51 protein-coding genes are annotated in these 55,565 nt (G+C 73.3%); 24 read left to right on the top strand and 27 right to left on the bottom strand.

The features are described from left to right. Positions 1–62 precede the first annotated feature (62 nt). From ACZ4NT_RS07920 to ACZ4NT_RS07910, 3 genes are read right to left on the bottom strand one after another with little or no spacing between them, the layout of a single operon-like run. A complete protein-coding gene (locus ACZ4NT_RS07920) occupies positions 63–656 on the bottom strand; it encodes a TetR/AcrR family transcriptional regulator (protein ID WP_467724238.1) in 594 nt (197 codons plus the stop codon). Positions 657–692: 36 nt separating this feature from the next. After that, a complete protein-coding gene (locus tag ACZ4NT_RS07915) occupies positions 693–2,375 on the bottom strand; it encodes a class I adenylate-forming enzyme family protein (protein WP_467724236.1) in 1,683 nt (560 codons plus the stop codon). Further along, the gene (locus tag ACZ4NT_RS07910) at positions 2,372–3,136 is read right to left on the bottom strand and encodes an SDR family oxidoreductase (RefSeq protein WP_467724234.1); all 765 of its coding nucleotides are present in this window, start codon (positions 3,134–3,136) and stop codon (positions 2,372–2,374) included. Before ACZ4NT_RS07910 ends, ACZ4NT_RS07915 begins: the two co-directional genes overlap by 4 nt. 174 nt (positions 3,137–3,310) lie before the next feature. Here ACZ4NT_RS07910 and ACZ4NT_RS07905 point away from each other — a divergent pair, with 174 nt between their 5' ends. Then, complete coding sequence (locus tag ACZ4NT_RS07905) at positions 3,311–4,549, top strand: DUF1343 domain-containing protein (RefSeq protein ID WP_121404084.1); 1,239 nt, start codon at positions 3,311–3,313, stop codon at positions 4,547–4,549. A 224-nt stretch (positions 4,550–4,773) separates the two neighbouring features. On the opposite strand, the gene ACZ4NT_RS07900 is transcribed toward ACZ4NT_RS07905, so the two are convergent. After that, the gene (locus tag ACZ4NT_RS07900) at positions 4,774–7,563 is read right to left on the bottom strand and encodes a penicillin acylase family protein (RefSeq protein WP_467724233.1); all 2,790 of its coding nucleotides are present in this window, start codon (positions 7,561–7,563) and stop codon (positions 4,774–4,776) included. A gap of 321 nt (positions 7,564–7,884) precedes the next feature. Between ACZ4NT_RS07900 and ACZ4NT_RS07895 the strand changes: the two genes are divergently transcribed. After that, positions 7,885–8,490, top strand: a complete 606-nt coding sequence (locus ACZ4NT_RS07895) for a hypothetical protein (protein ID WP_121404080.1) — start codon at positions 7,885–7,887, stop codon at positions 8,488–8,490. Positions 8,491–8,697: 207 nt separating this feature from the next. Here the strand turns inward: ACZ4NT_RS07895 and ACZ4NT_RS07890 are convergent, their stop codons facing one another. Continuing rightward, complete coding sequence (locus ACZ4NT_RS07890; RefSeq protein ID WP_121404078.1) at positions 8,698–9,216, bottom strand: hypothetical protein; 519 nt, start codon at positions 9,214–9,216, stop codon at positions 8,698–8,700. Between the two features lie 70 nt (positions 9,217–9,286). Here ACZ4NT_RS07890 and ACZ4NT_RS07885 point away from each other — a divergent pair, with 70 nt between their 5' ends. Further along, entirely contained in the window at positions 9,287–10,048 is a 762-nt protein-coding gene (locus ACZ4NT_RS07885; RefSeq protein WP_183116894.1) for a 3-keto-5-aminohexanoate cleavage protein, read from the top strand. A gap of 91 nt (positions 10,049–10,139) precedes the next feature. Then, positions 10,140–11,207, top strand: coding sequence for an RNA ligase (ATP) (locus ACZ4NT_RS07880; protein WP_121404076.1), 1,068 nt, complete (start codon positions 10,140–10,142; stop codon positions 11,205–11,207). A gap of 619 nt (positions 11,208–11,826) precedes the next feature. Here ACZ4NT_RS07880 and soxR read toward each other — a convergent pair. Next, positions 11,827–12,336: a redox-sensitive transcriptional activator SoxR gene (gene soxR, locus ACZ4NT_RS07875; RefSeq protein WP_121404075.1), complete on the bottom strand. Its 510-nt coding sequence runs from the start codon at positions 12,334–12,336 to the stop codon at positions 11,827–11,829. A gap of 107 nt (positions 12,337–12,443) precedes the next feature. On the opposite strand from soxR, the gene ACZ4NT_RS07870 reads away from it, so the two are divergent. Continuing rightward, on the top strand, positions 12,444–12,905 hold the full coding sequence (locus ACZ4NT_RS07870; RefSeq protein ID WP_121404074.1) for a MaoC family dehydratase: 462 nt from the start codon (positions 12,444–12,446) through the stop codon (positions 12,903–12,905). Between the two features lie 195 nt (positions 12,906–13,100). Here the strand turns inward: ACZ4NT_RS07870 and ACZ4NT_RS07865 are convergent, their stop codons facing one another. The 3 genes from ACZ4NT_RS07865 to ACZ4NT_RS07855 form a co-directional block, all read right to left on the bottom strand. Then, complete coding sequence (locus ACZ4NT_RS07865) at positions 13,101–13,727, bottom strand: TetR-type transcription factor C-terminal domain-containing protein (RefSeq protein WP_121404072.1); 627 nt, start codon at positions 13,725–13,727, stop codon at positions 13,101–13,103. 93 nt (positions 13,728–13,820) lie between these two features. Continuing rightward, a complete protein-coding gene (locus ACZ4NT_RS07860) occupies positions 13,821–14,108 on the bottom strand; it encodes a YiaA/YiaB family inner membrane protein (RefSeq protein ID WP_121404070.1) in 288 nt (95 codons plus the stop codon). A gap of 70 nt (positions 14,109–14,178) precedes the next feature. Next, complete coding sequence (locus ACZ4NT_RS07855) at positions 14,179–15,330, bottom strand: acyl-CoA dehydrogenase family protein (RefSeq protein WP_467724229.1); 1,152 nt, start codon at positions 15,328–15,330, stop codon at positions 14,179–14,181. Positions 15,331–15,434: 104 nt separating this feature from the next. Here ACZ4NT_RS07855 and ACZ4NT_RS07850 point away from each other — a divergent pair, with 104 nt between their 5' ends. From ACZ4NT_RS07850 to ACZ4NT_RS07840, 3 genes are all read left to right on the top strand, one after another. Beyond that, positions 15,435–16,076 (top strand): TetR/AcrR family transcriptional regulator C-terminal domain-containing protein, encoded by a 642-nt coding sequence (locus ACZ4NT_RS07850; RefSeq protein WP_121404066.1) that lies wholly within the window; start codon positions 15,435–15,437, stop codon positions 16,074–16,076. Positions 16,077–16,132: 56 nt separating this feature from the next. Then, the gene (locus ACZ4NT_RS07845; RefSeq protein WP_467724227.1) at positions 16,133–16,861 is read left to right on the top strand and encodes an ArsR/SmtB family transcription factor; all 729 of its coding nucleotides are present in this window, start codon (positions 16,133–16,135) and stop codon (positions 16,859–16,861) included. Between the two features lie 134 nt (positions 16,862–16,995). Further along, a complete protein-coding gene (locus tag ACZ4NT_RS07840; RefSeq protein ID WP_467724225.1) occupies positions 16,996–18,015 on the top strand; it encodes a DMT family transporter in 1,020 nt (339 codons plus the stop codon). A gap of 79 nt (positions 18,016–18,094) precedes the next feature. Here the strand turns inward: ACZ4NT_RS07840 and ACZ4NT_RS07835 are convergent, their stop codons facing one another. The 10 genes from ACZ4NT_RS07835 to ACZ4NT_RS07790 all read right to left on the bottom strand — a co-directional run bounded on the left by ACZ4NT_RS07835 (position 18,095) and on the right by ACZ4NT_RS07790 (position 30,544). Next, the gene (locus ACZ4NT_RS07835; protein WP_121404059.1) at positions 18,095–19,174 is read right to left on the bottom strand and encodes a Zn-dependent alcohol dehydrogenase; all 1,080 of its coding nucleotides are present in this window, start codon (positions 19,172–19,174) and stop codon (positions 18,095–18,097) included. Between the two features lie 25 nt (positions 19,175–19,199). Continuing rightward, entirely contained in the window at positions 19,200–20,588 is a 1,389-nt protein-coding gene (locus tag ACZ4NT_RS07830) for an aldehyde dehydrogenase family protein (RefSeq protein ID WP_121404057.1), read from the bottom strand. A gap of 260 nt (positions 20,589–20,848) precedes the next feature. Then, complete coding sequence (locus ACZ4NT_RS07825; RefSeq protein ID WP_121404055.1) at positions 20,849–22,192, bottom strand: ABC transporter ATP-binding protein; 1,344 nt, start codon at positions 22,190–22,192, stop codon at positions 20,849–20,851. A gap of 298 nt (positions 22,193–22,490) precedes the next feature. Further along, positions 22,491–23,279, bottom strand: coding sequence for a class F sortase (locus tag ACZ4NT_RS07820; RefSeq protein WP_121404053.1), 789 nt, complete (start codon positions 23,277–23,279; stop codon positions 22,491–22,493). Next, entirely contained in the window at positions 23,266–23,850 is a 585-nt protein-coding gene (locus ACZ4NT_RS07815) for a hypothetical protein (RefSeq protein ID WP_121404051.1), read from the bottom strand. The genes ACZ4NT_RS07820 and ACZ4NT_RS07815 overlap by 14 nt, the downstream gene beginning before the upstream one ends. A gap of 107 nt (positions 23,851–23,957) precedes the next feature. Beyond that, entirely contained in the window at positions 23,958–25,211 is a 1,254-nt protein-coding gene (locus ACZ4NT_RS07810; protein ID WP_467724222.1) for an MFS transporter, read from the bottom strand. Further along, on the bottom strand, positions 25,211–26,620 hold the full coding sequence (locus ACZ4NT_RS07805) for a CitMHS family transporter (protein ID WP_467724220.1): 1,410 nt from the start codon (positions 26,618–26,620) through the stop codon (positions 25,211–25,213). The genes ACZ4NT_RS07810 and ACZ4NT_RS07805 overlap by 1 nt, the downstream gene beginning before the upstream one ends. A 134-nt stretch (positions 26,621–26,754) precedes the next feature. Next, positions 26,755–29,082 carry a molybdopterin oxidoreductase family protein gene (locus ACZ4NT_RS07800; RefSeq protein WP_467724219.1) on the bottom strand — a complete coding sequence of 776 codons (2,328 nt, stop codon included), beginning with the start codon at positions 29,080–29,082 and terminating at the stop codon, positions 26,755–26,757. A 207-nt stretch (positions 29,083–29,289) separates the two neighbouring features. Next, a complete protein-coding gene (locus tag ACZ4NT_RS07795) occupies positions 29,290–29,943 on the bottom strand; it encodes a TetR family transcriptional regulator (protein WP_121404045.1) in 654 nt (217 codons plus the stop codon). 64 nt (positions 29,944–30,007) lie between these two features. Further along, the gene (locus ACZ4NT_RS07790) at positions 30,008–30,544 is read right to left on the bottom strand and encodes a hypothetical protein (RefSeq protein ID WP_467724217.1); all 537 of its coding nucleotides are present in this window, start codon (positions 30,542–30,544) and stop codon (positions 30,008–30,010) included. A gap of 219 nt (positions 30,545–30,763) precedes the next feature. Here ACZ4NT_RS07790 and hmgA point away from each other — a divergent pair, with 219 nt between their 5' ends. The 3 genes from hmgA to ACZ4NT_RS07775 are packed head-to-tail and all read left to right on the top strand — an operon-like array spanning position 30,764 to position 34,146. Beyond that, positions 30,764–32,080: a homogentisate 1,2-dioxygenase gene (gene hmgA, locus ACZ4NT_RS07785; protein ID WP_121404041.1), complete on the top strand. Its 1,317-nt coding sequence runs from the start codon at positions 30,764–30,766 to the stop codon at positions 32,078–32,080. A 49-nt stretch (positions 32,081–32,129) separates the two neighbouring features. Next, positions 32,130–32,879, top strand: coding sequence for a GntR family transcriptional regulator (locus ACZ4NT_RS07780; protein WP_121404039.1), 750 nt, complete (start codon positions 32,130–32,132; stop codon positions 32,877–32,879). Positions 32,880–32,928: 49 nt separating this feature from the next. Beyond that, positions 32,929–34,146, top strand: a complete 1,218-nt coding sequence (locus ACZ4NT_RS07775; protein WP_467724215.1) for a type ISP restriction/modification enzyme — start codon at positions 32,929–32,931, stop codon at positions 34,144–34,146. A 54-nt stretch (positions 34,147–34,200) separates the two neighbouring features. Here the strand turns inward: ACZ4NT_RS07775 and ACZ4NT_RS07770 are convergent, their stop codons facing one another. Next, on the bottom strand, positions 34,201–34,914 hold the full coding sequence (locus tag ACZ4NT_RS07770) for a TetR/AcrR family transcriptional regulator (protein WP_467724213.1): 714 nt from the start codon (positions 34,912–34,914) through the stop codon (positions 34,201–34,203). Positions 34,915–34,977: 63 nt separating this feature from the next. On the opposite strand from ACZ4NT_RS07770, the gene ACZ4NT_RS07765 reads away from it, so the two are divergent. The 3 genes from ACZ4NT_RS07765 to ACZ4NT_RS07755 all read left to right on the top strand — a co-directional run bounded on the left by ACZ4NT_RS07765 (position 34,978) and on the right by ACZ4NT_RS07755 (position 38,078). Next, positions 34,978–35,967, top strand: coding sequence for an ATP-binding cassette domain-containing protein (locus ACZ4NT_RS07765; protein WP_467724211.1), 990 nt, complete (start codon positions 34,978–34,980; stop codon positions 35,965–35,967). Then, positions 35,964–36,746, top strand: a complete 783-nt coding sequence (locus ACZ4NT_RS07760; protein ID WP_121404032.1) for an ABC transporter permease — start codon at positions 35,964–35,966, stop codon at positions 36,744–36,746. Before ACZ4NT_RS07765 ends, ACZ4NT_RS07760 begins: the two co-directional genes overlap by 4 nt. A gap of 123 nt (positions 36,747–36,869) precedes the next feature. After that, the gene (locus ACZ4NT_RS07755; RefSeq protein ID WP_467724209.1) at positions 36,870–38,078 is read left to right on the top strand and encodes a CaiB/BaiF CoA transferase family protein; all 1,209 of its coding nucleotides are present in this window, start codon (positions 36,870–36,872) and stop codon (positions 38,076–38,078) included. 32 nt (positions 38,079–38,110) lie between these two features. Here ACZ4NT_RS07755 and ACZ4NT_RS07750 read toward each other — a convergent pair whose 3' ends face one another. From ACZ4NT_RS07750 to ACZ4NT_RS07740, 3 genes are all read right to left on the bottom strand, one after another. Further along, a complete protein-coding gene (locus ACZ4NT_RS07750) occupies positions 38,111–38,380 on the bottom strand; it encodes a hypothetical protein (RefSeq protein WP_121404030.1) in 270 nt (89 codons plus the stop codon). Positions 38,381–38,495: 115 nt separating this feature from the next. After that, positions 38,496–39,296: an anti-sigma factor gene (locus ACZ4NT_RS07745; RefSeq protein WP_467724207.1), complete on the bottom strand. Its 801-nt coding sequence runs from the start codon at positions 39,294–39,296 to the stop codon at positions 38,496–38,498. A 49-nt stretch (positions 39,297–39,345) separates the two neighbouring features. After that, positions 39,346–39,888 (bottom strand): sigma-70 family RNA polymerase sigma factor, encoded by a 543-nt coding sequence (locus tag ACZ4NT_RS07740; RefSeq protein WP_121404027.1) that lies wholly within the window; start codon positions 39,886–39,888, stop codon positions 39,346–39,348. A gap of 251 nt (positions 39,889–40,139) precedes the next feature. Here ACZ4NT_RS07740 and ACZ4NT_RS07735 point away from each other — a divergent pair, with 251 nt between their 5' ends. From ACZ4NT_RS07735 to ACZ4NT_RS07720, 4 genes are all read left to right on the top strand, one after another. Then, positions 40,140–41,669, top strand: coding sequence for a DUF4331 domain-containing protein (locus ACZ4NT_RS07735; protein WP_121404025.1), 1,530 nt, complete (start codon positions 40,140–40,142; stop codon positions 41,667–41,669). Between the two features lie 133 nt (positions 41,670–41,802). After that, positions 41,803–43,551, top strand: coding sequence for a tetratricopeptide repeat protein (locus ACZ4NT_RS07730; protein WP_121404023.1), 1,749 nt, complete (start codon positions 41,803–41,805; stop codon positions 43,549–43,551). Beyond that, positions 43,548–45,149 (top strand): HoxN/HupN/NixA family nickel/cobalt transporter, encoded by a 1,602-nt coding sequence (locus tag ACZ4NT_RS07725; protein WP_467724205.1) that lies wholly within the window; start codon positions 43,548–43,550, stop codon positions 45,147–45,149. The genes ACZ4NT_RS07730 and ACZ4NT_RS07725 overlap by 4 nt, the downstream gene beginning before the upstream one ends. Before the next feature lie 45 nt (positions 45,150–45,194). Continuing rightward, positions 45,195–46,823, top strand: coding sequence for a serine/threonine-protein kinase (locus ACZ4NT_RS07720; RefSeq protein ID WP_467724203.1), 1,629 nt, complete (start codon positions 45,195–45,197; stop codon positions 46,821–46,823). Between the two features lie 56 nt (positions 46,824–46,879). Here the strand turns inward: ACZ4NT_RS07720 and ACZ4NT_RS07715 are convergent, their stop codons facing one another. Continuing rightward, on the bottom strand, positions 46,880–47,689 hold the full coding sequence (locus ACZ4NT_RS07715) for an SGNH/GDSL hydrolase family protein (RefSeq protein WP_121404018.1): 810 nt from the start codon (positions 47,687–47,689) through the stop codon (positions 46,880–46,882). Positions 47,690–48,185: 496 nt separating this feature from the next. Between ACZ4NT_RS07715 and ACZ4NT_RS07710 the strand changes: the two genes are divergently transcribed. Further along, the gene (locus ACZ4NT_RS07710; protein WP_467724201.1) at positions 48,186–49,280 is read left to right on the top strand and encodes a DUF5925 domain-containing protein; all 1,095 of its coding nucleotides are present in this window, start codon (positions 48,186–48,188) and stop codon (positions 49,278–49,280) included. Positions 49,281–49,334: 54 nt separating this feature from the next. Then, entirely contained in the window at positions 49,335–50,120 is a 786-nt protein-coding gene (locus ACZ4NT_RS07705) for a DUF72 domain-containing protein (protein ID WP_121404014.1), read from the top strand. 192 nt (positions 50,121–50,312) lie between these two features. Here the strand turns inward: ACZ4NT_RS07705 and ACZ4NT_RS07700 are convergent, their stop codons facing one another. Beyond that, positions 50,313–50,687 carry a GntR family transcriptional regulator gene (locus ACZ4NT_RS07700; protein WP_183116892.1) on the bottom strand — a complete coding sequence of 125 codons (375 nt, stop codon included), beginning with the start codon at positions 50,685–50,687 and terminating at the stop codon, positions 50,313–50,315. Positions 50,688–50,831: 144 nt separating this feature from the next. On the opposite strand from ACZ4NT_RS07700, the gene ACZ4NT_RS07695 reads away from it, so the two are divergent. Continuing rightward, positions 50,832–51,761 carry a GNAT family N-acetyltransferase gene (locus ACZ4NT_RS07695; protein WP_467724198.1) on the top strand — a complete coding sequence of 310 codons (930 nt, stop codon included), beginning with the start codon at positions 50,832–50,834 and terminating at the stop codon, positions 51,759–51,761. Beyond that, positions 51,742–52,263 (top strand): DUF402 domain-containing protein, encoded by a 522-nt coding sequence (locus ACZ4NT_RS07690; protein WP_121404010.1) that lies wholly within the window; start codon positions 51,742–51,744, stop codon positions 52,261–52,263. The genes ACZ4NT_RS07695 and ACZ4NT_RS07690 overlap by 20 nt, the downstream gene beginning before the upstream one ends. Before the next feature lie 386 nt (positions 52,264–52,649). On the opposite strand, the gene ACZ4NT_RS07685 is transcribed toward ACZ4NT_RS07690, so the two are convergent. Then, positions 52,650–53,261 (bottom strand): class I SAM-dependent methyltransferase, encoded by a 612-nt coding sequence (locus ACZ4NT_RS07685; protein WP_121404008.1) that lies wholly within the window; start codon positions 53,259–53,261, stop codon positions 52,650–52,652. A 148-nt stretch (positions 53,262–53,409) separates the two neighbouring features. Between ACZ4NT_RS07685 and ACZ4NT_RS07680 the strand changes: the two genes are divergently transcribed. Further along, positions 53,410–53,544 carry a hypothetical protein gene (locus tag ACZ4NT_RS07680; protein WP_355780997.1) on the top strand — a complete coding sequence of 45 codons (135 nt, stop codon included), beginning with the start codon at positions 53,410–53,412 and terminating at the stop codon, positions 53,542–53,544. A gap of 70 nt (positions 53,545–53,614) precedes the next feature. Here ACZ4NT_RS07680 and ACZ4NT_RS07675 read toward each other — a convergent pair whose 3' ends face one another. Continuing rightward, the gene (locus ACZ4NT_RS07675; RefSeq protein WP_467724196.1) at positions 53,615–54,082 is read right to left on the bottom strand and encodes a GNAT family N-acetyltransferase; all 468 of its coding nucleotides are present in this window, start codon (positions 54,080–54,082) and stop codon (positions 53,615–53,617) included. 303 nt (positions 54,083–54,385) lie between these two features. Between ACZ4NT_RS07675 and ACZ4NT_RS07670 the strand changes: the two genes are divergently transcribed. Continuing rightward, positions 54,386–55,402, top strand: a complete 1,017-nt coding sequence (locus tag ACZ4NT_RS07670) for a lytic polysaccharide monooxygenase auxiliary activity family 9 protein (protein ID WP_467724194.1) — start codon at positions 54,386–54,388, stop codon at positions 55,400–55,402. Positions 55,403–55,565 lie beyond the last annotated feature (163 nt).

The following is a 55,565-nucleotide window of genomic DNA, read 5'->3' as shown; positions in this document are numbered from 1 at the left end:
CCGTCTTGGGGCCCCGCGTCACGTCGTCGCGCCGCTCGGCGGACACCGGCTGCCCGCGGACCTCAGGGACGCAGGGCCCGCAGCAGCATGTCGGCGAGCTGGTCGGCGAGCTGCTGCGGGGTGAGGGGGCCGTCGGGGCGGTACCACGTCGACAGGTGGTGGATCGAGCCGAAGTGGTAGTCGACGACCAGGTCGGCCGGTGTGGCCGTGGAGAAGACGCCCTCCTTCTGGCCCTCCTCGATGAGCGCGCGGAAGCGCTCGTGGTAGCGGCGGCGCTCCGCGCGCACCTGCTTGTTCTTCTCCGGGCTCAGATGGTGCATGGAGCGGAAGAAGATCGACGCGTCGTCGAGGTTGTCGATGGTCGTCACGACGACGTCGGCCGCGGCGCCCCTCAGGCGCTCCTCCACCGGCGCGTCCGCGTCCGCGAAGGCGTCGAGGCGCTCCTGCTGGACGCGCAGCACGCGCGCGTAGACCTCGTGCAGGAGATCGTCCTTGGAACCGAAGTAGTGGTAGAGGGCGCCTTTGGTGACGCCCGCCGCCTCGACGATCTCCTGCACCGAGGTCCGGTCGTAGCCCTGCTCCGCGAAGAGCCGGGTGGCGGCGGCGAGCAGCCGCTGCGGAACAGGAGGCCCGTCCCCGTCCGTCGTCCTGGGCACTGCCGCCACCTGCCTTCCGAATCGCTGTACCTGGTGTTACGCGTTGTCCGCCGGTGACGTGCCGTCCGGGCGGACGCGCAGTTCCCGCCGGAGGATCTTCCCACTTGCCGTCTTCGGCAGCTCCGGCAGGATCTCCACCTGCCGCGGATATTTGTACGCGGCCAGCCTCTCCTTGCAGTACGCGGCCAGTCCGTCGGGGTCCGCCTCGCTGCCGGGGCGCAGGCTGATGTAGGCCTTGACGGTCTCTCCGCGGTAGCCGTCGGGGATGCCGACGACGGCCGCCTCGCGGACCGCGGGGTGGGTGTAGAGGACGTCCTCCACCTCGCGCGGCCACACCTTGAAGCCGGACGCGTTGATCATGTCCTTCTTGCGGTCGACCACGTAGAGCCAGCCGTCCGCGTCCATGAAGCCGATGTCCCCGGTGCGCAGCTCGCCGTCCGGGAAGGTCTCGGCGGTGGCTTCGGGGCGGCGCCAGTAGCCGGGGACCACCTGTGGGCCGCGGACGAGGATCTCGCCCTGCTCCCCGAAGGGCACCTCCGCACCGAGGTCGTCGACGATGCGGACCACCGTGTCGGGGCCCGGCACGCCCACGGCGAGCGTCCCCGAGACCGGGTCGACCGGGGCCTCCCGGCCGGGCGGCACGGAGGCGCAGGGCGCGCTGCATTCGGTGAGCCCGTAGCCGTTGTGGATGTACGGGCCGAAGCCGGCCCGGAACTTCTCCACCAGGGCGGGCGGCAGCGGTGCCCCGCCCGAGGAGATCATCCGGAACGAGGAGAAGTGGTCCGGGGTGACGGCGGGGTGCGCGGCCAGCGCCATGAACGCGGTCGAGGGGCCCACGGTGTAGACGGGCCGGTGCTCGGCGAACGCGTCGAGCACCACCCCGGCCTCGAACCGGTACGCGAGGACGAGCGTCCCCGCGCTGTTCAGGCAGCCGGCGAGCTGGGCCACCATCCCGGTGATGTGGAACAGCGGGGCCATGGCGAAGTAGACCGGCGGGTCGGGCAGGTCGAGGCCGGTGCGCTGCCGCTCGGCGTTGTGCATCAGGTTGCCGTGGGTGTTGGTGGCGCCCTTGGGGGCGCCGCTCGTGCCCGACGTGTAGCTGATCAGCGCGATGTCGGACGGCACGGCGTCGCGGCCTCCGGGCGCCTTGTGGCCCTGGCGGGCGACGGTCACGAGGTCCTCGGCGTCGGTGGCGACGGGCAGCCGCTCGAAGCCCAGCACGCGCGCGTCGTTGCGGGTCTGCAGGTCCAGCTCGCAGGCCGTGAGCACGATGCGTACGGGCGAGTCGGCGGCCGTCTCGCGCAGATACGACTCCCAGGCCCGGTCGGCGCAGACGAGCGCGCTCACCTCGGCGTCCTGGAGCACGTGGCGGACCTCGCCCGACTTGTACATGGGGTTGACCGGCACGACGATCGCGCCCGCCTTCCACGCGCCCAGCAGCGCGAGCACGAAGTGCGGGGAGTTCTGGAGCAGGATCGCCACCCGGTCACCGGGCTCCAGGCCGCGGGCGGCGAGGTGTCCGGCGACGGAGTCGCTCAGCTCGTCCACCTCGCGGTAGTCGAGCCGCCCGTCGAAGTAGGCGAGGGCGGTCCGGTCCGGGGTGGCCGCCACGGCCCGGCGCAGGGCGTGCACCAGTGAGTCGAGGGGGCTGACGGGGGCCCGCTGCGCTTCGTCGAGCTGGGCCAGCCAGGGCTTGGCCGCGTAGCGGGAGGCGGTCACCGGGACGTCTCCCACTTCTGCTGGATGTGGTTCATGCTGGTCAGCCAGCGGTCCGGGGACGTGGCCCGGGCCCCGTAGTACCCGGCGACCTCGGGGTGCGGAAGGATCAGGAACCTGTCCTCGGCCATCCCGTCGAACAGGGCGGACGCGACGTCGTCCGGCTCGATCGCGGTGGGCCGCAGCACCAGGTCGCCGGCGCTGCCGCTGGCCGTGAGCATGTCGGTGCGGACCCCCTGGGGACAGATCGCGTGGACCTTCACGCCGCGGTGGCGGTAGGTCAGCGAGAGCCACTCGGCGAAGGCGTACGCCCCGTGCTTGGTGACGCTGTACGGCGCGGCGCCCACCATGGTGAGCAGTCCTGCGGCGGAGACGGTCGAGACGAAGCGGCCGCTGCCGCGCTCCAGCCAGCCCGGGATCAACTGCTGGGCGGCACGGACGTGGGCCATCACGTTGACGTCCCAGGCGAGCGCCCAGACCTGCTCGTCGGCCGCCTCGGTGCCGCCGGAGGCGAGGCCCGCGTTGGCGCAGTAGACGTCGACGGTGCCGCCGAGGGCGTCCCGGGCCTCGGCGACGATCGCGGAGGCGTCGCCGGGGACCGCGATCCCGCCGATCTCCTCGGCCACGGCCTTCGCCTTGTCGGCGTCGAGGTCGTTGACCACGACGCGGGCCCCTTCCGCGGCGAAGCGACGGGCCAGCGCGGCCCCGATGCCACCTCCCGCTCCGGTGACGACCACTCCGGCATCCTGCACGGCTTCCACCATCGGTCTCCTTCGACGCGACGCGAATCTGCTCCTGCTGCTGCGCCAGACTAACCAGTCGGTATGTAGTGACGGAAGGGGTGGTGGCGACGAGGCCGGTCCGCTTCGTTCCGCGCCGCCCCGGTGACCGCTAGCGTGCGTGACCATGACAGTTCCGTCGATCACGGAGGTCACCGCATGAAGCTGTCCCGACGAGGCCTGCTCGCCGCCACCACGGCGGCGGTGGCGGCGTCCACGACTCCGGCCGGCGCCGCCCCCGCGGGCGGCCGGCGGCTCCGCACCGGCTTCGAACGCCTGGCCGCGGACGGTTACGCGCTGCTCGACGGGCGACGGGTCGGCATCGTCACCAACCCGACCGGCATCACCCGCGACGTGCGCCACATCGTGGACGTGATGCACGCCGACGACCGCGTGGACCTGGCCGCCGTCTTCGGCCCCGAGCACGGCTTCCGCGGCACCGCCCAGGCGGGCGGCTCCGAGGGCCGCTACGACGACCCGGCGACCGGACTCCCCGTCTACGACACGTACTTGAAGAGCGGCCGGCCGCTGGCCGACGTGTTCACCGCCTCCGGCGTCGACACGGTCGTGTTCGACATCCAGGACGTGGGGGCGCGTTTCTACACGTACATCTGGACGCTCTTCGACTGCATGGAGGCCGCCGGGCTCGCGGGCAAGCGGTTCGTGGTGCTGGACCGGCCGAACCCGGTGACCGGGCGCGCGGCCCAGGGGCCCGTGCTGCACAAGGAGTTCGCGACCTTCGTCGGCCGGGAGCCGATCGCGCAGGCGCACGGGATGACGGTGGCGGAGCTGGCGCGGCTGTTCAACGGCGAGTTCCTCACGAACCCCGTACCGCTGGAGACCGTGCTCATGTCGGGGTGGAAGCGGTCGGAGTTCTACGACGCGTCGGGGCTCCCCTGGGTGCCGCCGAGCCCGAACATGCCGACGCCCGACACCGCGCTCGTGTACCCCGGCACCTGTCTCTTCGAGGGGACGAACCTGTCGGAGGGGCGGGGCACCACCCGGCCCTTCGAACTGCTCGGCGCGGAGGGCCTCGACGGGCGGTGGGCCGAGGCCGCCGGGGCGCTCGGGCTGCCTGGCGTGCACTTCCGGGAGGCGTACTTCGCCCCGACGTTCTCGAAGTTCCAGGGGAAGACGGTCGGCGGGGTGCAGGTCCACGTCCACGACCGGGCCGCGTACGACCCCGTACGCACCGGCGTCGCCCTCCTGGTGACCGCGAAGAAGGTCTGGAGCGGCTTCGCCTGGCGCTCCGACAACTGGATCGACAAGCTGACGGGCTCGACGCTGGTGCGCACGATGATCGACGCGGGGGCGACGGCCGACGAGGTCGTGGCGGCCTGGCAGGACGAACTGTCGGCGTTCCGGCGCGTCCGAGCGGAGTACCTCCTCTACCGGTAGCCGCCGGTGCCCGCCCGGGCCGGGTCCCGGACCGCCGGGCCCACTCCGGCAAGCACGGACCGTCCCGGGCCGGGCGAGCCGGCGGCGGCCCCGGTGGCGCGGCGTCGCGGACCGCCGGACGGGGCCCGCGACGTCGTCCGCCACCGGGAACCGGCGGAGCCGGTGCCGGCGGCGGGCCTCGGGGGCCGACCCGCCGCCGCACCGCGCCCGCGTGGCGCCCGGGGTCACCTGTGCGACGTGAACTCCACCACCTGCTGATAGGTGGGCCGGTTCTGCCAGGTGGTCCGGCCGTGCTTGATGCCGCCGAGCGTGCGGTGCGCGATCGAGTCGGCACACCACTGGTCGCCCGCCGCGCACTGGTCGTCACCCGGGTAGACCTGGGCCGCGGTCTTTCCCGCCGCCTCCTTCAAAGCGCTGATCAGGACGTCGCGGCAGGCGCCGAGGCTGCCGCCGCCGCAGTACTCACGGCCCAGTCCGCCCGCCACCGGCTCGCCGAGGACCGCCCGGATGTCCTTGTGGACGTAACTCCACCAGCCGTACTGGAAGGCGCTCCCGGCGTGGGCCCCGGTCGGTCCGTGCGCGGCCGACGGCGACTCGTCGACCGGCAGGTTGCCGGTGAAGGCGGTGTACAGGCCACTGCCGAGACCGGGTTCGAACTCGGCCTTCACCAGCAGCGGCCACCAGGCGTCCATGATGCGGATCGCGTCGGCGTGAGCGTAGGTCTTCGACCCGGCCGAGGTCTCGGTACGCCGGGCGCCCGCGCCCACCCAGGCGGAGAGCTTCTCCGCCGCCGCCGCTGCCGCGGGGTCCGTGACGGCCTCCCGGTTGAGAACCTTGAGGAGCAGGGGCAGCACGTCCTCGGCCCGCAGGTCGACCAGTGCGGCGTCGGCCATCGCCTTCACCAGTGCGGATCGGGTCACCCCGCCTGCGGCCACCAGTTTCCCGACCCGGTCGTCCAGCAGGTCGCCGCGGTGGACGGACCCGTCGCCCCAGGACGCCGTCGAGTAGTCCTTGGCCTGTTTGTTGTTCCAGGAGATGTAGTAGTCCTGGTCGACGGAGTTGGGGTGGGCGGACGCCGGGGTGTAGTCGGCTCTGTTGCCGGCCGGGTTCCAGTTCCGCCACTCGTAGGCGGCCTCCGCCCGGACCGGGAAGTCGGCGTCGACGCCGGGCGCGCGCACCGGGTTGTCGCCGCTGTTGTAGTAGGCGGTGTGCGCGGAGTCCGCGTAGAACCAGTTGAAGGTGTAGTTGATGTGCTGGACCGCTTTCTGGAAGCCGTCCGCGTCCTTCACGAAGTCGGGGTCGTTCAGCATCTGGAAGCCGATGATCGAGTCGGCCTCGTGCAGGTACGAGGAGCGCAGGCTGGTGTACGCGACCTTCTTGCCGCCCACCGTCGCCCGGTACTCCACCGGCCCGTACTTGGTGCGGTAGACCTGCATGCGGTACGAGCCGGCCGGGGTCGAGTCGGCGACGGTCGGCTTCCACGCGTTGGTGCGCTCGACCTTCTCCATGGCGGTGCAGGTGCCGTGGTAGAGGTAGTGGTGGTCGTCCTGGCACAACTCGACCGCGTAGGTGTCGATGATGTCCTGACCCGAGGTCGTGGCGCTCCACGCGTAGTCCTGGCCGCGCCCCAGTTCGACGTACATGCTCAGGCCCGCGAAGGAGGCGCCGCGGGCGCTGAGCCCCGGTCCCTGGATCTCCTGGAGCATGAGCAACTGCGGTGCGAAGTACCCGGTCTGGGGGCCGAAGACGGCGATCGGATGGCCGCTCGCGGTGTGCTTGCCGCTCACCACCAGCGCGTTGGACATCCCGCGTCTGGCCGAGGAGAGCGCGGTGGCGGACGCCGTGGCCGAGGCTCCGGCGGCGGCGGGCGCGGCCGCGCTCCCGGTGCGGTCGTAGACCAGCGGTTCACCGGTCACCGAGCCCGCGTCGGGCAGGGCCCGGCCCTGCGGGTCGTCGGGCCTGGAGGCGTACGGGAAGCTCGTGCCGTCGTGGAGGGTGAGCGCCGCCTCGGGGTCGTTGCGCTCGCGGAAGGCCTCCCAGACCTCGGTGCCCTCGGCCACACCGTACTTGGACTGGGCGGCCAGCAGTGACAGGGCGTTGCCGACCTCGCCCCCGCCTCCCGAACCGAAGAGCGCGCCGATGACCGAGGCCAGGGCGACCAGGTCGGTGAGCTTGAAGTGCTCGATGGTGCCGGCGTTGGTGATCGAGTCCTTGTGGCCGGTGAGGACGTACTCGCCGGGGAAGTAGCGGCCCTTGTCGGAGGCGTCGATGTAGGCGTTCACGCCGTCGATGTACGCCTTGGCGTCGGCGAGGGCCTGCTGCCCGCGGGAGCCGTTGCCGGCGGTGGCGTCGTCGATCTGGGCCTGGAGATCGGCCTCGGTGTAGGGCGCGTTGCGCCAGAACTGCTGCTCCAGGCCCTGGTTGGACGGCGCTCCTCCCGCGAAGGAGGTCAGCTGTCCGCGTCCGACGTGCCGGAAGACGTCCATCAGCCAGAGCCGGTCCTGGGCGGCGGCGTACCCGGCCCCGAACTCGGTGCCGTAGCGGGTGGTGCCCGAGATGTGCGGAACGCCCGTCTTCTTGTCCCGGACGATCGTCACGTCGGCGCGGCCGGCGGGCCTGGTGCGGGAGGCGACCTGGTCGGAGGGGACGCCGAAGGACGCGTCGTTGAAGAAGTCGTTGATCTTCGCGTCGGTGAGCGCGGAGTGGCCGGAGGGCAGTTTGCCGTAGGGGGCGAGCTGGTCCTCGGCGTGGGCGGGCTGGGTGCCGAAGGCCTGATTGAGCAGGATCTCGGCGAGCGTGGCGTTCCCGTTCTCACCGGGCGGAAGAATGTCCGAACACTGACCTCCGCAGTGGTCCTCGACTGCGGTGACGGCAGCCGGCTCCGCGGTCGCTTGGGTAATGGGGGACAAAAGACCGGCAATGAGGACGCATATGGATGCGCTCTTGAGGAACTTGGGGAATCTGTGAGGAGTTCTCAGTCTGTCGAGGGTGGTGCGTGGGGTGCGCCGTGGCATGGCAGCTCCTCCCGACGGGGGTGTGCCGGACGTTACCGCCGGTATCCCCGCGTTGGAAGGTGAACATGCGTCACTTTCCGGGGAGGACCGCCCCGTCGGGGGCTCCGCGCGTGGAAGGACCGTGTCCGCGGCCGGCTTTCGGCAGGCTGCCGACAGCCGGCGGGAGGCGCGCCGTGAAGGGATCGGTGGACGGTTTATGGCAGGCATCGGAAATCGGATGGAGCCGAATCGCGTGTCGATACGTCTACTCGGCGACGTCCGCAGGACGACGACGCCGAAGTGACCGAAGTGCAGGTGCAGATGTGACGGAGGTGCAGGGCGATGGCCGGTTTCCGGAGTCTGGCGAGACAGGTGCGCGACCCGCGGTGCGATCTGGCACTGCGGCGCTACTCACTGCGCAAGTGCCTTGAGCGGTTCGCCCCGTACGGGCATCGGGCGACCTGGGATCACTTGTGCTCCCGGGCCGGTTTCGGCCCCGAGGACCGCTCCCCCGACCCGGCGCGGCTCGTGGCCGCGCTGGACGAACTGGAAGAGGCCCGCAAGGTCTGGCTCGCCTACGAGGTCGCCTTCGCGCAGCGCCGCAAGAAGGAGAAGCACGACGGGCTGCGCCGGCCGGGCACCGTGGACGACTGGCACCGGCTGACCTGGGGCGGCTTCGGTGTCGCGTGGTGCGACGACCCGGGTGTGCACCCTCATGAACCCCTCGCCGAAGTGCTGCGGCGGCTGATCGCCGCGCTGGAGCGGGAACCGGGCGCGGTCTGCCCGGTGTGCACCGGGGAGGGCCTGGTCTGGAAGTACGACCTGGCCCACGAACCGTCGTCGGGACCGGTCTGCACGGAGTGCGGCATCGTCGTGCCGCGGCCCGTCCTGACACCCGAGGCCCTGGCGGAGACCCGACGCGGACGACTGCTGCTCATGTCGGCGTGACGAGGACGGGGGTGCGCCGGGAGGGCCGCACCCCCTCCAGGCCCCTCCTGCCCCGCGACGCCTGGCACGCGCGCTCGCCGCACCGGGCGCAAGGCCGAGTACATACCGAGTACATCCAGTACGAGGCCTTGCGCCCGGCACGCCGAGAGCACGTGGACGCCGGGCCCGCTCTCCGGGCGGACGGAGGGACTCTGCGGGTCAATACGCCTAGGGCGTCTGCACGTCCGTGTGGATGGCGAGCTTGAACTCGGCGAGCGTGATCCGGGTGGCGATCCTCGCGTCACCCGCCCCGCGCGCCGCGATCTTCAGTCCGACGGGCGTCCCCGGGTGCACGAACATCTGCCACAGGTAGGTGCGGAACTGGCCGCCCCGGGTGAGCATCGTGTCGTTCGTGGCCGTCGAGTCGTATCCCGTGGACGAGTTGAGAGGGTCCCGCACGAAGCGCGCCCGGTACTCCAGGGCGCGTGTGTCCGCCTCCCAGAAGACCATCGCGGAGAGCACGCCCCAGCCGTCGTGGCTCGGCCAGATCAGCCCGGAGCGGGCGTCGGGGTACGCCGATTCGCCGGGACCGCCGTTCGCCGGGTCGTGCATCTTCCAGGGGTCGTAGGACTCCTCGGTCGTCTCGTACGGGAAGCGGACGAGGTGGTAGCCGTCCTGGTCGTATGTGATCCGCTGGGCCCCCGAGCGCGTGGCGTCCCATTTCAGCGAGCTGACGACGACACCCATGGTTCCTCCTGCGCGGTGCCGGTTCCGCGGATCCCGGCAATTGTCGGTGGCGTCCGGCACCATCGGGTGCATGGTGCAGGTCTGTGTGAACGGGGCCCGTGGGGCCGGTGACGGGGCGGCCGTGCCGATGTCCCCGGGGGCGCTCGCCGAGTCCGCCGCCGGGGCCGTCGAGGCCGGGGCGTCGGACGTCCATGTCCATCCCAAGTCTCCTTGCGGACAGGACACCTTGTCAGCCAAAGCGGTCGCGGCCGTGCTCGAAGCGATGCGTTCACGGATCCGCGTCCCGGTCGGGGTGACCACGGGGGCGTGGGCCGAGCCGGATCCCGCGGCCCGGGTGGCCCGGATCCGCGCCTGGACGGTGCTCCCCGACCACGCCTCGGTCAACTGGCACGAGCCGGGCGCCGAGCGGGTCGCCGCGGCGCTCCTCGACCGGGGGGTGGGCGTGGAGGCGGGCATCTGGTCCGGCACGGAGGGCGCCGCCCGCTTCGCCGTGTCGCCCCTCGGTGGACGGGTGCTCCGCGTCCTGGCCGAGGTGACCGACCCGAGCCCCGCGACGGCGGAGGAATCGGCCCGGGCCCTGCTGCGCGACCTCGGCGCCGCGCACGGCAGACCGGTACTGCTGCACGGCGAGGAGGGCGGTACGTGGCCGGTCCTGCGGCTCGCCGGGCGGCTGGGCCTCGCGACCCGGATCGGGCTGGAGGACACACTGACCGGGCCGGACGGCCAACGGGCGGTGTCCAACGCCTGGTTGGTGACGGAGGCGCTCGGCCTCCTCGCGCCGGGCGGGCGGGCGGGCTGGGCCGGGACTCCCCCGGGGCACACGGGCCGGTGACCGTACCAGCAGCGAATTCGGTGGCTCCACCCCTTTCCCGTCAGGACAGTTGAGGGCGATGAAACACGGCTGAGGAACCGAGGAGCCCACGATGTCGACGCTGCGCGTCACCGCCGAAGTGCTGACCGTCCACGAGCATCCGAACGCGGACGCACTGGAGCTCGCCCAGGTGGGCCTGTACCGGGCCGTCGTCGCCAAGGGGCTCTACCGCACCGGTGACCCCGCCGTCTACATCCCGGAGCAGTCCGTGCTGCCGTCCGCCCTGATCGAGGAACTGGGGCTGACCGGGCGGCTGGCCGGGAGCGGGTCGGACCGGGTCAAGGCGGTCCGGCTGCGCGGCGAGCTGTCCCAGGGCATCGTGTGCCGCCCGAAGGCCCTCGCGGACGTCGACCTGGCGCGGGCCGCCGCCGAGGGGACCGACTTCGCCGAGCTGCTCGGCATCGTCAAGTGGGTGCCGCCGGTCCCGCCCACGATGGACGGCGACGTCGAGCCGGCACCGGACCTCCTGCCCTGGGTCGACATCGAGAACATCCAGCGCCACCCGGACATCTTCACGCCCGGCGAGCCGGTGGTCCTGACCGAGAAGCTGCACGGTTCGGCCTGCCTGCTCACCTGCTTCGCAGCCGACGGACGCGTGCAGGTCTCCTCCAAGGGCCTCGGCGCCAAGTCGCTCGCCCTCAAGGAGGACCCGCGCAATCTGTACTGGCGCGCGGTCCGCGGCCACGGCGTGCCCGAGGCGGCGGCCCGGCTGGCCGAGCGCCTGGGCGCGACCCGCGTCGGGATCTTCGGAGAGGTGTACGGGGCGGGCGTCCAGGACCTGTCGTACGGCGCCGACGGCCGTCGCGAGACGCTCGGCTACGCCGTCTTCGACGTCTCGGCGGAGATCGACGGCCGGGTCCGCTGGCTCGACGCGGCGGAGCTGCTGGAGGGTGAACTGCCGCTGGCACCAAGGCTGTACGCGGGCCCCTACGACATCGAGCGCGTCCTGGAGACCGCCTCGGGCCGGGAGACCGTGTCCGGGCGTGCGCTGCATCTGCGGGAGGGCGTCGTGATCCGCCCGGCCGCCGAGCGCCACAGCCCGGTGACGGGGGGCCGCGCCATCGCCAAGGCGGTCAGCCCGGAGTACCTGACCCGCAAGGGCGGCACGGAGTACGAGTAGGCCGCGGGAGGCACGCTCCGCCGTGACCGCCGGAGGGCGCGGCTCGGCAGCCAAGCCGTGGGGGCGACGGCCGCCGGGCCCCCGGGAGTGAGTCCTCGCGGCGCGCGGGCCGGCATCCGTCGTCGGCTCCCGGGCCGGGGGCGGGCCCCCTGGCGCGCGTGGCCCGGCAGCGGTCGCCGGGACGCCCGGGGACGCGCCGGAGCCCGGCGCGGCTCGGGCGCAGCGGAGGACTCGCGGACGCGGTTGCCGGAACAGGCCCCGAGGATGTCAGGAGCCGCGCCGAACCGCCGCTCGGGAGGCCCGCCCCGGGTGGGCCTGGCGACCTGGCGCGGCCCGCAGCGGTGCACGGACCGTACGCGTCGGCCCGAGTACGCCGCCCGGCATCCGCCCACGGCGCTCGGGCGGACCCGGGGCACCGCCCGGCCCCGTCCGGGGCGCGCCGGCGGGTCGGTCGCGGGAGCCGAGCCGTCGGAGGGCGGCGCACCCAGGGGGTGCGTTGGGTTCACCTCGGATCAGGCAGCATGCCCCGCGTACGGGCGTACTCGGGTGATGCGCCAACGCGGCGAGGTGCCGTGCCAGGCGGCGCCGAACCGGCCACCCCCAGGCCCGGGGGCGCCGCTCAGCAGCAGTCCTCGGAGTTCTCCGTCCGCGGCTTCGCCGGCCGGGCGGCGGGGGTCCGCTCGACCATCAGCCGGGAGCCGGCCCGGCGTTCACCGAAGACGTCGTCGGGGTTGGAGAGCACGCAGTTCTCCAGGGACAGACAGCCGCAGCCGATGCAGTCCGTCAGATGGTCGCGGAGCCGGCTCAGCTGCGTGATGCGGTCGTCCAGCTCGGACCGCCAGGCCTCGGAGAGACGGGCCCAGTCCTCCCGCGTCGGCGTGCGCTCCTCGGGCAGTTCGGCGAGCGCCTCGCGGATCGTGGCGAGCGGAATGCCGACGCGCTGCGCGGCGCGCACGAAGGCGACGCGGCGCAGCGCGTCGCGGTGGTACCGGCGCTGGTTGCCCGCGGTGCGGCGACTGCTGATCAGGCCCTTGGACTCGTAGAAGTGCAGGGCCGAGACGGCGGCACCGCTACGGGCCGACAGCTGGCCGACCGTGAGTTCGTGGATCTTCTCGGAAATCTGGGGCACCCCTCGAACCCTACCCACCCCGCGACACGGCCGGTCCGTTGACAGGAGCCCCGAGCCGGACCATGCTAAGCAGTCGCTTAGACATTGACGCGTGGGAGGCCAGGGACATGGCAGAGCCGAGGATCTTCACATCCGCCGACGAGCTGAAGGCGGCCGTGGGCGAGCAGTTGGGCCACAGCGACTGGCTGGAGGTCGACCAGAAGCGGATCGATCTCTTCGCGGACGCCACGGGCGACCACCAGTGGATCCACGTGGACCCCGAGAAGGCGGCCGCGGGCCCGTTCGGCACCACGATCGCGCACGGCTATCTCACGCTGTCGCTGCTGCCCGCACTGGTCCCCCAGGTGATGCGGGTCGAGGGCATGAAGATGGGCGTCAACTACGGCACGAACAAGGTGCGTTTCCCGGCGCCGGTCCCCGTGGGCTCGCGCCTGCGCGCGACCGCGGTCCTCCAGGAGGTCACGGACGCGGGCGGCGGCGTGCAGGTCACGGCCGCGGTGACGGTCGAGCGCGAGGGCGGCGACAAGCCGGTGTGCGTCGCGGAGTCGGTCTCCCGCTACTACTTCTGACCGGGCCCGCCGCCACTCCGGGCCCGGACCCCACCGTTTCCGGCCCGGCACCCTTCCGCGTGCCGCGGTGCGGAGCCCCGCGGCATCGGGCCGCCCGGAGCCCCGCGGGTTCCGGCACCGGGGCGCCCGCGCCCGGACCCCGTGGCGGACCGAGAGCCGTGCCGGCCGCGAACGCGGCCGGTCACGGACCGCCGGTCACTTCTTCGCGCCGACCATCCGCAGCACGAGGTCGGCATAGAGGGCGCCGACCTCGTCGGGGGTCCTCGGGCCGTTGACGTTGAACCAGCGCGCCACGTCGATGCAGAGCGAGAGCACGGCGAGCGAGGTCCCGGGGACGTCCGGCACGTCGAAGGTGCCCGCCTCCACGCCGTCCTGGATGATCCCGCGCACCTGCGCGTCGACCTGACGGCGCAGCGCGACGATCTCGGCGCGCGCGTCGGGGCCGAGGGCGTCGAGCTCGTACTGGACGACGCGCGCGGTCGTGTGCTGCGCGGCGTGCCAGCGGACGAAGGAGGTGACGGCGACCTCCAGGCGCTCGGCGGCGCCGCCCTCCCCGTCGGCCGCCGCGCGCAGGATGGCCAGCGCCTTCTCGTGCCCGATGCGGCTGATCCGGTGGAGCAGCTCTTCCTTGGTCTTGTAGTGGATGTAGAGCGCGGCGGGGCTCATGCCCGCGCGGCCGGCGATGTCCCGGGTCGTCGTCGCGTGGTATCCACGCTCGGCGAAGGCCTCCACGGCGGCCACGAGCAGCCGCCTGGCCGCGTCCGGGGTGACCTCTCCCCACGGCTGCATCTCGCCGCCGGCCGTCTCCTCCGCCGTACTCATATCGCTCGCGCCCCTTCCAGTGGCAGGACGAACACCATACCCCCGAAGCTGAGCGGGCGCTTAGAGTGCCCGCTCAGCGGCGCGCGAAAGTGGTCAGCGCTGCTCGTAGGGGTCGTGCTCGGCGAGCAGCTTCTCCAGCCTCGCCTGATCGACGCGGCTGACGATCTGCCCGGCCTCCTGGCGGTCGCGGATCACCTTGGCCAGCGTGAAGGAGGAGGTCACGAGATAGAGGACGGCGATACCGAGGAAGCCGCGCACCCAGGCGTTGGCGTCCAGGCGGAAGATGCCGAGAGCGGTCGCCCCGATGGCGACCGAGAAGGAAGCCACGGCCTGGCCGTAGAACGCCGCCGTGGACTGCTGCTTGACCGGTGTCTCACTCATGGGAACAGCTTCGGCGGACAGGGCACGGGCCACATCCGCCGAGGTACTCAGGACGTCCGCACCGACGTACTCAGAAGGCCGAAACCCCGGTCAGCGCGCGGCCGATGAGCAGCTTCTGGATCTGGCTGGTGCCCTCGTAGAGGGTCATCACGCGGGCGTCGCGCAGCAGCTTCCCGGCCGGGTACTCGTCGATGTAGCCATATCCGCCGAAGACCTGGAGGGCATTGTTCGCGGCCCGTACCGCCGCCTCCGAGGCGAAGAGCTTGGCCTTGGAGGACTCGGGGGCGAACGGCAGGCCCCGGTCGATCAGGTCCGCGACCCGCCAGGTCAGCAGCCGGGCCGCGTCCACGTCGACGGCGATGTCGCTGAGCAGCTCCTGGACGAGCTGGTGGTGGGCGATCGGCTTCCCGAACTGTTCGCGCTCGGCCGCGTACTTCACCGCCACGTCCAATGCCGCCTGGGCGATGCCGACACAGCCCGCGGCGACCGACATGCGCCCCTTGGCCAGCGCGGACATGGCGACGGAGAAGCCCTTGCCCTCCGGGGCGAGCATGGCCGCGGCGGGCACGCGCACGTCCTGAAGGACCAGTTCCGCCGTCGCCTGGCCGCGCAGACCGAGCTTGCCGTGGATGGTGCGCCGGGTGAGGCCGGGGCTGTCGGTCGGCACGAGGAACGCGGAGACGCCCTTGTGGCCGGGCGCGTCCGTGGAGCGGGCGAAGAGCAGCACGACATCGGCCCAGGTGCCGTTCGTGATGAACATCTTGGTGCCGTTGAGGACGTAGTCGTCCCCGTCGCGCACGGCCTTCGTCGTGAGGTTGCCCGCGTCGGAGCCGGTGCCGGGCTCGGTGAGGCCGAAGCAGCCGACGAGGTCGCCGGAGGTGAGCCCCGGCAGCCACCGGCGCTTCTGCTCCTCGCTCCCCCAGTGCGCGATCGTCTTGGCGACCAGCCCGAGGGAGACCGAGACGATGCCCCGGACCGAGGAGTCGCCCCGGCCCAGCTCCTCCGTCACCAGGCAGTACGCCAGGTGGTCGCCGCCGGAGCCGCCGTACTCCTCGTCGACGGTGAGACCGAGGAAGCCGACCTCGCCCAGCTTCTTGACGATGGACCGGTCCACTTCCTCGGCGCGGTCCCAGGCGATGACGTGCGGGGCGATCTCGCGGTCGACGAAGTCCTTGGCGAGCCGCCGGACCGCGGTCTGCTCCTCACTGAGCTCCAGGTTCATGACGCGTCACCCCTGATGGAAGGCCGTACTCGAATGCCGAGCTTGAATACCGAACATTTAAATTAGCACTGCTAGTTTCCGTTCGCAGCCCTACTATGTGCGCCATGGCCCGACCGCGCAAGCCCCTCCTGAGCACCGACCGCATCGTCGAGACCGCGCGGGCGCTCGTCGACACGGAGGGCCTCGCGGCCGTCTCGACGCGCCGGCTCGCCGCGGAGCTCGGGGTGAGCGGTCCCTCGCTCTACAACCACTTCCGCACCAAGGACCAGATCCTGGAGGCGGTCGCCGACTCGGTGAGCGCGCTGGTCGATCTGTCGATGTTCGAGGACGGACGGGACTGGCGGACCGCCCTGCACGACTGGGCCGTCTCCTATCGGGCCGCCCTGCGGGACCACCCGAACATCGTCCCGGTCCTGGCCCGCGGGCCCGGCCGCAGACCCGCGGGCCTGCGCCTCGCCGACGCGGTCTTCGGCGCGATGGTCGACGCCGGCTGGCCCCCCGCCCAGGCCACGTCGATCGGCGCGCTGATGCGGTACTTCATCATGGGCTCCGCGCTCGGCTCGTTCGCCGGCGGCTTCGTGGACGACGAGACGGCCTACGACCCGGCCGACTATCCCCACCTCGGGCAGGCGCACCTCCTCGCCGAGCAGCAGGAGAAGATCGACGAGCGGGCCTTCGAGACGGGGCTCACCGCACTGCTCGACGGACTCGCGCAGCAGTACGCGCAGGTGGGGCGCGGCGCCTAGGCGATGCCGGCATCCTTCGGTGCGGACCGAACCGTCCGTGCAGCATCCTGGGGTGCATGACGAGCCGACGCAGGTTCCGGGACACCCAGGCACCGCGGCTGGCCCGGCTCGCCGGGCTCATCGCCGACGAGACACGCGCCGCCTGTCTGCTGGCGCTGCTGGACGGGCGGGCGTGGACGGCGGGCGAGCTGGCCCGGCATGCCGGGGTCGCCCCCTCCACGGCGAGTGAGCACCTGGGCAAGCTGGTGGAGGGCGGGCTGCTCGCCGAGGAGCGCCAGGGGCGCCACCGCTATGTGCGGCTGGCCGACGCCCGGGTGGCGCAGCTCGTCGAGGACCTCGCCGCCCACGTGGCACCCGGCGGCGCCGAACGGCCGCGCACACTGCGGGAGTCGAGTGCCGGGTCCGCGATGGCCCGGGGCCGCACCTGCTACGACCACCTGGCCGGGCGGCTCGGCATCACCGTCACGGACGCCCTGACGTCACGCGGGCTGCTGCGCCAGGACACGGGGTTCGCGCTGACGGACGCGGGGCTCGACTGGTTCGCACAGGCCGGCATCGGCCTCGACGGGCCGGGCCGCCGTCCGCTGGCGCGGGCCTGCCTCGACTGGACCGAGCGCCGCCCCCACCTCGCGGGCGTCGCGGGCGCCGCACTGTGCCGGCACGCCCTGGACGCGGGCTGGTGCGTGCGGATCGGCTCGGAGCGGGCGGTGAAGGTCACGGAGCTCGGCGAACGGGCGCTCACGGACCTGCTCGGCATCGACGTCGCCGCGGCGGCTCTGAGGTGAGCGGAACGTGCCTCCGGCTCCCGCCTCGACTCCCCGTCCCGCGGCGCCCCCGGACCCGGCGCCCCGGTCCCGACCCCCGCACGGCAGCCGAAAACCGCGAGCTCTCGGCCGTGGCCCCCTCTAGCCTCTGGAGCATGATGAACACTTCCCCGTCCGCCGGCCGCCGCGCCGAGCTGCTGGCCACGGGTGCGGCCGCGGTCACCGTCGTGCTGTGGGCGTCCGCCTTCGTCTCCATCCGCAGTGCGGGCGCCGCGTACGCGCCGGGCGGCCTCGCCCTCGGACGGCTGCTGGCCGGTGCCCTCGCCCTGGGGGTGCTGTGCCTGATCCGCAGGGAGGGGCTGCCGCCGCGCGCGGCCTGGCGCGGGATCGCGATATCCGGCGTGCTCTGGTTCGGCTTCTACATGGTGGCGCTCAACTGGGGCGAGCAGCAGGTGGACGCCGGCACGGCGGCCCTCGTCGTGAACATCGGCCCGATCCTGATCGCCCTGCTCGGCTCGCGGCTGCTCGGCGACGCGATGCCGCCGCGGCTGCTCGCCGGGATGGCGGTCTCCTTCGCCGGCGCGGTCACGGTGGGGCTGTCCATGTCGGGCGGCGGCGGTTCGTCGGTCCTGGGCGTCGTGCTGTGCCTGCTCGCCGCCGGGGCGTACGCGGCCGGGGTGGTCGCGCAGAAGCCGGCCCTGGGCAGCGCGAGTCCCCTCCAGGTGACGACCTTCGGGTGCCTCGTCGGAGCCGTCCTGTGCCTGCCCTTCGCCGGGCAGCTGGTCCGGGACGCGGGCGACGCGCCCCTCTCGGCCACCTTGAACATGGTGTACCTGGGCGTGTTCCCGACCGCCCTGGCCTTCACGACCTGGGCCTACGCGCTGGCCCGCACGACGGCGAGCCGGATGGGCGCCACCACGTACGCCGTACCCGCCCTGGTCGTCCTGATGTCCTGGCTGTTCCTGGACGAGGTCCCGGGCCTGTTCACGCTCGGCGGCGGTCTGCTGTGCCTGGCGGGCGTGGCGGTCTCCCGGTCCCGGCCGCGCACCCGGGCGACGGTGGCCGCGGGTACGGCGCCCGTCCCGGAGCCGGCCGCGACCGCGCAGCCGGCGGCGGGGAGGACCGCCGGCGCGGCGCCCGGGACCGCGCCGGAGCCGAAGCCCGAGAAGACCTGAGGCACCCCGGGCGGCGCGAGGGCGCCCGGCCGGGGCCCGGACTTCCGGCGGTCCGGCATACGGCTGCCGATCGCGCCCGCTAGAAGATCACCAGCGCCCGGCCGCCCTTGCCCGCGATCATGTTCTCGAAGGCCGCCGGAATGCCGTCGAGGGCGATCCGCTCGGTGACCAGCGTCCCGAGGTCGAGGCGTCCCGCACGGACGTGCTCGGCCAGCACCGGCACGTCCCGCGCCGGGTCCGAGTTGCCGTACACGCACCCGGCGAGGGTCCGGCCCCAGTGGAAGATCTCCAGGGCGTTGAAGGTGACCTGCTGGTCCTTGCCGCCGATCCCGACGACCGTGGTGCGCCCGCCGCGGCGGGTGGAGTCCCAGGCGGTGCGGATGGTGACGGCGCGGCCCACGCACTCCACGGCCACGTCGACGCCCTGCTTCCCGGTGAGAGCGCGGATCTCGCGGGCGGTGGTCTCGGAGGCGACGAGGTAGTCGGTGGCGCCCGCCTCGCGGGCGAGCTCCTCCTTCGCCGGGGAGACGTCCACGGCGATGATCTTCGACGCGCCCGCCAGACGGGCGGACTGGAGCGCCGAGAGGCCGACTCCGCCCACTCCGAACACGGCCACCGTCTCGCCCTGCCGGACCTTCGCCGCATGGTGGACGGCGCCGTAGCCGGTGAGCACGGCGCAGCCGAGCAGCGCCGCGTCGGTGAGCGGCACCCCGTCGGGAAGCGGCAGCACACAGGCGGCCGACACGACGGTCTCCTCGGCGAACGCGGCGACGTTCAGTCCGGGATGCAGGTCCGTGCCGTCCGCACGGTGCGCGTACACGTCGGCGGCACCGGCCAGCGCGTTGGCGCAGAGCCACACCTCGCCGAGCGAGCAGGCGTGACACCTGCCGCAGGACGGCGCCCAGTTGAGGACGACACCGTCGCCGGGAGCGACGTGGGTGACCCCGTCCCCGACGGAGACGACGGTGCCGGCGCCCTCGTGGCCGAGGACGGCCGGGACCGGCAGCCGCATGGTGCCGTCGGACAGGGAGAGGTCGGAGTGGCACACCCCGGCGGCGGCGAGCCGCACACGGACCTGCCCCGGGCCGGGGTCGGGCAGGTCGATCTCGGTGATCTCCAGCGGAGCACCCACGGCGGGCAGTACAGCGGCGCGGACCATGATGAGGAAGGCTCCCGGATCTCGACTAGAACTGCAGGGACTTGGTCTGGAGGTACTCGGACAGTCCGTGCGCGCCCAGCTCGCGGCCCACTCCGGACTGCTTGTAACCGCCGAAGGGCGCAAGGGGGTTGAAGCGGCCGCCGTTGATGTCGACCTGGCCGGTGTCCAGGCGGCGGGCGAACGCCACGGCCTCCGACTCCTCGCCGGCCCACACCGCGCCCGCGAGCCCGTACACCGTGCCGTTCGCGATCCGCAGCGCGTCCGCCTCGTCCTCGTACCGCAGGACGGTGAGGACCGGTCCGAAGATCTCCTCCTGGGCGACGGTCATGTCCGGAGTGACGTCGGCGAAGACGGCGGGGCTGACGAAGTAGCCCTGTTCGCGCGGGGATTCGGTGCTGCCCGCGACGAGCCGCGCGCCCTCGGTGACGCCCTTCTCGATGTACCCGAGCACCCGTTCCTGCTGCTTGGCGTTGACGACGGGGCCGATGCGGTCGCCGTACTTCGCGGCGGCCGCCGCGGCCAGCTCGACGGCCTCGTCGTACTGCGAGGTGTGCACCAGCATGCGGGTCCACGCGCTGCACGTCTGGCCGGAGTTGGACATCACGTTGGCGACTCCCACGTTGACGGCCTTGGCGAGGTCGGCGCTCGGCAGGATGACGTTGGCGGACTTGCCGCCGAGTTCCAGGGCGACCCGCTTGACCGCCGCGCCCGCGGTGGCGCCGATGCGGCGGCCGACGGCCGTCGAACCGGTGAAGGAGACCAGGTCCACCCCGGGGTGCTCGGCGAGCGCCTGTCCCGCGACCGGGCCGAGACCGGTGACGAGGTTGAAGACGCCGGCCGGGACGCCCGCCTCGGCGACGGCCTCGGCGAACAGCTGGGCCGTGAGCGGGGTGTCCTCGGCCGGCTTCAGCACGACCGTGCAGCCTGCCGCGAGGGCCGGGGCGACCTTGGCCACGATCTGGTGCAGCGGGTAGTTCCAGGGCGTGATGGCGCCGACGACGCCGACCGGCTCCTGGTAGACGGTCGAGTTCCCGACCTTCTCCTCGAAGGAGTGGGTGGCGGCCAGCTCGGCGTAGGACCCGGCGACCATGATCGGGACGCCAGCGTGCACCGCCTGCGAGAAGGCGAGCGGCGAGCCGAGCTCGGCCGTCACGGTCTCGGCGATCTCGTCCTTGCGGGCCACGAGCACGTCCCGCAGTGCGGCCAGGCGGGCTGCACGCTCGGCCGGCGGCGTCGCCGCCCAGCCAGGAAAGGCGGCACGCGCGGCGCGCACGGCGGCGTCGACGTCCTCGACGTTGCCCGCCGGGACCCGCCCGAGGACCTGCTCGTCGGCCGGATTCACGACCTCGATGGTGTCCGCGCCGGCGGCGGGGCGCCAGGCACCGTCGATGTACATGCCGTCATGTGCCTTCATCGTGTTCCTCCCGGGAGGGGCCGCGTGGTCCGCAGCCTAAACTAGCGATGATAGTTTTCCGGCGCCAGAGGGGTCCGGTCACCGGAACCCCTCCAGCCCCCCACGGCATCCTCGGACGCGGGGGCCCGGAAGTCGACCCGCACCCGGCCCGCCCCGCCGCCGTCCCCGCATCCCCGGGCCGCCGCCTCGGCGCCGAACGCCGGAACCGGGTGCCCTGGGCACCCGGTTCCGGTCGGTCCTCGTGCACGTGCCCCGGCGGCTCACTCGTCCAGGTCGGGCAGCCGCGCCGGGGCCGGGCAGATGCGTTCGCCGTGCTGGTCGAAGACGAACAGGTGCGCGAGGTCGACGAGGAGCGGTACCTGCATGCCGTGCCGGAGCTCGATGTCGGGAGTGGTGCGCACGACGAGGTCACCGGGCAGCCGTCCGGCGGAAGGCGCCGGCTCGACGGGTCCGGGGTCGGCGTCCTCGGGGTGCTCCAGCACCACCACGGGCCCGGCCCGCAGCGAACCGGCACGCTCCCGCAGCCGGTTGAGGACGGTGCCGTCGCGGCGGCGGCGTCGCGCCGGCCGGGCCGGGCGCGGCGCCTCCAGCTCCGGTACGACGGCGGGCCGGGAACCGGTGTTGAAGTGGACCAGGACCTCGTGCCCCTGGAACTCGACGTGCTCGACCAGTCCGGTGATCGCCACCTCGCCGGGACGCGCCTCGGCCGGCCTGGCGATCCGTACCGCCTCGGAACGCAGTCCGACGATGACCTCGCGCCCCTGCTGCACCCGGAGCAACTGGTGGTCCAGGGAGAGGGGTTCGGGCAGCCGCAGGTACTGGCGGCCGAGGCTGATCGACATGGCGCCGTCGAGCGGCGCCCGGACGACCCCCCGCAGCAGGTTGATCCGGGGAGTGCCGATGAAGGCGGCCACGAAGACGTTGGCGGGCAGCGCGTAGACCGTGCGCGGCGTGCCCAGCTGCTGCAGGACCCCGCCCCGCAGCACGGCGACCCGGTCGCCGAGCGACATCGCCTCGGCCTGGTCGTGGGTGACGTAGACCGTGGTGACGCCGAGGTCGCGGGTTAGCTTGGCGATCTCCGCCCGGAGATGGTTGCGGAGCTTGGCGTCGAGGTTGGACAGCGGCTCGTCCATCAGGAAGGCGGACGGGTGGCGGGCGATCGCACGCCCCATGGCCACGCGCTGGCGTTCGCCGCCGGAGAGCTGGCTGGGGAAGCGGTCGAGCAGGTCCTCGATGCCCAGCATCCGGGCGGTGGCGTCGACACGCGGGCCGGGGTCGGCCCCGGGGGCCTCGATGCGCAGCGGGAAGCCGATGTTGTCGCGGCTGGTCATGCTCGGATAGAGGGCGAAGTTCTGGAAGACCATCGCCATGTCCCGCCCGGAGGGCGGCAGTTCGTTGGCGTACTCGCCGTCCAGGCGGATCTCGCCCTCGGTGACCTCCTCCAGCCCGGCGATCATCCTGAGCACCGTCGACTTGCCGCAGCCGGAAGGCCCGAGCAGGACGAGGAACTCGCCGGGACGGATGTCGAACGACAGCCGTTCCACGACGCGGACGCCGCGGGTGTACGACTTGCTGACCTGGTGCAGGGAGATGGCGCGTGTCATGACTGGTGCCCCCGGGGGCTCACAGGGCGCTGGTGCTCCGCGGTGGAACGGCCCGCACGGGTCGTACGGGACGTATGAGTCACGGAAGCTAACGGACCGCACACGCCCAGGGGAAGACGCGCGCCGGATCTGACGGTCCGTCGGTCGCGCGAGAAACCGGACCCTCCGGTTCACTCGTGCGCGGAAGCCCTTCCGCGGGTCGCGGCCCCGCGCCGCGGCCCGCCGCCGGACCTCCCGTCCGGCCGCCCGCCGGACCCCCGGGCCCGCTCCCTACGCCGGCCCGTGCCCCCGCGAGCGGTCAGCGGGTCGCCGTGAGGTGGGCGAAGACCACCACGTTGGCCGCGTACCCGGTCTTCGCACTGTACGAGCCGCCGCAGGTGATCAGGCGCAGTTCGGGACGCCTGCTCGGCCCGTAGACCTTCCGGTCGGGGAAGCGCGACTTCTCGTACGTCTTCACCTCGTCCACCGTGAAGACGGCGGTCCGCCCGTCCGCGCGGCGGACCTCGACGACCTTGCCCGGCCGGAGCGCGGCGAGCCCGGCGAAGACGGCCGCTCCGGTCCTCGTGTCGCGGTGGCCGACGACGACGGAGGTGCCCGGCTCCCCCGGCGACGCTCCGCCCGCATACCAGCCGACGATCCTGGGGTTGTCCACCGGCGGGGTGGTCAGCTGCCCCTGGCGGTCGAGCCGCAGGTCCATGACCGGGGCGTGCAGGCGGAGATACCTGATGTCGAGCGTGGTCGGCCGGGAACGGGGCAGCGGCCGGGGCGGCGGCGCCGGCCTCGGGGTGACGGTGCGCCGGGGAGTGGGGGTCGGGGTGGGCCGGGGTGCGGGGGGCCGCCGGGTCTGCCGTGGCTGCTCGGGACGAGGCCGGGGCGCGCCGCGCGCGTCCGGGACGGCCGGGGCGGGGCGGGAGGACGCCTCGGCGCCTCCGTGCCCCGCCGCGCCGACGGCGGCCGGTTCAGTGGGCTCGTCGTCCTGAGCCCACTGGATGCCGACCGTCACCAGGACGACGGTGAGCACCGCCGTCCTGGCGAGACGGTACGCGCGCGTCCGGTACCAGGGCCTGCGGCGCCTACGCCGCACCATTGGGGCGACGGCGCAGCAGGCGGAAGTACACGACTCCACCGGCCACGACCAACCCCACGGCCGCGGCACCGGCGAACGGCGAGATCGTGTCGGTCTCGGCGAGACCGCCGCCGCCCGCGTGCACCCCGCCGTGCGGTGCCTTCGACGGGGCGGGGGACGCCTCGCTCGGGCAGTCCACGCGGAAGACCTTCTCCTTGCCGGCCCCCGTGCCGCCGACGATCTTCACCGTGAGCTTGTACTGCCCGTCCGGCAGCGCCAGCGGGTCGCTGTGACCGCCGCCGGAGGCGAGGGCGACGGTGCCGTTCAGGGTGGCGCCGCTCGCGGACGGGGGCTGCGACTGGATGGTGTACGTGAGGCTCGGGGCGACGTCGAAGTTGGTGGCGTCGAGGTAGAACTCGCACACCTTCGGCTCGTCACGCGGGTCGCTGAAGGGCGTGCCCACCTTGTGGATCTTGACGTCGCCGGCATCGCCGGGGGCGGCGGTGGCGACCTGTGCTCCGGCCAGGGCGGAGCCGGCGAGGGTCAGCGCCGCGAGGGCGGCGGCGCGGCGTGGAAGGGTCGAGGTGGGCATGCGATGTCCTCCGAGTCAGATGAGACGATTTTCATACAAATCGCTCTTTCACCTGACTCTCTTTCACATCCGCACGGCCCGACGCGGGAGCAGCGCCGGACGACGCGTCAGATGTCCCTCGCCCGGCCCAATCGCGCTCCCGGCCGACGGCGGGCGGCGGCCGGGCCCGGGGCCTGCACCGGCCTCCGCGGCGCACGCAGGGCGATCCCCGACGACAGCAGCAGCAGTGCGCCGAGCATCACGAACGGGGCGGCCACCCCCGCGATCCCCGCGACCAGACCCGCGGCGGCGGGCGCGGCGACCTGCCCGAGCCGGTTGCCGGTCAGCCGCAGGGCGAGGGCCGTGGAGCGCGCGCCCTCCGGAGCGGCCTGGACGACGGTCGTCATCGACAGCGGCTGCCCGACACCGAGGCAGAAGCCGAGCACCGCCAGCAGCACCGCGAGCGCCCACACCGGCAGCGGCAGTGCGATGCCCGCACACAGCACCCCCGCCACCAGGCAGGTCGAGGTCAGCAGCACGGTGCGCCCCAGCAGGCGCAGCATCGGCGTCATGACCAGACGGCAGGCGATGGTCGCCGCCGCGCGCAGGCTCAGCAGCAGACCGACGACCGAGGGCGCGATACCCCGGTGTTCACCGACGACCGGGAGGTACGCGGTGAGGATGTCCGTCGCCGACAGCACGGCGAGGCTGATGAAGATGCCCGCCGGGACGCCCCGGGCTCCCAGGATGCGCCGCACCGGTACGTGATCACCCTGCTTCGTACGGGAGTTGAAGGCCGTACGGTGCTCGATGCGCCACAGCGAGGTGAACGAGACCGCGGCGACCGCTCCGGCGGCGAGCAGGGCGAGCGCACTGCTGCCCGCAAGGTCGGGACCGCCGATGAGGGCGCCCGCGGCGACGGGTCCGACCAGCTGTCCCAGGGACGCGCCGATGGTGAAGTGGCCGAAGTTGCGGTCCTGTTCGTGCGGCGCCGACCGGCGGGCGACGATCGACTGGGCGCCGATGACGAAGCAGAGGTGGCCGAGGCCCATCACGCCGCTCCAGGCAGCCATCTCCGCAAGCGAGTTCGCCCTGCCGCTCAGGGCGCAGCCGCCCGCGACGAGGACGACACCGGCGGACAGCAGGGGCGCGCAGCGGCCGTGGTCGGTGCGGCGGCCCAACGGCACGGCGGCGAAGAGCGGAAGCAGGGCGTACACGCCCGCGATCACGCCGACCGCGCTCTCGTCGGCGCCCAGGGCGAGGGCCCGGTAGGAGACGGCGGGCCGCGCCATCGACACCGCCGCCTGCGCGAAGCCGAAGGCGATGACGAGGCGCAGCAGCCAACTCCTGCCGGGCCGCACGGTGGTGGAGGCGTCGGGCATCAGATGATGCCGAAGAGGATCCCGGCCGCGAGCACCAGCAGCGAGGTGAGCGCGGCCCACTTGACCACGAAGCGGGTGTGGTCGCCGAACTCGACCCTGGCCATGCCGACGAGGACGTACACCGCGGGCACGAGCGGGCTCGACATGTGCAGCGGCTGACCGACGATCGAGGCGCGGGCGATCTCCAGCGACGAGACGCCGTGGGCCTGGCCCGCCTCGGCGAGGACCGGGAGGATGCCGAAGTAGAAGCCGTCGTTCGACATGAAGTACGTGAGCGGGATGCTCAGGACGCCGGTCACGAAGGCCATGTGCGGGCCCATGCCGTCGGGGATGTTGCCGACCAGCCATTCGGCCATGTGGTCGACCATGCCGGTGCCCTGCAGGACGCCGGTGAAGACGGCGGCGGCGAAGACCATGCCGGCGACGTTGAGGACGTTCCCGGCGTGCGCGCCGAGGCGGGCCTTCTGGTCCGGCATCTTCGGGAAGTTGACGGTGAGCGCGAGTGCGGCACCGAGCAGGAACAGCACCGGGATCGGCAGCCACTCCATGATCATGGCGGTGAGCAGGAGGACCGTGAGCAGCGCGTTGAACCAGTAGAGCCGGGGCCGCAGGGTCGGCCGGTCCGGGTCGAGGACCTGGAGCCCCTCGTCCTCGTCGTCCGCGTACCCGGCGTCCGTGCCGCCACCGCCGGCCGTCCTCGCCGTACGGGACGCGTCACCGGAACCGCCCGTGCCGACCAGGACCGACTCCGTCTCGTGGTCCTTCTCCTCGACGAGCACCTCGTCGAGGGTGAGCACGCCGAGGCGGGTGCGCTCGCGCCGGCCGAGGACGTACGCGAGGACGAGGACGCCGAGCAGTCCGACGGCGAGGGCCGGGATCATCGGCACGAAGATGTCGCTCGCGTCGACCTTCAGGGCCGTCGCGGCCCGCGCGGTCGGGCCGCCCCAGGGCAGGGTGTTCATGACGCCGTTGGCCATCGCGGCGACGCCGGTCATCACGACCAGGCTCATCTTCAGGCGCTTGTACAGCGGGTACATCGCCGAGACGGTGATCATGAAGGTGGTCGAGCCGTCGCCGTCGAGCGAGACGATCGCGGCGAGCACCGCCGTACCGACCACGATCCGCAGCGGATCGGCCTTGCAGAAGCGCAGGATGCCCCGCACGATCGGGTCGAAGAGCCCGACGTCGATCATCACTCCGAAGTAGACGATCGCGAACATCAGCATGGCCGCCGTGGGGGCGAGGCTGGTGACACCGTCCAGGACGTAGTCACCGAGCTTCGCCCCCTTTCCGACGAAGACGCAGAAGAGGGCCGGGATCAGCACGAGCGCCGCGATCGGCGACATCTTCTTCAGCATGATCAGGACCAGGAAGGTCGCGATCATGGCGAAGCCGAGGATGGTCAGCATGAATGGACACCTAACGTTCGCCCTTGAACTCCCACCAGGGCCGGCGGTGCGAGTGACGTTAGGTCGGTGCCGCGAGCGTTAACAAGATGTTGACGTGCGAGCAATAAGCGCAAAACTCCAGGTCACAGCTTTGCTCAGGTGGCGGGCGTGAGCTCGACCGCGATGCCGTTGAGGACGGCGGTCCCCGACAGGGGGTCCAGCAGGCTCCCGTCGAGCAGCTGGTTGACGTTGACGCCCGGGTCCAGGGCGGCGTGGCTCAGCCGGGTGCCCGGCCGGTCGTGCCCCCAGCCGTGCGGCAGGCTCACCACGCCGCGCCGCACGCTGTCCGTGACCTCCACGGGGGCGGTGACCTCTCCCCCGGCGCCCTTGACGCGTACGGGTGCCCCGTCGGCCAGTCCGAGGCGTGCCGCGTCCTCGGGGTGGACGTGCAGGGTGCAGCGGTTGGAACCGCCGGTCAGCGCGGGGACGTTGTGCATCCAGCTGTTGTTGGACCGCAGATGGCGGCGGCCGATGAGCACCAGGCCCGCCGGGCGCTCGTGCAGCGCGTCCCGCAGGCGCGGCAGGTCGCCGGCGATCGGCTCCGGCAGCAGTTCGACCCGGCCGCTGCGGGTCTTCAGCACCTGCGGCAGGCGCGGCTGCAGGGGGCCCAGGTCGATGCCGTGCGGGTGGTCGAGCAGTTTCGCCAGGCTCAGGCCGTCCGGCCGGGCGCCGAAGCCCTCGCCGTACGGGCCGAGGCGCAGCATCATGTCCAGGCGCCGCTCGGGACCGGTCTCGCCGGTCAGCCGGGCGGCGAGCTCGCCCGGGTCGCGGCCGTGCACGGGCGAGTGCGCATCGGCCACCGCCTTGCCCAGGGTGCGCTCGACGACCATCGCGTCCACGACGGAGGGGTCGGCGCCGTGCATGCCGGTGGCGGCGAGGACGAGCCGGGCGAGGATCTCGGTCTCCGCCATGCGGCCCGGTTCCAGCGGCACGGCGGGGCGGTTGTAGCGGACCTGGTTGTGCACGGCGAAGGCGTTGAAGGCGAAGTCGTGGTGCGGGCTCTGCGAGGGCGGGGGCGGCGGCAGCACGACATGCGCGTGGCGGGACGTCTCGTTCAGGTACGGGTCGACGCTGACCATGAAGTCCAGCGCGCCGAGGGCCTTGTCGAGGCGGTCGCCGTCCGGGGCGGACAGAACGGGGTTGGCGGCGACGGCGATGACCGCGCGGACCGGGGTGCCCTCGTCCGTGGCGGTGTCGATCTCCTCGGCCAGCGCGGACAGCGGCAGCTCGCCCTTGGCCTCGGGATACCGGCTCACCCGGCTGTGCCAGCGTCCGAGCGCGAAGCCGCGGCCGGGACCGGCGGGCCGGGGCGCACGGTCGGCGGCGGCCTGGGGGAAGAGGGCGCCGCCCGGCCGGTCGAGGTTGCCGGTGAGGATGTTGAGGACGTCGACCAGCCAGCTCGCCAGGGTGCCGTGCGGGACGGTGCAGCTGCCGATGCGGGCGTAGACGGCCGCGGTCCGCGCGGCGGCGAGCTCACGGGCGAGCGCCCTGATCGTGCCGGTGGGCACGTCGCAGGCCTCGCTCGCGGCCTCGGGCGTGAAGTCCCGCAGGGCGGCGGCGAGTTCGTCCAGGCCCTCGACCCGGGTGGCCAGGTCGCCCAGGTCGACGAGCTTCTCCTCGAAGAGGACCTGGGCCATGGCGGCGAGCAGCAGGGCGTCCGTCCCGGGCCGGATCGCCACGTGCCGGTCGGCGAGCTTGGCGGTGCGGGTGCGCCGGGGGTCGACGACGGTCAGGGTGCCGCCGCGGGCCCGCAGCGCCTTGAGCTTGCCGGGGAAGTCGGGTGCGGTGCACAGACTGCCGTTGGACTCCAGGGGGTTGGCGCCGATGAGCAGCAGATGCCCGGTGCGGTCGAGGTCCGGTACGGGGATGGCCAGCGCGTCGCCGTACAGGAGCCCGCTCGACACGTGCTTGGGCATCTGGTCGACGGTGGAGGCGGTGAAGAGGCTGCGCGTGCCGAGTGCGGAGAGCAGCACGGGGGGATAGAGGGCCCCGGCCATGGTGTGCACGTTCGGGTTGCCGAGGACGACGCCCACGGCGTGCGGGCCGTGTCGTTCGACGACGGGCCGCAGCCCCGCGGCCACGGCGTCGAAGGCCTCCTCCCAGGTGGCCTCCCGCAGCTCGCCGTCCCGGCGCACCAAGGGGGTGCGCAGTCGGTCGGGATCGGCGTCGACCGCTCCGAAGGAGGCTCCCTTGGGGCAGATGAATCCGCGGCTGAAGACGTCGTCGCGGTCACCGCGCACACCGGTCACCCGGGTGCCCTCGATGGTGAGCGTCAGCCCGCAGGTGGCCTCGCAGAGCGGGCAGACACGCAGGGCGGTGCGGGAATCTGGGGTGGTGCCGGTGGTGCGGGACACGGGGTCCTCCCGGGTGGCGGCGGCAGCGGTGACGCACGGGCTGCGCCGAGCATACCGACCGGTATGCATCTCCGGGAGGGCCCGGCGGGGGTCACGTCGGAAATCGGCGGAGGACGCCACCGCAGCCCCGGCGGCCCACCCGGCCTCCGGAGCGCGCGGTGGCCCGCCGCCTGCGCCGCGGAGGGCCGCCCGGCTCCGGGGCCCGGCAGCCGCGGGACGCCCGAGCGGGCCGCGCGGAACGTGGCGTCACCGCAGCCCCGGGGCCCCGCCGGGGGGTCAGTCCAGTACGCGTGACAGATACGCCCGCAGCAGGACCCGGATCTCGTCGATGACGCGCTCGTCGCCCGACGGGTCGAGGCGGAAGGCGAGATGGACGAGGGTGTCGGCGGTCTCGACGGCGACCAGGAAGGCGCGGCGCAGGTCCTCGTCCGGTTCGCGGACGAGGTAGGCCGAGAGCAGCTCGGCCAGACGGTCGGCGACCCGGGTGTTGGGCTCCGCGCAGCCGGAACCGACCGGGATCTGGTTGCCGAAGTCGACCAGCGTGAACCCGGGCGCGGTCCGTTTCATGACGAGGAACTCGTCGAGCACGGCATCCATGGCCGCACGCCAGCCGCCCCCCTGCGCCGTCCCGCCGGCGAGGGCGGGGCCCGCGCCGGCGGCCTCCCGCAGCCGTGCGGTCACGCGCTCGACGTAGCGGTCGAGGTTGCGCTGGGCGAGGGCGTCGGCCATGGCCCGCTTGTTGCCGAAGAACCGGTAGACGGAACCGATGGGGACGCCCGCGCGCTGGGCCACGGCCCGGGTGCTCAGCCCGTCGTAGCCCACCTCGTCGAGGAGGTCGGCGCAGGCGTCGAGAATCCTGGTCAGTCGTTCGGCACTGCGCCGCTGGACGGGCGCACGGCGCAGCGGGGTCGCTTGGGGCACGGTGTTCATGATGCCTTTCCGCCGGGGTCCGGTGAACCTCGCCCGTCTGTACGCGAACCGGTGCCCCCGCCACTCATCGCCCGTGTTCCGCGCCGCCGCCGTCCGCCGTCGGCGCCGACCCGGAGGCGGTGATGTCCGCCGTGCACTCCACGGGCCGGCCCGCCACGGCCCACACCGTCCGGTCGTCCGCGTACAGGCGGGCGGTGAGGTGGTGGGTGCCGCGCGGGACGAGGCCGCCGGGCAGGCGGTACCCGGGGGTGCGGAGCCGGGTGAGGATGCGCCCGTCCAGAAAGAGGACCGCGCTGCCCCGGCCGGGCACCGCGACCGCGCGCGCACCGGGCGGCGAGAAGCGGAAGTTCCGGACGCTCAGCCGCACGTCCCAGCTGTCGTCGGCGTCCGGCTGCACCTCGATCGCGATGCGGGGTGCACCCTTCCCGTCGATCTCACGGTAGTGCCGTCCTCTCTCGTCCGTGTCGTCCAGCACCCTGCCCGCGGGCGAGGCCGACACTCCGCCCCCGCGGCCGAACGCGTCGCCGGTGCCACAGCCCGCCGATCCGCCCAGCAGCGCGCAGACCGCGAGCGTGGCGAGCAGTCCACGTGTCCACGACATGCCCGGAGCGTAGAACAGCCCCTCCGGCGGCCGGATCCCCCTGAAGTCGGGTTCTTGAGTCGTTCGCAGGTCCTGGGTCGTACTCCCACGGGACCGCCGGGCGCCGGGGTCGCCGCCGGCCGGTCGGCGGATCCCGGGCGCTGCGCGGCCGCTGCCCCTTGCGCACGGGAAAGCGGAATCCTACGGTGATGCATAGGAATCGGGAACGAGGGAGCGATCATGAGCGGGGACGCACGGAAGACCGCCGAGGGGCTGGCGTATCTCTCCGGATTCGGCAACGAACACAGCTCGGAGGCGGTCCCGGGAGCGCTGCCGCACGGGCGCAACTCACCGCAGCGCGCCCCCCTCGGGTTGTACGCGGAACAGCTGAGCGGCACGGCCTTCACCGAGCCGCGCGCCCACAACCGCCGCTCCTGGCTGTACCGGATCCGGCCCTCCGCCGCGCACCCGGCGTTCACCCGCGCCGACAACGGCGCGATCCGCACCGCCCCCTTCACGGAGACCGTCCCGGACCCCAACCGGCTGCGGTGGAACCCGCTGCCGGCGCCCGCCGGGGGCACCGACTTCCTGGCCGGCCTGTGGACCCTCGGCGGCAACGGCGACGCGACCCAGCGCACCGGCATGGCCGTGCACCTCTACCACGCCAACTCCTCGATGGAGCGCGTGTTCAGCGACGCCGACGGTGAGCTGCTGATCGTCCCCGAGCTCGGCGGGCTGCTGCTGCACACCGAGTTCGGGCTGCTGCACGCGGAGCCCGGCCATGTCGCACTCGTCCCGCGGGGCGTCCGCTTCCGGGTGGAGCTGCTGGACGCGTCCGCGCGCGGCTACGTGTGCGAGAACTACGGGGCGCCGTTCCAGCTCCCCGACCTCGGCCCGATCGGCGCCAACGGCCTGGCCAACGCCCGGGACTTCCTCGCTCCCGTCGCCGCGTACGAGGACGTGGAGGGGCCGGTGGAGGTGGTGAACAAGTTCTGCGGCAACCTCTGGACGGCGACGTACGGCCACTCGCCGCTGGACGTGGTCGCCTGGCACGGCAATCACGTGCCGTACGTGTACGACCTGCACCGCTTCAACGTCATCGGCACCATCAGCTACGACCACCCGGACCCGTCGATCTTCACGGTGCTGACCTCGCCGAGCGACACCCCGGGCCTCGCCGGTGTCGACTTCGTGGTCTTCGCTCCGCGCTGGCTGGTCGGCGAGGACACCTTCCGGCCGCCGTACTTCCACCGGAACGTGATGAGCGAGTACATGGGGCTCGTGGAGGGCGCCTACGACGCGAAGGCCGAGGGATTCGTGCCGGGCGGCGGATCGCTGCACAACATGATGTCGGCGCACGGCCCCGACCGGGAGACCTTCGACCGGGCCAGCGCCGCCGAGCTGCGGCCGCAGAAGATCGACGACGGCCTCGCCTTCATGTTCGAGACGCGCTGGCCGGTGACCGCCACGGCCCAGGCGGCCCGCGCGGAGCACCTGCAACAGGGCTACGACGACGTGTGGCAGGGCCTCCAGCGTCACTTCCGCCCGACCGACTGACCGTCACCGCCCGTTGCACTGAACGCCCGCGACCGGTACGGATACCCTCGTGACCTCCTTCGCTCCGGACTCGATCGTCCTGAACCGCAAGCTGCCGCTCTGGTATCAGGTGTCGCAGTCCCTGCGCGCCTCGATACTCGGGCGGTCCGCGCAGGACCCGCTGCGGCTGCCCACCGAGGAACAGCTGGCCGGGCACTACGGGGTGAGCGTGCTGACCATGCGGCAGGCACTCAAGGAGCTGGAGAACGAGGGGCTCATCACCCGGCACCGCAGACGGGGCACGTTCATCGAGCCGAGCGCGCAGCGGGGCGCTCCCGTGCGGCTGCTCGGCTCGGTGGACGCGATCGTGGCCCAGCAGTCGGGGATGCGGACGGAGTTGCTGGCGCACGGCACCGAACCCGTCCCGGCGGATCTGGCCGAGCACTTCCCGGAACTGGCCGAGGTGACGTCGTACCACCGGTTGCGCAGCGACGAGAAGACCGGCGAGCCGACCAACCACGCCCGCAACTACGTCCGCCCCGAACTGGCGGCGCTCATCGACCCGCAGGACCTGGTGCGCTGGCCCATGACCAAGGTGCTGCGGGACGTGGTCGGCGTGCGCATCAGCCGGATCACCGACACCGTGGAGGCCCGGCTCGCGGACCCGGAGACGGCCCGGCTGCTGCACGTGCCCCTGCTGAGCCCGATCCTGCACTACACCGGCATCGTCCACGGCGAGGACGGCCGCGCCCTGGACGTGGCCCGCATCAACTACCGCGGCGACCGCTTCTCCTTCACGGTCACCCTCGACGCCCACTGACCGTCGCGCCCGTCCGCGCACGGACGGCACCCGGGACCCACGTCGTACGATGCCGTGCGTGACGCACGACGACGCTCCGCTGCTCGCGGACCTCATGCCGTGGTCGGTCGCACCCGTGCGGCCGGGCCGGGGGTGGCCGACGGCGCCCGATCCCGCGTCCCTGAAGGCCCGGTGGAACGCCCTGCTCAAGGCCGAAGGACCGGACCGCGAGGCGCTGTTCGGGGCCACCCGCTCGCGCACCCTGCACTCGGCGGTCGCCCAGTTGCCGGGCCAGTCCGGCCGGACGGGCCGCCTGGCGCGCGAGTCGGGGCCCTGCCCCGAACCCGTACGGGTGCTCAGCGGCCCCTTCGACGAGCAGTGGCTGCTCCCGGACCACCGGCTGATCGACGCCGCGCGTCCCGAGTTGTGGCGGGTAGCGGACGGACGGCAGATGTTCGCCGTGGAACAGCCGGCGGCGCCGGAGCCGTCGGGCCCGGCGCTGCTGGTCTCCTCCGCGCTGCCCGTGAGCGCCGGCCGCGGGGGCCGCGTCCGCCCCCTGTACCGCCGCCCCGGCGGCCTCGAACCGAACCTGGCGCCGGGGCTCCTGGATCACCTCGGCACCCGCCTCGGCCACTCCCCCCGCCCCGAGGACGTCCTCGCCTGGGCGGTGGCGGTGGCGCGACCCGGCCGGGACGGGTGCGCGGTGCCCCTCACCGGTGACCGCGACGCGTGGGCGCACGGGGTGGAGCTCGGGCAGCGGATGCTGTGGCTGATGCGCCGCGACGGCGAGCGGCCGAGGCTCCCCGGCGGCCGCCGTCCGTACGTGCGCGCCCCGCTCCCGGCGCCGCCCCGCGCCCGGCCGCGCGCGAACACCGGAACTCCCGTCCTCGACCTGCGCTACGACCGTGACGAGGAGGTCCTGCACGTCGACGAGGGCCGGATCTCCCCCGTCCCGCCGGCGGCCTGGGAGTTCGAGGCGGGCGGTGTGCGCGTGCTGGAACGCTGGTTCGCGGTCCGCACGGAGCCGCCCGAGCCGGGGACCCTGGAGGCGATCCGGCCCACCGCCTGGCCGCAGGCCTGGACCTCGGAGCTGCTGGAGCTCATCACCGTCCTGGCGCTGCTCGCGGAACTGCGGCCCCGGCTGGACGGGTTGACGGTGGAATCGCCCGTCACCGGGGCCGAGCTGCGCCGGGCGGGGGTGCTCCCCGTGCCGGAGGCGGCGCGCCGGCCCGCGTCCGTCCTCGACCACCACGAGGAGGGCCCCGACGGGCAGTTCGCCCTGCTCTAGAGGCTTCCTCCGGATCGCTCGGACCGGGGGCCGAGCGATCCGGGCGCAGGGCGGTCAGGTGCGCGGGTCGAAGGCGTCCAGCACCCGCTCCAGCGCCCGTTGGAGTACGGCCTCCAGGTCGATGGGTCCGGCGTCCTCCATGAAGGCCGCGGCCAGCCGCGGGTACGCGCCGCTCGCCACCTGACTGCCCAGGTAGGCGATCCGGACGGCGTTCTCCTGCTCCTCGGACCACGGCAGGGAGCGGGTCCGCTCCGCGGTGGCCAGCTCGTTCGCGACGTAGGTCGTGACGACGCCGTTGAGCATGGCGATCAGCTCCATGCGGGTGCCGTAGGACGCGTCGAGCGGGTCCAGGCAGGCCAGGCAGTGCTCCAGGTAGCGCAGGGCGTTCGGGCTGAAGCCGTGGACGGGGGACATCAGGCGCGGCACCCAGGGGTGGCGGTGCATCAGGGCGCGCGTGTCCCGGGCGACCCGGAGCATGTCCGCGCGCCAGTCGCCGGAGGGCTCGGTGATCTCGTGCTCTCCGCTGATGGCGTCGAACATCAGCTCGTACAGGTCCTCCTTGCGCGGGACGTAGTTGTAGAGCGACATCGTGCCGCAGCCCAGCTCCGCCGCGACGTGCCGCATGGAGACCGCGTCGAGCCCCTCCGCGTCCGCGATCCGCACGGCGGCGGCCGCGACGTCCGCGCGGCTGTACGCGGGCCTGGGGCCCCGGCCCGCCCGCTCGGGACGGGCCCAGATCACTTCGGGTACGGCGCTGCGCCCTGCCATTGGTCGATCACCTCTCGACCATCCTAGTTACGTACACCGTACGTAGTGCGCTATGGTCACCCCATGATTACTACGTACGCTGTACTTAGTGAGGGTCTGGAGAAGCGTTTCGGGGACGTGCGTGCCGTACGCGGCCTCGACCTGGCGGTGGCCGAGGGCACGGTGTGCGGGGTGCTGGGGCCGAACGGCGCCGGCAAGACGACCGCCGTACGGCTGCTGACGACGCTGCTGCGGCCCGACGCGGGATCCGCGCGGGTCGCCGGGCACGATCTCATACGGCAGGCCGCCGCCGTGCGCCGCGCGATCGGGGTCACCGGGCAGGACGCGTCGGTGGACGGCGACCTCACCGGGCGCCAGAACCTGCGCCTGTTCGCGCGGCTGCACCGGGTGCGCGGCGCGGCCGGGCGAGCCGCGGAACTCCTGGACCGCTTCGGCCTCACCGACGCCGCCGACCGGCCGGTCTCCACCTACTCGGGAGGCATGCGCCGCCGCCTCGACCTGGCCGCGAGCCTCGTCCGCCGCCCCGAGGTGCTCTTCCTGGACGAGCCGACCGGCGGGCTGGACCCGGTGAGCCGCAACCGGATCTGGGAGGCCGTGCGCGCGCTGAAGCAGGAGGGCACGACCGTACTGCTGACCACGCAGTACCTGGAGGAGGCCGACCAACTGGCCGACGAGATCGCCCTGGTGGACCGGGGCCGGGTCGCCCACACCGGAACCCCGGCCGCACTCAAGGCGCTGATCGGCTCGTACGCCGAGGTCGTCGTCGCCGACGAGGAGGCGATGACCCGCGCCGCCGCCGTTCTGGACCGGCTCACGGGCAGCGAGCCCGCCTTCGACCACGAACGGCGTGCCGTGGGGGCCGTAGCGAACGGCCCAACCCTCACCCTGCCGCGGCTGGTCCGCGAACTCGACGCCGCCGGGGTGCCGTTGCTCGACGCGAGCCTGCGGCCGCCGACGCTCGACGACGTCTTCCTGCGGCTGACCGCTGACCTTCCGGGCGCCCCCGGCTCCACGACCGGGCACCCCGCCGACCACAAGGAGCTGGTGACATGAGCACGCTGGCATACGACGGAACGGCGATGCTGGGCCGTCACCTGCAGCGGATACGGCACAACCCCGGGCTGCTGATCCTCACGCAGTCCATGCCGGTCACGATGCTGCTCTTCTTCGGCTACGTCTTCGGCAGCGCCCTCGCCCACCCGGGCCAGGAGTACCGCGCCTTCCTGGTGCCCGGGCTGCTGGTGGCGACGGCGGCCAACGGCATCATGACCGGCATGTTCCAGGCCGCCCAGGATTCGCACCGGGGCGTGATGGACCGCTTCCGCACCCTGCCGGTGAGCCGCGCGGCCGTGCCCCTGGGACAGGCGGCCGCGGATCTGGTCGTCACGGCCGCCGGCACGGTGCCGCTGGTGCTGGTCGGGCTGGCCGTGGGCTGGCGCGTCGAGGGGTCGGCACTCGACGCCGCCGGCGCCTTCGGGCTGCTGCTGCTCTTCCGGTTCGCGACGAGCTGGGTCGGCATCCTGCTCGGGCTGGTCTCGCGCAGCGAGGAGGCGGCCGGCCAGCTGGGCGGCGCCACATTCGTCCTGCCGCTGCTGTCCAACGCGTACATCCCGACGGACAATCTCCCGGACTGGCTGCGGACCGTGGCCGAGTGGAACCCGATCAGCGCCGTGACCACCGCGCTGCGGGACCTGTTCGGCAACGCGCCGGTACCCGCCGAGGGGGCCTGGCCGGTGACCCACCCGGTCGCCGGGTCGCTGCTCTGGTGCGCCGTCCTCATCGCGGTCTTCCTGCCGCTCGCCGTTCGCCGCCACGCCACCGGCGGACGCTGACCCGGGGGCCGCGGAGCCCGCTGCCATCCGAGAGGGGTGCCGCCGGACCGGCGGTCGGGCTCCCCGGCCCGGCAGCGGCCTCCCGCGGCCGTCCGTGCATGACAAAGGCGTGACGGGCAGGACATGATCCACCGCATGCAGCCACTTCCCCTGCCTCTGGAAGGCATCACCGTCGTCGCCGTGGAACAGGCCGTCTCCGCCCCCTTCGCGACGCGCCAGCTGGCCGACCTGGGCGCCCGGGTCGTCAAGGTCGAGCGGATCGACGGCGGGGACTTCGCCCGCGGCTACGACACCGCGGCGGCCGGCCTCGCCTCGCACTTCGTCTGGTGCAACCGGGGCAAGGAGTCCATCGCCCTGGACCTGAAGGACCCGCGCGGACTCGACGTCGTGCGCCGGCTCGTCGCGGACGCGGACGTATTCGTGCAGAACCTCGCCCAGGGCGCGGCGGCCCGGCTCGGCCTGGACGCGGCCACCCTGTGCGCGGCGCACCCGCGGCTGATCGCCGTCGACATCTCGGGCTACGGGGCGTCGGGGCCGTACGCCGGAAAGCGCGCCTACGACATGCTCGTGCAGTGCGAGGCGGGCCTCGTGTCGGTGACGGGGACCCCCGGTGAGCCGGTCAAGGCCGGCATCCCCGCGGCCGACATCGCGGCGGCCATGTACGCCTTCTCCGGGGTGCTCGCGGCACTGGTGCGGCGCGGCACGACGGGGCGCGGGGGCCCGGTCGAGGTGTCGATGCTGGACGCGCTCGCCGAGTGGATGGGACATCCGCTGCATCATGCGATGCACGGCGGCACGCCCCCGGCGCGCACCGGACTGGCGCACGCCGTCATCGCCCCGTACGACGCCTATCCGACAGCGGACGGCGGCCGGGTGCTGCTCTCGGTGCAGAACGACCGGGAGTGGCGCCGGCTGGTGGAACAGGTGCTCGGACGGCCGGAGTTGGGCACCGAAGCGGAGTTCGCGACGAATGCGGCGCGGGTGGCGAACCGGGAGCGTACGGACGCGCTCGTCGGCGAGGCGCTCGGCACGCTGACGGCGGACGAGGCGGTGGCCCGGCTGGAGGGCGCGGGCATCGCGTGCGCACGCCTCAGGGACGTACGGGACGTGGCGGAGCATCCGCAGCTGGCGGCCAGGGACCGGTGGCGGGAAGTGGGGTCACCGGTGGGGCCGTTGCGGGCACTGCTGCCGCCGATCGAGCTGCCGGGCGGGGACTCGGCGCGGATGGGAGCCGTACCCGCGCTCGGGGAGCACACCGAGACGCTGCTGCGTGCCGTGGGGATGACGGACGATGAGATCGCAGCACTGCGCCGGGACGGTGTGGCCGCCTGAGCGCGGGTCGGGAACTGCCTGACCCGCGCTGCTCAGCGGCCGCCGAACAGGGAACGGCTGAGCCGCCTCAGCGGGGCGAAGAGCGAGACCCGCCTCACCCGCGCACCCATGCCGCTGCGGTCGTGCGCGGTGTCACGCGCGGTGAGCTCACGCATCAGCGACGTCGCCTCGAGCGTCTCGCGCTGCGGGATGGCAGGGCCACCCAGCACAGCGAGATGGCGGTCGAGGCGCGAGCTGGTCGCGCTGCTCCCACACGTGATCGCAGGGACTCGTGCCCTGCTGCGCACTGTTATCTGTTCCATGTCACTCCCCACCCATACGAGGGCACCCGGCCCGGGCAGGCTAACCCTATCGCTCCCTCATGGCACTCGTGTATCGCGGGCACAGGATTCACCTACCCCGTAAGGGCGTTGACGATTACTCTCCGAATCCAACAGATTCCAGGGCGAGTTGGACAACCGGTGCGGTTGTGGGCTGCGGTGAGCCGCCCCCCGGTTCGACGGTCACAGCGAGTGAGGTCGCCGAGGTGTTCAGACGGCTCGCGACCAAGGGCGTGTCGCCTTGCAGCAGCCCCAGGGAGCGTGGTTGCACGCCCGGGCGCATGAGCCACAGTTGATGCACGCGGCCCCCGGAGGGCGCACCGAGACCGCTCACGGTGACGACCGCGCGCCGCTGCGACGCGGAGGCGACGACCCCGATGCCGCGTCCCCGCTCGTCCCGCGCAACGGTCACCCGGGCGTCGGGGGCCGCGAGAACGTGCGCGATCTCACGTGCCTGAGCACGCTGCTGGTCCAGCTTGTCCTGAGTCTGCGTCGCCTGCACCGCGAACAGCGAGGCGACGACGAGCGCCGCGGCGGCCGTGGTGGTCGCCAGCGGGGCCAGCAGCGGACGGAACCGGGGGGTACGCGCACGGGAGGGCTGGCGGGCCGCACGCGTGCGCGGCGGCTCCTCGGCCGCGAACGCGCCCGGCGCCTCCTGGGGAATCGTCCGCACCGCGGTGAGCACCCGGTCCCGCAGCGCGGGCGGTGGCAGGGCCGCGGTGGACCAGGCGAGCCGGACGGCGTCCTCGGTCAGCGCCCGCACTTCCGCGGCGCAGCGGTCGCAGCGGGCCAGGTGGCGCTCGAAGCGGCGCCGTTCGTCGGGTTCCAGGGCGTCCAGCGCGTAGGGCGCGGCCAGGGAGTGCAGGTCTCGGCGGAACAGCCGGTCGAGGAGGCTCACGCGGTTCCTCCCGGACGGATCGCGGTGTCGCCCGCGGATATCAGGACGCTCACGCGGCACCTCCCAGGCAGTCGCGCAGCCGGGTCAGTCCGTCGCGCATACGGGTCTTGACGGTGCCGAGCGGCAGGGAGAGCCGTTCGGCGACTTCACGGTAGGTGTACCCGTCGTAGTAGGCGAGGGTGACGGACTGGCGCTGCAGGGCGGTGAGCCGGTCGAGGCAGCGCCGCACCCACTCCCGTTCCAGCCCCGCCTCGACCTCCTCGGCCACCTGGTCGAAGGCGGGCCAGTGCAGGCGCCGTCCCTCGCGCTGCTCGCGCTCGGTGGCGGCCCGGGCACTGCGCACCCGGTCGACCGCACGGCGGTGCGCGAGGGTGAGGATCCACGACAGGGCGCTGCCCCGCCGGGGGTCGAACCGGGCCGCGGAGCGCCAGAGTTCGAGCAGCACCTCCTGGGCCACCTCCTCCGACTGCGCCGGGTCCCGCACCACCCGGCGCACCAGACCGAACACCGGCCCGGACACCAGTCCGTAGAGATCCTCGAATGCCTTCTGATCACCCCCGGCCACGAGCACCAGAAGTTCGTCCGCCTCCACCCGTCCCCCTCTCCGGCCGCGTACGGCCCGTCACTTCACCGACGTATTCGCAGCGAGCGCGTCTTCGGATGGGTTACGGATCGCCGGACCGAAAACGCGGGTCCGCTCCCGACGAACCGAACACGACGGTGGCCGCCCGACTGAGACGAGCGGTGAAACCCGACGTAAGAACGTTTGGGATTCGACCAATCCACCCCGGCGACCGCTCCGAATGGCGTGCGTCAGGCAAGTTGGACGTGAGGACGGACGGCATGACACCTATCACCAGGAGTGGCGTGGGACGCAGGAGTTTCGCGACGCTCGTCTGTGGCGCGCTGGCCGCCGGGGGGCTCACCGCCGCCGGTGTGACCGTGCTGGAACCGGGGGCGGCAGCCGCCTCCAGCCACCGGGAGGCTCCGCTGATCTCGGGGCAGCCCCAGTACGACAACACGGACGTGTACGCGTTCGTGAGCCCGGACAAGCCCGACACGACGACGATCGTGGCGAACTGGATCCCCTTCGAGGAACCGGCCGGCGGACCGAACTTCTTCACGTTCGCCGAGGACGCCCAGTACGACCTCCACATCGACAACAACGGTGACGCGCAGGGCGAACTGATCTACCGCTACACCTTCAAGACGCACCGCAAGAACGGCGACACCTTCCTCTACAACACGGGCGCGGTCACCAGCCTGGACGATCCCGACCTGAACATCACGCAGACGTACGACATCGACCTGCTGCGGCTGCACGACCAGAAGCTGGTCTCCAGGACGAAGGTCGCCGACGACATACCGGTCGCGCCGTCGAACGTCGGCAAGGCGTCGATGCCGGACTACGGCAAGCTGCGCGACCAGGCGGTGTACAAGCTCGCGGGCGGGTCGACCACGTTCGCCGGCCAGGCCGACGACCCGTTCTTCCTGGACCTGCGCGTCTTCGACCTGCTCTACGGCGGCGACCTCTCCGAGGTCGGCCGGGACACGCTCAAGGGCTACAACGTCAACTCGATCGCCCTGCAGGTGCCGAGCGAGATGATCCAGGAGTCGGCCGACCAGCCGATCGTCGGGATCTGGTCCACCACGCAGCGCAAGGACGCCCGCGGCCACTGGAGCCAGGTGTCCCGTCTCGGCATGCCGCTGGTCAACGAGGTGGTCAACCCGCAGAAGGACAAGGACAAGTTCAACGCGTCCGCGCCGTGGAACGACGCCGACTTCCTGAAGAACGTGACGAACCCGGAACTGCCCAAGCTCATCGAGGCGATCTACAAGATCAAGGCCCCGGCCGAGCCGAGGAACGACCTGGTCGACGTGTTCCTGAAAGGCGTCGAGGGACTCAACCAGCCGCCGCACGTGACGCCGGCGGAGGAGCTGCGGCTCAACACCTCGATCAAGCCGTCCGCGCACCCGAAGCGGCTCGGCGTGCTCGACGGTGACAACGCGGGCTTCCCGAACGGGCGTCGGCTCACCGACGACGTGATCGACGCCTCGCTCCAGGTCGTCGAGGGTGAACTGGTCGGCTCCAAGAACGACTTGGGCGACGCCGTCGACAAGAACGACAAGAAGTTCGGTCACTCCTTCCCGTACCTGGCCAAGCCGACCGCGGGCTCGCGCGGGGCCACCGCCAAGGGCAGCGGCAACAGCGTGCGCAACCAGCTGGGCGGCGGGCTGACTCCCGCGGGCGCGGACGCCGGTTCGGACACCGTGCTGATCGCGGGCTCCGCCGCGGCCGGCGCGGCCGGCTTCCTGCTCATCGGCACCGGACTGATGTGGTGGCGCCGCCGCATGCACAACCGGGCCTACTGACCCGGCGGACCGCCGGGCCCGCGGGCCCGGCACACCGACCGGCGCGGCCCGCACGTACTCATCCCCCACGGCGCGGGCCGCGTCGTCCCACCCCCACGACGACCGCTGCGGCCACGGACTTCTAGGAGAGGGCATGTCCCCGGGTACGAACGAGAGCGCGCCGCCGGACACCGGCACGGGCGGCCCCCCGGAGCACGGCGACGGCACCGAGGCTCCGGCGGACACCGGCGTCGGCACGGCCCCCGGCGCGGGTGACCCGGAGCGCGCCGGGACCGGCGGGGGCCCGGCGGAGACCCGTCCCGGCGTCGGCTCGGACGCCGGCGCCGAGGACACGGGTCCCGATGACGCGGGTGCCGCAGACGCGGGTGCCGCGGAGGCGGGTCCCACGGAGGCCGGTCCCGCGGACGCCGGCGCCGGTGCCACCGGTGCCACCGGTGCCGCGGATGCCGGCGCCGGTGCCGGGCATGCCGGAGCGGACCTTCAGGTGGGGGCCGCCGCGCCTGCCGACGGGGGCGACGAGCGGGTGGTGGCCGTACGGCGGGTGGCCGCGGCGGGACGGCGGTGGCGGGCGGCGCAGCTCGCCGGCTGCGTCGTCGCACTGGCCGTGGCCCTCACCGCCGGCGGCGTGGTCCTCGGTGCCCGGGACGGCGGCACGGCGCCCGTCGCGGCCGCACCCGGCACAGGTGTGTCGCCGCAGCTGATCGCGAGCGCCGACCTCGACGCGGGCATCCGTTCCCTGCAGTCCCATCTCCGCTCCCAGCCCAAGGACTTCGGCTCCTGGGCGACCCTGGGCCTGGCCTACGTGGAGCAGGCCCGCACCAAGGGCGACCCCTCGCGCTACCCGCAGGCGGAGCGGGCGCTGAACCGCTCCCTGCGACTGCGCCCCGGCAACGACCCGGCACTCGCCGGCCGCGCCGCCCTCGCCGCGGCCCGGCACCGGTTCCCCGAGGCGCTGAGGTACGCCGACCGGGCACTGGCCGAGAACCCCTACAGCGAACGCGCGTTGTCCTCGCGGATCGACGCGCTGGTCGAACTCGGCCGGTACGACGAGGCCTCGAAGGCCGCAGATCTGGCCGACTCCCGGCGCCCCGGCGTCCCGGTGTTCACGCGGTACGCGTACGTGCACGAACTGCGGGGCGACGTGAAGACCGCCCGCCGCGTCCTCGAACAGGCCCTGTCCACGGCGACGGCACGCGGCGACGTGGCCTACGTGGCCACGACGCTGGGCCAACTGCACTGGAACCAGGGCGAGTACAGGACAGCTCTGGCCTACTACGCCCGGGCGCTGACCGCCGACGAGGCGTACCTCCCGGCGCTGGAGGGCCGGGCCCGCGCCCAGGCGTCCCGCGGCGAGACCGCTCGGGCGATCCGCGGCATGGAGGACGTCGTGTCCCGCTCGCCACTGCCTCAAGCCCTGGTGTTCCTGGGTGAGTTGTACGAGGCACGCGACGGGAAGGGGGACGCGCGACGGGCCCGCGACCAGTACGCCCTCGTCGACGCCTGGACCTCCCTGGCCCGCGCCAACGGCGTCAACGCCGACCTGGACACGGCCCTCGCCGCCGCCGACCACGGGGACCGGAAGGCCGCCCTCGCGGCGGCCCGCGCGGAATGGGACCGCCGCCGCACCGTGCACACCGCCGACGCCCTCGCCTGGGCCCTGCACGTCAACGGGCGGGACGCGGAGGCACTTCCGTACGCCCGCCGCGCCACGGCCACCGGCTACCGCAACGCGGTGTTCCTCCACCACCGCGGCGTGATCGAACGCGCGACCGGGCACCGAGGTGCGGCCAGGGCCTCACTGACCGGGGCGCTCGACCTCAACCCCGGCTTCTCGCCGCTGGGTGCCCGCGCCGCCCGGGCGGCCCTGAAGGAGACGCCATGAGGCTCACCACCCCGCGGCGCGCGTTGGCCTCCTGCGCCGCGGTCCTCGTCGCCTGCTGCGCGCTCGTCCTGGTCCCCGCGGGGGCCGCGAGTGCGCATCCACTCGGGAACTTCACGGTCAACCGCTACGACGGACTCGTGACGGCCCCCGGCGTGCTGCGGATCGACCACGTCGAGGACCTCGCCGAGATCCCCGCGACGCAGGCAGCGCCCGACATCGAGCGGCTGGGCAGGACGACCTGGGCCCGGCAGCGGTGCGCGGCGGCGGCCCGGGACAGCCGAGTCACCATCCGCGGACGCGGCGTCCCGCTCACCGTCGGCACCAGCGACGCACGGGTGCGGCCGGGACAGGCCGGGCTCGACACCCTGCGTGTGGAGTGCCGGCTGACGGCCCCTCTCCCCGAGGGCGCCGTGGCCGTGCGCTTCCGCGCCGCGGTCGACTCGGGGCCCGGCTGGCGCGAGGTCACCGCCCGGGGCGACCGCACCACGCTCACCAGGTCCGACGTCCCGACAAAGTCCGTCTCCCGGCGGCTGACCGACTACCCGGGGCGACTCCTGTCGTCGCCGGCCGACACCGCGTCCGCGTCCCTGCGGGTCCGCCCGGGCGGACCCGCGCTCGCCGGGGACGACCGGGACGCGCCCGCCGCCTCGGTACTCCCGCGCGGCGCCGACCGCTGGACTCGGGCCCTGGACGGCCTCGTGGCCCGGCACGACCTCACCCTCGGCTTCGCCGCGCTCGCCCTCGCCGTCGCCGTCGGCCTCGGCGCCCTGCACGCCCTGGCTCCGGGACACGGCAAGACCCTGATGGCCGCGACCGCCGCCGCGCGGGGACGCGCCACCCTCCGCGACGTCCTGCCGCTCGCGGCCTCGGTGACCGTCACGCACACCCTGGGCGTGGTCGCCCTCGGGCTGCTCATCACCGCGGGCTCGGCCGCCGCGCCCTCCGTGATCGCCTGGCTGGGCGTCACGAGCGGCGTCCTGGTGACGGTCGCGGGCGCCTCGCTCGTACGCCGGGCCTGGCGGAACCGCGCCCCCGCCCCCGCGGGCGGGCACACCCACGGGCACGAGCACGCCCACGCCGCCCCCGACGCCGCCCACGGCCACGACCATCCGCACGATCACGATCACAGCCACGACCACGACCACGACCACGGCCACGACCACGGCCACGACCACCGTCACGGGGCCGGACACACCCACGGTTCCGGCGCGGAGCACTCGCACGGCGGCTTCACCCACAGCCATCCCACCGCCCCCACGCTCCGCGGCACCATCCTGCTCGGGTTCGCCGGCGGGCTGGTGCCCAGCCCCTCGGCGGTGGTGGTCCTGGTGGGCGCCGCGGCACTCGGGCAGGCCTGGTTCGGCCTTCTGCTGGTGCTGGCGTACGGCGCGGGTCTCGCCCTCACCCTCACGGCGGCGGGGTTCGCCGTGGTCAGGCTCGGCGACGGCGTGGCCCGGCTGCTGGCGCGGCGTCCCAGGTGGACCGGTGGCCCCGCGGCGGCCCTGATGCGCAGGGCGGCACCCCTGGGTTCGGCCTGCGTCGTCGTGGCCCTCGGGGCCGGATTGGTGTTCAAGGGGGCGGCATCCGCACTCGGCTGAGCTACTTTTGGGGAGGAATCGCGCGGATGCGAAGGGGGAACGCCCGTGTCCGAAGATCCGAGCGGTGAACGGGTGATCGCGGGCCGGTACCGTCTGCTGTCCCCGCTGGGCCAGGGCGGCATGGGAACCGTCTGGCGGGCCCGTGACGAAGTGCTGCACCGCGAGGTCGCCGTCAAGGAGGTGCGCGCCCCGGCCGACATCCCGTCGAGCGACGTCGAGCGGATGTACGCGCGGCTGGAGCGGGAGGCCTGGGCCGCCGCGCGGGTCGCGAACCGCAACGTGGTGACCGTATACGACGTGGCGACGGAGGACGGCCGCCCGTGGATCGTCATGGAGCTGATCCGCGGCATCGCCCTCTCGGACCTGCTGGACGCCGAGGGCCCGCTCTCCCCGCGGCGCGCCGCGCACATCGGCGCCGAGGTGCTGTCCGCCCTGCGCGCCGCCCATGCGGCCGGGGTCCTGCACCGCGACGTCAAACCGGGCAATGTCCTGCTCTCGAACGACGGGCGGGTCGTCCTCACCGACTTCGGTATCGCCACGGTGGAGGGCAGCTCCGCCCTGACCATGACGGGCGAGGTGATCGGCTCGCCCGAGTTCCTCGCGCCGGAGCGGGCGCTCGGCCGGACCCCCGGTCCCGAGTCCGACCTGTGGTCCCTCGGGGTACTGCTGTACGCCGCGGTCGAGGGCAACTCGCCCTTCCGGCACGACACTCCGCTGAGCACCCTGCGAGCCGTCGTCGACGAGGAGCTGCCACCGCCGCGCCGGGCCGGTCCGCTGGCCCCGGTCATCGAGCACCTGCTGCGCAAGGACCCGGCGGACCGCCTGCCCCCCGAGCAGGCCGAGCAGGACCTGCGCCTGATCGGCGCGGGCGGCTCGCCCCGCACCGGCTCCTCCCCGACCCCCTACAGTCCGACGGTCGCGGTCCTGCCGCACGACGCGGCGGCAACGCCGTCGCGACCGGTCCCGGCACACACCGCGCACACCGCCGGCTTCCCGACGGCGGCGACGACCGCCGGTGGCGGCACCCCGGACCGGCACCGCCGGGCCTCCTTCGCCGTGATCGCCGGACTGGCCGCGCTGGCTCTGGCGCTGTCCGGTCTGCTGTACGCCCTGGCCAACCGCGACGACGGGGGCGGAGGCGGCGGGACGGCCGACACGAGCGGCGGCAAGGGGAGTTCGGGCGCCGTCAACGGCGGGGAGAGCGGGAGCGAGAGCAGCCCCGACGAGGGCGGCGCGAGCGGTGCCCGCTCCCCCGACCCCACGCCCAGCGCCACACGCACCGTCAAGCCACCGGTGCAGTCGGTCAAGGTCAGCGTCGCCGGCGCGCACACCGACTACTCGGGACCGTGTCCGCCGCCCGCCGGGCAGGCGCCCTCCTTCACGGCCACGTTCACCGTGGGCGTCGTACCGGTGGAGGTCGACTACCGCTGGGTGACCAGGAAGGGCGAGGTGTCCGACGCCGGCTGGAAGACCCTCTCGTTCCCCGCGAGCGGCGGGAAGACCAAGCAGAAGTCGGTCGTCGTGACGACGTACGACGCGGACGGCACGTACGAGAACGAGATCGGCGTGGAGGTCCGCGGTCCCGTGCACACGACGTCCAACCGGGTGCCGTTCTCGGTGGCGTGCGAGACGGAGACCCCGACCGGCGGGGTCTCCTCTTCCGCTTCTCCCTAGGGAAGCACTCGGCGGACGGGGCCGCGCCGGATCGGCGCGGCCGGGCCGGTGGGGGTTCAGGCCCCGGCGGTGAAGACCGGCAGATAGCCGCCGGACTGGCCGGACGCGGTCGGGTGGTACGACTCGCCGATGTTCAGCCAGTTGACGCTGTGCAGCCACGCGCTGCCGGAGCAGATCTCGTGTCCGGTGAACGTGGTCCTGACGTCGCCGAAGGTGAAGCCGTGGGCGGCGGCACGCTTGGCGATCGCGCTGTCCAGGTAGTCGGCGGCGCCGTTGATCGCGGACCGCTCCGTCTCGGAGAGGCCGGCGATGCAACTGCCGCCCAGCTGGTAGAAGCGGGGGTAGCCGAGGACGACCACGTGGGCCGACGGGGCCTTCGCGCTGATCGCCGAGTAGACGCTGTCGAGTTTGCCGGGGAGCGTGGAGTCGACGTAGGCCCGGGCCGTGGCGATCCGGGACAGGCAGGAGCTCTCGGACTGGAGCACACAGGTCGTCATGACGTCGGAGAAACCGGCGTCGTTGCCGCCGATGCTGATCGAGACGAGCCCCGTGCCGGTGCCGAGCGGGCTCATCTGGTTGGCGAGAACATCACCCGTACGAGCGCCCGAGCAGGCCGTGAAGTTGAACGAAGCGGGTGAATGCGCGGCCGCCCAGAGGTAGGGGTAGGCCTTCGTGCTGCGCTTGCAGTCGCCGCTGGAGCTGATGTAACTGCCCGCGCCGACACCGGAGGAGTAGGAGTCGCCGAGGGCCACATACCCGGTGGCCGCGGCGGTCTGGGACGCCTGCGCCGTCGCTGCCCCGGTGAGGGCGAGGCCGACGGCGAGGAGGAGTGAGGTCACGTATGCCGTAATTCGGGAACGTCTCATGGAACCTCCCTTTAGCAGGATCTCTGCCATAACCGTGGTAGCAGCTACGCGTGTTGACAGGAAGTGTCCATGCCAATTCTTTTCGGCCCGCGCCTCATGCCGCCCGCGGTGTTCACCGCGTCTTCACCGGGCGCCCGCGACCGGACCGCCGCCCCTCGGTCCGCGGCCCGGCGTACGGCCGCGAACTGCGCGGACCGCGCCCGCCGTTCGGGGTACCGGTCACCGCGCGGACCGGAGACCGGATACCGGGGCCGGAACGGCCGCCCCACGCCCGGGTGCGCGGCGAGCCGCCACCGCGGCCGTCGGGCACCGCCCATGACGTCGCGTCAGGAGCGGCGCCGACTGCGCGGACCGTTTCACCGGGCCGGGCCTCGCCCGGCCCGGGGGCCGGTGACCGGACGGCCGGGATGGACCGGAAGGAGCAGACAGAACCGACACACGGGGCGCACTGCGGAAACCGGGTGCACGGCACGGCCTCGTGACAGATCATGGCGGCATGTCTGCGAACCCTCACGACGCTCTGCCGATCCGGCTCAACGTCGACGACAGCGACTCCCCGTCGGACGTCGTCGACGCGCTGTTCCTCGGCCGCTTCGCTACGGGCGAGCAGCCTCACTCGCACGCGGCGAACATCGACCGCGTACGGTCCGGGGCGACCCTGCTCCCGCCGGGGTCCCGGGTGCTGCGCTCCGCCCACGACGACGACCGCAGCGCGACGCTCGCCGAGGGCGAGGGCTGGACCCTGCTGGTGTCCCGCTGGAACCGCGGCGCCGACGTCACGGTCACCGCCACCAGCCCCGAGCTGGCGCAGAAGGTCCTCGACCAGGCCACGGACGGCGCCGCCGACGAACCGGAGCCGCAGCCCGAGAACGTGACCATGGGCTTCTGGTACGTCTCCCCGAGGCGCGGCCCGCACCGCACCACCCGCCAGATCTCCGCGGGCACGTGGGAGGAGGTGCGGCCGAACTACACCGCACCGGTGGCGGACGCGATGGACCGGCTGATGAAGACGACCCCGGAGGACATCGCGGGCCGCCTGCTGCTGCTCCACGGTCCGCCGGGCACGGGCAAGACGTCCGCGCTGCGCACACTGGCCCGCTCCTGGCGGGACTGGTGCCAGGTCGACTGCGTCCTCGACCCCGAGCGCCTGTTCAGCGACGTCGGCTATCTGATGGACATCGCGATCGGCGAGGAGGACGCGACGGGCAAGGGGCGCTGGCGGCTGCTCCTGCTGGAGGACTGCGACGAGTTGATCCGCGGCGAGGCGAAGCACACCGCTGGTCAGGCGCTCTCACGCCTGCTCAATCTGACCGACGGCCTGCTGGGCCAGGGACGCAACGTGCTCGTGGGCGTCACCACGAACGAGGACCTGGAGCGGCTGCACCCCGCCGTCGTCCGCCCCGGCCGCTGCCTGGCCCGCGTCGAGGTCGGTCCGCTGACCCGCCGGGAGGCGGTGAACTGGCTCGGTACGGAGGAGGGCATCGGGCGCGAGGGGGCGACCCTGGCCGAGCTGTACGCGCTGCGCCGCGGGACGTCGCCGACGTCGGTGCCGGATCAGCGCGAGGGCGCGGACGCGGGGCTGTACCTGTAACCGGGTGGGCCCCGCCCCCGGGTCGCGGCGGGCGGCTGGTGCTTTCATGGGGGTATGACCGTGTTCCTGGGCACCTCCGGGTGGCAGTACAAGGACTGGCGTGACGTCCTCTACCCGGCAGGGCTGCCCACGCGGCTCTGGCTGGAGGCGTACGCGGCACGGTTCGCCACCGTCGAGATCAACAACGCCTTCTACCGGTTGCCGGCGCGGGAGACCTTCGAGAACTGGCGGGAGCGCACTCCCCCGGACTTCGTCGTCGCCGTCAAGGCGAGCCGCTTCCTGACCCACATCAAGCGGCTGCGCGACCCGGAGGAGCCGGTGCACCGGCTGATGAGCCACGCCGTCGGCCTGGGTGACCGGCTGGGTCCGGTGCTGCTCCAGCTCCCGCCCACACTGCGCGCGGACGCCGGGCTCCTCGACGACTGTCTCGCCCGTTTCCCCGCGGGCACCCGGGTAGCGGTCGAACCGCGTCACGACTCCTGGTGGACGCCTGCCGTGCGCGAGGTCCTGGAGACCCGGGGCGCGGCCCTGTGCTGGGCCGACGTACTGGCCCGGCCGGTGACCCCGTTGTGGCGGACCACCGACTGGGGCTACGTCCGCTTCCACGTCGGACGCACCCGGCGATGGCCGCACTACGGCCGGCAGTCCCTGATGACATGGGCCCGGCGAATCGCGGAGACCTGGTCGGACGACCAGGACGTGTACGCGTACTTCAACAACGATCCGCATGCGGCGGCGGTCCTGGACGCGGTGGTGTTCGCGCGGGCGGCCACGGCGTCGGGACTGACCGTGACCCGCACCCCGCGGAGCCTGCCGGCCGCGCCGGTTGCCCACTCCTAGGGGGTGTCGTGCACCGCACACCGGCTCGCCCCACCGTTCCGCGCGGCGGTGCGGCGGTGCGGCGGGTCGGCGAATCGCCGGCTGGGCCAGTCGCCGGGGCCACCGAACCCCGGTGCCCCGGGCGCCGCAACTGCCGTGATCCGTCCCGGTCCCGGCGAAGGCCGGGGCCTCGTCGGCGGCGGGGCGGTGGGCTCAGGAGCCGGCGCCGTAGGCCGCGCGCAGGGCGTCCCGGGCGGCCGCGAGGGCGGCGTCCTCGGCGAGTCCGAGGCGGCGGACCCGCTCGGCGTACGCCTGCGCCGCGGCCGCGGCCTCCCGCTCGGCGGCCGAGCCGGCGGCCGCCACGACCGTGCCGTTGCGGCCGCGGGTCTCGATCACCCCGTCCGCCTCCAGGGCCCGGTACGCCTTCGCGACCGTGTTGGCCGCGAGGCCGAGGGACTCGGCGAGACCGCGCACCGTGGGCAGCCGGTACCCGACCGGCAACGCACCCGACCTGGCCTGCTCGGAGATCTGGGCGCGCACCTGTTCGTAGGGCGCGGCCCCCGCATCGATATGGATCTTCAGGGTCACGGGGGTGATTGTCCCGCACGAAGGACGCGTCCGGCCGCCCCGGCGCGTAACCGGCGGCACCGGTCGGCACACGGCGGCGCAACCGGCGTCGGCACGCGTAAATGGGAGGCGTCCCGACCCGCCCCGCGCGTAGCGTGCCGCTTCATGACAGTGATCGTTCGCGACGTCCGCCCGGGCGACCGGCGCGACACCGGGGCCTTCGCCGGGATCCGCAGCCTCGCCCTCCCCTACATGTTGTCCACCTCGGAGTCCGTCGCGTACGACGCCACCCACGCGCATCCCGAGGCCCACTACCGGCTGCTCGTCGCCGAGGCCGACGGCGAGCCGATCGGCACGGCCCAGGTCGGGCTGGCGTACGACAGTCCGCAGCCCGGCCAGGGTTCACTGAACGTGTACGTGCACCCGGACCGCACCGGTGAAGGGGCGGGCTCTCTGCTGGTGCGCGCCGCCGAGGAGCATCTGACCTCGCTGGGGGCCACACGGCTGCTGGCGTGGGTGCTGGACGAGCCCGCGCACCGCGCCTTCGCGGAGGCACGCGGCTACCGCGCGAGCCGCTCGGCGCACTTCCTGCGCCTCGACCTCCGGAACGGCACGCTGCCTCCGCTCCAGGAACCCCCGCCCGGCGTCGAACTCCGCAAGGGTTCCGACTACGCCGACGACCCCCGTCCCCTCTTCGCACTGGACGCGGAGACGACCGGCGACGAACCCGGCGACACCGCCCACGAGTTCACGGACTACGAGGCGTGGCTCCGGGGGACCTGGCAGCACCCCCTGTTCAGCCCGGAGTTGACCACGGTGGCCGTGGTCGACGGGCGCCCGGCGGCATTCAGCGCGGCGCGCACCGACGGCGGCACCCGCTACGACACCGCGATGACGGGCACCGCCCGCGCCCATCGCGGACGCGGCCTGGCCAAGCTCGCCAAGAACGACTCGCTGCACCGCGCCCGCGCCGCCGGCTGTACGCAGGCGTTCACGGGCAACGACAGCGGCAACGGGCCGATGATCGCGATCAACACCTGGTTCGGATACGAGATCTCCGCGACGGAGGTGCGGTATGTCCGCGAACTCGGCTGACGCGCTCTCCGTGGCGCCCGGACACCGGATCGAGGTCGTCCTCGTCAAGTCCGGCCGGGTCAAGATCCGTTACCCGGCCGAAGTGGTCGGCGACGACGGCACGCGGGTCACGGTGCGCGCCGCGTGGGCGGGCGACGGCGTCCGCGACTTCGGCTTCGTCCGCTTCGAGCCGGGCGATGTCTTCACCGAGCACTACTGGCGGGACCGCTGGTACGCGGTGAAGGAGGTGCGGGACGCCACGGGCACCCTGAAGGGCTGGTACTGCGACGTCACCCGACCCGCCGTGGTCCGTGCCGGTGAGCTGGTCGTGGAGGATCTGGACCTGGACCTGTGGCGGTCGGCGGACGGGACGGCCGTACTGCGGCTGGACGAGGACGAGTTCGCGGCGAGCGGCCTCGCGACGGCGGACCCGGTGGCGGCGGCCGCCGCCGAGAGCGCCCTCGACGAGCTCGAACACCTCGCCCGCGAAGGGGATTTCGGGGCGCTCCTCACCGGGGCGTGACGCCCTCGCCGATCACCGGGCCGGGCAAGCGGAGGACGCCCGGGGCGGGATCGCGTGTCCGCCGGGGCGGTCATGCAGCGCCCCGGCGCGGGCACCGGCGCAGCGCACCGGACCGGCGCCCCGGGCCGCCTCGCCGCTCGACGGCGACCCCGGCCACCTCGCCGGGCGCCACTCGACGGCCGCTCGAAGACACCTCGAAGACTCCTCGACGGACGGCCGAAGGCCGGTCGAGGGCGACTTCGGCCGTCGGGCTCGTCCGTACGGTGAGGGGGCGGCCGCGGGCATCTCGCCGGGGCCCGTCCCGGTCGGGGGCGACCAGGCCCGGGCGCCCTGACCGCCCGCCGCACCCCGGCACGTACGCAGGGTGACCGCGGTCCCCGGAAGCCCTAGGGCACCGCCACGACCGCGTACCGCTCGTCGTCGACCTCGCGGCCCCACAGCGAGGCGTCGCCGGACAGGGGCTCCACCCGGATGTCCTGCGCGAGGGGGGCGAGCAGGCCGGTCAGGTGAGCGGCGGCCAGCCCCACCGGGTCGAGGGTCCCCCACACGCCCTCGACCAGCACCAGGCGGCCACCGGGGCGCAGCAGCCCACGCCAGTGCCGCAGCACCTTGGCGGGCTCGGGCAGCGTCCACAGCACGTGGCGCACGAGGACCACGTCGAACCGCTCCTCGCCGACCGGCGGAAGCGCAGCGTCACCGACCAGGAACACCGCGTCGCGTCCCGCGAGTTTGGCGCGGGCATGAGAGACCATGGACGGAGAGAGGTCGACGCCGACGACCCGGTGCCCCTGCTCGGACGCGAGGAGTGACAGACTGCCCGTCCCGCAGCCGAGGTCGAGCACGTCCGAGGCCCGCTCCGGCAGCCATACCCGCAGCCGGGAGGCCCAGGCAGCGCGCACCAGAGGGTCACGCAAACCGTGATCCGGCTCGTCGTCGAAGGTGAAGGACTCCGCTTCCCAATCGATGCCCGACGTTTGGCTGTCGCTGTTACTGGTCATGTGGCCAGGGTGACACCCGCCACCGACAATCCGACGGCCCGTCGGATCGTGACCGCCGCCACTGACAGATCCCGACCGATGAGGAACGCTCCCCGAAAGGGTCTACCTCCGTGGAATCACGGAACCCGGTAGGCACAAGGAGGCAGCCATGCGCCGCGTGACCGTGCAGAAGCCCCTGAAGAGGTCGGACTCCCGTCGCGTGCGGGACGAGGCCGACGAGCGCCCGAGAGAGCGCCCGGAGGTCCGCAAGGACATCCACCGCACCTGGTGGCCGGACGGCTGATCCGCGCCGTCCGCACCCCCGCCCCTCCCGATCCCGTCCACGTCGACCGCCCCGGTGACTCCGCAGAGCGTCAGAGCAGCCGCTTTCGGTAATGGATGCGGTCATAGGGACCGTCGACCCGGCGCTCCACGACCTCGTAGCCGAACTTCGGATAGATCTTCCGGTTCTCCCACATCATCGCGTTGGTGCAGAGCCTCACCTCGGACAGTCCGAGCGCACGCGCGCGTGCGTCGACGAAGGCGAGCAGCCGTCCCCCCACGCCCCTGCCGTGGGCGTCGGGGTGGACGGCGATGCTGTCGAGGTACAGATGGTCCGCGTGCGCCTCGATCACCACGAGCCCCACGACGGGCTCCCCGGTGACGAACACCCGCCCCGCCGCGACCTGCGCCGCGTGGTCCGCCTCCATGGGCAGCGGCGCCACCCCGATGCGCGCGATGTACGGCCGGTAGGCCGCGTCGGTCACGGCCGCGACGGCGGCGACGTCCGTCTCACGAGCCGGCCGGATCCCCTCGACGCCTGCGGCGTCCGCATCTCCCATACCCGCACGGTACCCACCGCCCCCCGGGCCGGCCCGTCGGCCTCCCGCCGCGTCCGCCGGGGGCCGCGCGCGGAGGCAGGAGGCCGTGGGTCGCCTCCGCGGCCGAGCCCACCGGGGCACTGCCGGCGGCCCCCTCCGCACCCCGGTCACGGCTCTCCGGCGCCTTTCCTCAGCCCTCGGTTAGCGCTTCCTTAACCGCACCATAAAGATCGCCGTCCCCCGTCCCCAGCAGGCGATTTCGCGGATTCCCGGGGCTAGTTTGCTGATCGCCCCCACAGTTCAGCACTGCTCCGAGGAGTCTTCATGCCCGCTCGCCGCAAGGCCGCCGCGATCGCCGTCGCCGGTGCCGCTCCGCTCGCCCTGACCGCGCTGGCCACCGGCCCGGCCGTCGCGCACGGCACGATGGGCGACCCGGTGAGCCGGGTCTCCCAGTGCTATGCGGAGGGGCCGGAGAGCCCCCGGTCGCAGGCGTGCAAGGCGGCTGTCGCGGCCGGCGGCACCCAGGCGCTCTACGACTGGAACGGCATCCGCATCGGCGACGCGAACGGCCGGCACCAGCAGGTGATCGCGGACGGCAAGCTGTGCAGCGCGGGCAACGACGAGTTCAAGGGCCTCGACCTGGCCCGCACCGACTGGCCGGCGACGAGCGTCGGCAGCGGCTCGTACACCTTCAAGTACCGGGTGACCGCCCCGCACAAGGGCACGTTCAAGGTGTACATCACCAAGGCCGGCTACGACCCGTCGAAGCCGCTGGCCTGGGGCGACCTGGACCTGGAGCACCCGGTCGCCACGAAGACCGACCCGGCCGCGACGAACGGCTACTACACGTTCTCCGGCACGCTGCCGCAGCGCACGGGGAAGCAGCTGCTGTACGCGGTCTGGCAGCGCTCGGACAGCCCGGAGGCCTTCTACTCCTGCTCGGACGTCACCTTCGGCGGTGCCGACTCCGGTGGTGAGGACAGCGGTTCCGCGGGCGCCGGCGCCTCCTCCCCCGCCCCGGCCGCCTCCGCGCCCTCCGAGGAGCAGATCGAGGACGGTGCCGACAAGTCGACCGTCGAGCACGACGGCCACGGCGACTCCGACGCGAGCACGTCGGCGGAGCCCACCGCAGCCGGTGCCGCGGACGACGCCGGGCCCGCCGCCGACACGGCGAACCGCCCCGCCGCCGACGGCGCTTCGGAGAACCTCGCCGAGACGGGTGGCGACCCCAGCACCTCGTACCTCGCGGTCGGCGGGGCGGCCGCGCTGGCCGTCGGCGCCGCGGCGCTGTTCGCCTCGGTCCGGCGCCGCGCGGCGCACGGCGGCCGTCACGGCCGCTGACGCGACGGCTCCCCGTCCGGAAGCGACGGGGAGCCGCGGCGCGCCCCGGTGGGGGGGGGGGGGTGGGGGGGGGGGGGGGGGGGGGACACGCCCCCCCCGAGGGGGGGGGACCTCTTCCCGCTTGCCTCCCACCACAAAAAGAGCTTATTTTCCCCTGGTTTGT

This window comes from Streptomyces sp. NPDC026417 (genome assembly GCF_055567695.1).
Note: the sequence above shows the minus strand (reverse complement) of the source record. Positions and strands in the feature narration are given on the sequence as shown.

Coding starts and splice junctions, on each gene's coding strand:
- ACZ4NT_RS07910 (WP_467724234.1), bottom strand. CDS start 3,136: ATGGTGGAAGCCGTGCAGGATGCCGGAGTGGTCGTCACCGGAGCGGGA.
- ACZ4NT_RS07905 (WP_121404084.1), top strand. CDS start 3,311: ATGAAGCTGTCCCGACGAGGCCTGCTCGCCGCCACCACGGCGGCGGTG.
- ACZ4NT_RS07900 (WP_467724233.1), bottom strand. CDS start 7,563: ATGCCACGGCGCACCCCACGCACCACCCTCGACAGACTGAGAACTCCT.
- ACZ4NT_RS07895 (WP_121404080.1), top strand. CDS start 7,885: ATGGCCGGTTTCCGGAGTCTGGCGAGACAGGTGCGCGACCCGCGGTGC.
- ACZ4NT_RS07890 (WP_121404078.1), bottom strand. CDS start 9,216: ATGGGTGTCGTCGTCAGCTCGCTGAAATGGGACGCCACGCGCTCGGGG.
- ACZ4NT_RS07885 (WP_183116894.1), top strand. CDS start 9,287: ATGGTGCAGGTCTGTGTGAACGGGGCCCGTGGGGCCGGTGACGGGGCG.
- ACZ4NT_RS07880 (WP_121404076.1), top strand. CDS start 10,140: ATGTCGACGCTGCGCGTCACCGCCGAAGTGCTGACCGTCCACGAGCAT.
- ACZ4NT_RS07870 (WP_121404074.1), top strand. CDS start 12,444: ATGGCAGAGCCGAGGATCTTCACATCCGCCGACGAGCTGAAGGCGGCC.
- ACZ4NT_RS07865 (WP_121404072.1), bottom strand. CDS start 13,727: ATGAGTACGGCGGAGGAGACGGCCGGCGGCGAGATGCAGCCGTGGGGA.
- ACZ4NT_RS07860 (WP_121404070.1), bottom strand. CDS start 14,108: ATGAGTGAGACACCGGTCAAGCAGCAGTCCACGGCGGCGTTCTACGGC.
- ACZ4NT_RS07855 (WP_467724229.1), bottom strand. CDS start 15,330: ATGAACCTGGAGCTCAGTGAGGAGCAGACCGCGGTCCGGCGGCTCGCC.
- ACZ4NT_RS07850 (WP_121404066.1), top strand. CDS start 15,435: ATGGCCCGACCGCGCAAGCCCCTCCTGAGCACCGACCGCATCGTCGAG.
- ACZ4NT_RS07845 (WP_467724227.1), top strand. CDS start 16,133: ATGACGAGCCGACGCAGGTTCCGGGACACCCAGGCACCGCGGCTGGCC.
- ACZ4NT_RS07840 (WP_467724225.1), top strand. CDS start 16,996: ATGATGAACACTTCCCCGTCCGCCGGCCGCCGCGCCGAGCTGCTGGCC.
- ACZ4NT_RS07835 (WP_121404059.1), bottom strand. CDS start 19,174: ATGGTCCGCGCCGCTGTACTGCCCGCCGTGGGTGCTCCGCTGGAGATC.
- ACZ4NT_RS07830 (WP_121404057.1), bottom strand. CDS start 20,588: ATGAAGGCACATGACGGCATGTACATCGACGGTGCCTGGCGCCCCGCC.
- ACZ4NT_RS07825 (WP_121404055.1), bottom strand. CDS start 22,192: ATGACACGCGCCATCTCCCTGCACCAGGTCAGCAAGTCGTACACCCGC.
- ACZ4NT_RS07820 (WP_121404053.1), bottom strand. CDS start 23,279: ATGGTGCGGCGTAGGCGCCGCAGGCCCTGGTACCGGACGCGCGCGTAC.
- ACZ4NT_RS07815 (WP_121404051.1), bottom strand. CDS start 23,850: ATGCCCACCTCGACCCTTCCACGCCGCGCCGCCGCCCTCGCGGCGCTG.
- ACZ4NT_RS07810 (WP_467724222.1), bottom strand. CDS start 25,211: ATGCCCGACGCCTCCACCACCGTGCGGCCCGGCAGGAGTTGGCTGCTG.
- ACZ4NT_RS07805 (WP_467724220.1), bottom strand. CDS start 26,620: ATGCTGACCATCCTCGGCTTCGCCATGATCGCGACCTTCCTGGTCCTG.
- ACZ4NT_RS07800 (WP_467724219.1), bottom strand. CDS start 29,082: ATGCATACCGGTCGGTATGCTCGGCGCAGCCCGTGCGTCACCGCTGCC.
- ACZ4NT_RS07795 (WP_121404045.1), bottom strand. CDS start 29,943: ATGAACACCGTGCCCCAAGCGACCCCGCTGCGCCGTGCGCCCGTCCAG.
- ACZ4NT_RS07790 (WP_467724217.1), bottom strand. CDS start 30,544: ATGTCGTGGACACGTGGACTGCTCGCCACGCTCGCGGTCTGCGCGCTG.
- hmgA (WP_121404041.1), top strand. CDS start 30,764: ATGAGCGGGGACGCACGGAAGACCGCCGAGGGGCTGGCGTATCTCTCC.
- ACZ4NT_RS07775 (WP_467724215.1), top strand. CDS start 32,929: ATGCCGTGCGTGACGCACGACGACGCTCCGCTGCTCGCGGACCTCATG.
- ACZ4NT_RS07770 (WP_467724213.1), bottom strand. CDS start 34,914: ATGGCAGGGCGCAGCGCCGTACCCGAAGTGATCTGGGCCCGTCCCGAG.
- ACZ4NT_RS07765 (WP_467724211.1), top strand. CDS start 34,978: ATGATTACTACGTACGCTGTACTTAGTGAGGGTCTGGAGAAGCGTTTC.
- ACZ4NT_RS07760 (WP_121404032.1), top strand. CDS start 35,964: ATGAGCACGCTGGCATACGACGGAACGGCGATGCTGGGCCGTCACCTG.
- ACZ4NT_RS07755 (WP_467724209.1), top strand. CDS start 36,870: ATGATCCACCGCATGCAGCCACTTCCCCTGCCTCTGGAAGGCATCACC.
- ACZ4NT_RS07750 (WP_121404030.1), bottom strand. CDS start 38,380: ATGGAACAGATAACAGTGCGCAGCAGGGCACGAGTCCCTGCGATCACG.
- ACZ4NT_RS07735 (WP_121404025.1), top strand. CDS start 40,140: ATGACACCTATCACCAGGAGTGGCGTGGGACGCAGGAGTTTCGCGACG.
- ACZ4NT_RS07730 (WP_121404023.1), top strand. CDS start 41,803: ATGTCCCCGGGTACGAACGAGAGCGCGCCGCCGGACACCGGCACGGGC.
- ACZ4NT_RS07725 (WP_467724205.1), top strand. CDS start 43,548: ATGAGGCTCACCACCCCGCGGCGCGCGTTGGCCTCCTGCGCCGCGGTC.
- ACZ4NT_RS07715 (WP_121404018.1), bottom strand. CDS start 47,689: ATGAGACGTTCCCGAATTACGGCATACGTGACCTCACTCCTCCTCGCC.
- ACZ4NT_RS07710 (WP_467724201.1), top strand. CDS start 48,186: ATGTCTGCGAACCCTCACGACGCTCTGCCGATCCGGCTCAACGTCGAC.
- ACZ4NT_RS07705 (WP_121404014.1), top strand. CDS start 49,335: ATGACCGTGTTCCTGGGCACCTCCGGGTGGCAGTACAAGGACTGGCGT.
- ACZ4NT_RS07695 (WP_467724198.1), top strand. CDS start 50,832: ATGACAGTGATCGTTCGCGACGTCCGCCCGGGCGACCGGCGCGACACC.
- ACZ4NT_RS07690 (WP_121404010.1), top strand. CDS start 51,742: ATGTCCGCGAACTCGGCTGACGCGCTCTCCGTGGCGCCCGGACACCGG.
- ACZ4NT_RS07685 (WP_121404008.1), bottom strand. CDS start 53,261: ATGACCAGTAACAGCGACAGCCAAACGTCGGGCATCGATTGGGAAGCG.
- ACZ4NT_RS07680 (WP_355780997.1), top strand. CDS start 53,410: ATGCGCCGCGTGACCGTGCAGAAGCCCCTGAAGAGGTCGGACTCCCGT.
- ACZ4NT_RS07675 (WP_467724196.1), bottom strand. CDS start 54,082: ATGGGAGATGCGGACGCCGCAGGCGTCGAGGGGATCCGGCCGGCTCGT.
- ACZ4NT_RS07670 (WP_467724194.1), top strand. CDS start 54,386: ATGCCCGCTCGCCGCAAGGCCGCCGCGATCGCCGTCGCCGGTGCCGCT.